Annotated in this window: 58 protein-coding genes, 1 rRNA gene and 1 other annotated feature (1 of these 60 running past the window's edge); of the genes, 13 read left to right on the top strand and 46 right to left on the bottom strand. The window is 47.5% G+C overall.

Features of this window, described 5'->3' with window-relative positions; genetic code table 11:
* Window positions 1-1,803, bottom strand: partial view of a DNA polymerase I gene (gene polA, locus C508_RS0104785; protein WP_018702412.1) — the 5' portion only. 774 nt of this gene lie to the left of the window's left edge; the window shows 1,803 of its 2,577 coding nt (coding positions 1-1,803); its start codon is at window positions 1,801-1,803; its stop codon lies beyond the left edge, outside the window.
* 173 nt (window positions 1,804-1,976) lie between these two features.
* Between polA and rpsT the strand changes: the two genes are divergently transcribed.
* Complete coding sequence (gene rpsT / locus C508_RS0104780; protein WP_018702411.1) at window positions 1,977-2,237, top strand: 30S ribosomal protein S20; 261 nt, start codon at window positions 1,977-1,979, stop codon at window positions 2,235-2,237.
* A 44-nt stretch (window positions 2,238-2,281) separates the two neighbouring features.
* Here rpsT and holA read toward each other — a convergent pair whose 3' ends face one another.
* The 5 genes from holA to lgt all read right to left on the bottom strand — a co-directional run bounded on the left by holA (window position 2,282) and on the right by lgt (window position 10,254).
* On the bottom strand, window positions 2,282-3,304 hold the full coding sequence (gene holA, locus C508_RS0104775; RefSeq protein ID WP_018702410.1) for a DNA polymerase III subunit delta: 1,023 nt from the start codon (window positions 3,302-3,304) through the stop codon (window positions 2,282-2,284).
* Window positions 3,305-3,344: 40 nt separating this feature from the next.
* Window positions 3,345-5,672, bottom strand: a complete 2,328-nt coding sequence (locus C508_RS17840; RefSeq protein WP_018702409.1) for a DNA internalization-related competence protein ComEC/Rec2 — start codon at window positions 5,670-5,672, stop codon at window positions 3,345-3,347.
* A complete protein-coding gene (locus C508_RS19345; RefSeq protein WP_071595765.1) occupies window positions 5,669-6,244 on the bottom strand; it encodes a helix-hairpin-helix domain-containing protein in 576 nt (191 codons plus the stop codon). The genes C508_RS17840 and C508_RS19345 overlap by 4 nt, the downstream gene beginning before the upstream one ends.
* A 416-nt stretch (window positions 6,245-6,660) precedes the next feature.
* Window positions 6,661-9,147, bottom strand: a complete 2,487-nt coding sequence (gene leuS / locus C508_RS0104760) for a leucine--tRNA ligase (RefSeq protein ID WP_018702407.1) — start codon at window positions 9,145-9,147, stop codon at window positions 6,661-6,663.
* Window positions 9,148-9,197: 50 nt separating this feature from the next.
* Window positions 9,198-9,413: a binding site (T-box leader), on the bottom strand.
* 49 nt (window positions 9,414-9,462) lie between these two features.
* Window positions 9,463-10,254 (bottom strand): prolipoprotein diacylglyceryl transferase, encoded by a 792-nt coding sequence (gene lgt, locus C508_RS0104750; RefSeq protein ID WP_018702406.1) that lies wholly within the window; start codon window positions 10,252-10,254, stop codon window positions 9,463-9,465.
* 201 nt (window positions 10,255-10,455) lie between these two features.
* On the opposite strand from lgt, the gene C508_RS0104745 reads away from it, so the two are divergent.
* From C508_RS0104745 to C508_RS0104735, 3 genes are all read left to right on the top strand, one after another.
* A complete protein-coding gene (locus C508_RS0104745; RefSeq protein WP_026319356.1) occupies window positions 10,456-11,112 on the top strand; it encodes a response regulator in 657 nt (218 codons plus the stop codon).
* A gap of 171 nt (window positions 11,113-11,283) precedes the next feature.
* Complete coding sequence (locus C508_RS0104740) at window positions 11,284-12,663, top strand: FAD-binding oxidoreductase (protein ID WP_018702404.1); 1,380 nt, start codon at window positions 11,284-11,286, stop codon at window positions 12,661-12,663.
* Between the two features lie 3 nt (window positions 12,664-12,666).
* A complete protein-coding gene (locus C508_RS0104735) occupies window positions 12,667-14,001 on the top strand; it encodes a (Fe-S)-binding protein (RefSeq protein WP_018702403.1) in 1,335 nt (444 codons plus the stop codon).
* Window positions 14,002-14,140: 139 nt separating this feature from the next.
* On the opposite strand, the gene C508_RS0104730 is transcribed toward C508_RS0104735, so the two are convergent.
* From C508_RS0104730 to C508_RS0104630, 21 genes are all read right to left on the bottom strand, one after another.
* Complete coding sequence (locus tag C508_RS0104730; protein ID WP_018702402.1) at window positions 14,141-15,232, bottom strand: sugar diacid recognition domain-containing protein; 1,092 nt, start codon at window positions 15,230-15,232, stop codon at window positions 14,141-14,143.
* Window positions 15,233-15,318: 86 nt separating this feature from the next.
* Window positions 15,319-16,725: an FAD-binding oxidoreductase gene (locus C508_RS0104725; protein WP_018702401.1), complete on the bottom strand. Its 1,407-nt coding sequence runs from the start codon at window positions 16,723-16,725 to the stop codon at window positions 15,319-15,321.
* Between the two features lie 14 nt (window positions 16,726-16,739).
* Window positions 16,740-17,783: an electron transfer flavoprotein subunit alpha/FixB family protein gene (locus tag C508_RS0104720; protein WP_018702400.1), complete on the bottom strand. Its 1,044-nt coding sequence runs from the start codon at window positions 17,781-17,783 to the stop codon at window positions 16,740-16,742.
* 28 nt (window positions 17,784-17,811) lie between these two features.
* A complete protein-coding gene (locus C508_RS0104715) occupies window positions 17,812-18,603 on the bottom strand; it encodes an electron transfer flavoprotein subunit beta/FixA family protein (protein WP_018702399.1) in 792 nt (263 codons plus the stop codon).
* 375 nt (window positions 18,604-18,978) lie between these two features.
* Entirely contained in the window at window positions 18,979-19,890 is a 912-nt protein-coding gene (locus tag C508_RS0104710) for a chemotaxis protein (RefSeq protein WP_018702398.1), read from the bottom strand.
* A 140-nt stretch (window positions 19,891-20,030) separates the two neighbouring features.
* On the bottom strand, window positions 20,031-20,930 hold the full coding sequence (locus tag C508_RS0104705; RefSeq protein WP_018702397.1) for a CvfB family protein: 900 nt from the start codon (window positions 20,928-20,930) through the stop codon (window positions 20,031-20,033).
* On the bottom strand, window positions 20,930-21,283 hold the full coding sequence (rsfS, locus tag C508_RS0104700; protein ID WP_018702396.1) for a ribosome silencing factor: 354 nt from the start codon (window positions 21,281-21,283) through the stop codon (window positions 20,930-20,932). The genes C508_RS0104705 and rsfS overlap by 1 nt, the downstream gene beginning before the upstream one ends.
* Window positions 21,283-22,320, bottom strand: coding sequence for an LCP family protein (locus C508_RS17830; protein ID WP_018702395.1), 1,038 nt, complete (start codon window positions 22,318-22,320; stop codon window positions 21,283-21,285). The genes rsfS and C508_RS17830 overlap by 1 nt, the downstream gene beginning before the upstream one ends.
* A complete protein-coding gene (gene yqeK / locus C508_RS0104690; protein ID WP_018702394.1) occupies window positions 22,317-22,886 on the bottom strand; it encodes a bis(5'-nucleosyl)-tetraphosphatase (symmetrical) YqeK in 570 nt (189 codons plus the stop codon). The genes C508_RS17830 and yqeK overlap by 4 nt, the downstream gene beginning before the upstream one ends.
* A complete protein-coding gene (nadD, locus tag C508_RS0104685) occupies window positions 22,876-23,526 on the bottom strand; it encodes a nicotinate-nucleotide adenylyltransferase (RefSeq protein ID WP_018702393.1) in 651 nt (216 codons plus the stop codon). The genes yqeK and nadD overlap by 11 nt, the downstream gene beginning before the upstream one ends.
* 77 nt (window positions 23,527-23,603) lie before the next feature.
* Window positions 23,604-24,857 (bottom strand): glutamate-5-semialdehyde dehydrogenase, encoded by a 1,254-nt coding sequence (locus C508_RS0104680; protein WP_018702392.1) that lies wholly within the window; start codon window positions 24,855-24,857, stop codon window positions 23,604-23,606.
* Window positions 24,858-24,869: 12 nt separating this feature from the next.
* Window positions 24,870-25,997, bottom strand: a complete 1,128-nt coding sequence (proB, locus tag C508_RS0104675) for a glutamate 5-kinase (RefSeq protein ID WP_018702391.1) — start codon at window positions 25,995-25,997, stop codon at window positions 24,870-24,872.
* A 47-nt stretch (window positions 25,998-26,044) separates the two neighbouring features.
* Entirely contained in the window at window positions 26,045-26,338 is a 294-nt protein-coding gene (yhbY, locus tag C508_RS0104670) for a ribosome assembly RNA-binding protein YhbY (RefSeq protein ID WP_018702390.1), read from the bottom strand.
* A gap of 30 nt (window positions 26,339-26,368) precedes the next feature.
* The gene (obgE, locus tag C508_RS0104665; RefSeq protein WP_018702389.1) at window positions 26,369-27,646 is read right to left on the bottom strand and encodes a GTPase ObgE; all 1,278 of its coding nucleotides are present in this window, start codon (window positions 27,644-27,646) and stop codon (window positions 26,369-26,371) included.
* Window positions 27,647-27,842: 196 nt separating this feature from the next.
* Window positions 27,843-28,136 (bottom strand): 50S ribosomal protein L27, encoded by a 294-nt coding sequence (gene rpmA / locus C508_RS0104660; RefSeq protein WP_018702388.1) that lies wholly within the window; start codon window positions 28,134-28,136, stop codon window positions 27,843-27,845.
* A gap of 6 nt (window positions 28,137-28,142) precedes the next feature.
* Entirely contained in the window at window positions 28,143-28,463 is a 321-nt protein-coding gene (locus C508_RS0104655; protein ID WP_018702387.1) for a ribosomal-processing cysteine protease Prp, read from the bottom strand.
* Between the two features lie 6 nt (window positions 28,464-28,469).
* The gene (gene rplU, locus C508_RS0104650; RefSeq protein WP_018702386.1) at window positions 28,470-28,781 is read right to left on the bottom strand and encodes a 50S ribosomal protein L21; all 312 of its coding nucleotides are present in this window, start codon (window positions 28,779-28,781) and stop codon (window positions 28,470-28,472) included.
* A gap of 164 nt (window positions 28,782-28,945) precedes the next feature.
* Complete coding sequence (moaC, locus tag C508_RS0104645; RefSeq protein ID WP_018702385.1) at window positions 28,946-29,431, bottom strand: cyclic pyranopterin monophosphate synthase MoaC; 486 nt, start codon at window positions 29,429-29,431, stop codon at window positions 28,946-28,948.
* 32 nt (window positions 29,432-29,463) lie between these two features.
* Complete coding sequence (locus C508_RS0104640) at window positions 29,464-30,222, bottom strand: C40 family peptidase (RefSeq protein ID WP_018702384.1); 759 nt, start codon at window positions 30,220-30,222, stop codon at window positions 29,464-29,466.
* Window positions 30,219-31,073: a thiamine pyrophosphate-dependent enzyme gene (locus C508_RS0104635; protein ID WP_018702383.1), complete on the bottom strand. Its 855-nt coding sequence runs from the start codon at window positions 31,071-31,073 to the stop codon at window positions 30,219-30,221. The genes C508_RS0104640 and C508_RS0104635 overlap by 4 nt, the downstream gene beginning before the upstream one ends.
* Window positions 31,073-32,830, bottom strand: a complete 1,758-nt coding sequence (locus C508_RS0104630; protein WP_018702382.1) for a 2-oxoacid:acceptor oxidoreductase subunit alpha — start codon at window positions 32,828-32,830, stop codon at window positions 31,073-31,075. Before C508_RS0104630 ends, C508_RS0104635 begins: the two co-directional genes overlap by 1 nt.
* Before the next feature lie 195 nt (window positions 32,831-33,025).
* On the opposite strand from C508_RS0104630, the gene C508_RS0104625 reads away from it, so the two are divergent.
* Entirely contained in the window at window positions 33,026-33,694 is a 669-nt protein-coding gene (locus C508_RS0104625) for a metal-dependent hydrolase (RefSeq protein WP_018702381.1), read from the top strand.
* A gap of 70 nt (window positions 33,695-33,764) precedes the next feature.
* Here the strand turns inward: C508_RS0104625 and C508_RS17825 are convergent, their stop codons facing one another.
* Together C508_RS17825 and C508_RS17820 are read right to left on the bottom strand one after the other, a co-directional pair.
* Window positions 33,765-34,436 (bottom strand): L,D-transpeptidase, encoded by a 672-nt coding sequence (locus tag C508_RS17825; RefSeq protein ID WP_018702380.1) that lies wholly within the window; start codon window positions 34,434-34,436, stop codon window positions 33,765-33,767.
* A 56-nt stretch (window positions 34,437-34,492) separates the two neighbouring features.
* Window positions 34,493-35,125, bottom strand: a complete 633-nt coding sequence (locus C508_RS17820; protein ID WP_018702379.1) for a L,D-transpeptidase family protein — start codon at window positions 35,123-35,125, stop codon at window positions 34,493-34,495.
* A gap of 267 nt (window positions 35,126-35,392) precedes the next feature.
* Between C508_RS17820 and C508_RS0104610 the strand changes: the two genes are divergently transcribed.
* Entirely contained in the window at window positions 35,393-35,884 is a 492-nt protein-coding gene (locus tag C508_RS0104610; protein ID WP_018702378.1) for a ferritin family protein, read from the top strand.
* 100 nt (window positions 35,885-35,984) lie between these two features.
* Here C508_RS0104610 and C508_RS0104605 read toward each other — a convergent pair whose 3' ends face one another.
* The 6 genes from C508_RS0104605 to C508_RS0104580 form a co-directional block, all read right to left on the bottom strand.
* Window positions 35,985-36,374 carry a hypothetical protein gene (locus C508_RS0104605; protein WP_018702377.1) on the bottom strand — a complete coding sequence of 130 codons (390 nt, stop codon included), beginning with the start codon at window positions 36,372-36,374 and terminating at the stop codon, window positions 35,985-35,987.
* A 61-nt stretch (window positions 36,375-36,435) separates the two neighbouring features.
* Window positions 36,436-36,888, bottom strand: a complete 453-nt coding sequence (locus C508_RS0104600; RefSeq protein ID WP_018702376.1) for an N-acetyltransferase — start codon at window positions 36,886-36,888, stop codon at window positions 36,436-36,438.
* A gap of 28 nt (window positions 36,889-36,916) precedes the next feature.
* Window positions 36,917-37,549, bottom strand: coding sequence for an endonuclease III (gene nth, locus C508_RS0104595; protein WP_018702375.1), 633 nt, complete (start codon window positions 37,547-37,549; stop codon window positions 36,917-36,919).
* 8 nt (window positions 37,550-37,557) lie between these two features.
* Entirely contained in the window at window positions 37,558-38,916 is a 1,359-nt protein-coding gene (locus C508_RS0104590) for a PFL family protein (protein WP_018702374.1), read from the bottom strand.
* A 42-nt stretch (window positions 38,917-38,958) separates the two neighbouring features.
* Window positions 38,959-39,228, bottom strand: coding sequence for an ACT domain-containing protein (locus tag C508_RS0104585; protein ID WP_018702373.1), 270 nt, complete (start codon window positions 39,226-39,228; stop codon window positions 38,959-38,961).
* A 216-nt stretch (window positions 39,229-39,444) separates the two neighbouring features.
* A complete protein-coding gene (locus C508_RS0104580; RefSeq protein ID WP_018702372.1) occupies window positions 39,445-39,864 on the bottom strand; it encodes a DUF2680 domain-containing protein in 420 nt (139 codons plus the stop codon).
* 172 nt (window positions 39,865-40,036) lie between these two features.
* On the opposite strand from C508_RS0104580, the gene C508_RS0104575 reads away from it, so the two are divergent.
* The 4 genes from C508_RS0104575 (at window position 40,037) to C508_RS0104555 (ending at window position 43,640) form a co-directional block, all read left to right on the top strand.
* Window positions 40,037-40,282 (top strand): hypothetical protein, encoded by a 246-nt coding sequence (locus C508_RS0104575; RefSeq protein ID WP_018702371.1) that lies wholly within the window; start codon window positions 40,037-40,039, stop codon window positions 40,280-40,282.
* A gap of 149 nt (window positions 40,283-40,431) precedes the next feature.
* Complete coding sequence (locus C508_RS0104570) at window positions 40,432-40,614, top strand: DUF896 domain-containing protein (protein WP_018702370.1); 183 nt, start codon at window positions 40,432-40,434, stop codon at window positions 40,612-40,614.
* The gene (locus tag C508_RS17815) at window positions 40,604-41,797 is read left to right on the top strand and encodes an MFS transporter (protein WP_018702369.1); all 1,194 of its coding nucleotides are present in this window, start codon (window positions 40,604-40,606) and stop codon (window positions 41,795-41,797) included. The genes C508_RS0104570 and C508_RS17815 overlap by 11 nt, the downstream gene beginning before the upstream one ends.
* Window positions 41,798-42,266: 469 nt before the next feature.
* Window positions 42,267-43,640 (top strand): pyruvate carboxylase subunit B, encoded by a 1,374-nt coding sequence (locus C508_RS0104555; RefSeq protein WP_018702367.1) that lies wholly within the window; start codon window positions 42,267-42,269, stop codon window positions 43,638-43,640.
* A gap of 125 nt (window positions 43,641-43,765) precedes the next feature.
* Here the strand turns inward: C508_RS0104555 and C508_RS0104550 are convergent, their stop codons facing one another.
* The 6 genes from C508_RS0104550 to C508_RS0104525 all read right to left on the bottom strand — a co-directional run bounded on the left by C508_RS0104550 (window position 43,766) and on the right by C508_RS0104525 (window position 51,177).
* Window positions 43,766-45,418 (bottom strand): nucleoside kinase, encoded by a 1,653-nt coding sequence (locus C508_RS0104550; RefSeq protein ID WP_018702366.1) that lies wholly within the window; start codon window positions 45,416-45,418, stop codon window positions 43,766-43,768.
* A gap of 23 nt (window positions 45,419-45,441) precedes the next feature.
* Complete coding sequence (locus C508_RS0104545) at window positions 45,442-46,434, bottom strand: inorganic phosphate transporter (protein WP_018702365.1); 993 nt, start codon at window positions 46,432-46,434, stop codon at window positions 45,442-45,444.
* Window positions 46,427-47,053, bottom strand: a complete 627-nt coding sequence (locus C508_RS0104540) for a DUF47 domain-containing protein (protein WP_018702364.1) — start codon at window positions 47,051-47,053, stop codon at window positions 46,427-46,429. Before C508_RS0104540 ends, C508_RS0104545 begins: the two co-directional genes overlap by 8 nt.
* A gap of 192 nt (window positions 47,054-47,245) precedes the next feature.
* The gene (locus tag C508_RS0104535) at window positions 47,246-48,490 is read right to left on the bottom strand and encodes a pyridoxal phosphate-dependent aminotransferase (protein ID WP_018702363.1); all 1,245 of its coding nucleotides are present in this window, start codon (window positions 48,488-48,490) and stop codon (window positions 47,246-47,248) included.
* A gap of 161 nt (window positions 48,491-48,651) precedes the next feature.
* A complete protein-coding gene (locus C508_RS0104530) occupies window positions 48,652-49,881 on the bottom strand; it encodes an aspartate kinase (RefSeq protein ID WP_018702362.1) in 1,230 nt (409 codons plus the stop codon).
* A gap of 153 nt (window positions 49,882-50,034) precedes the next feature.
* Window positions 50,035-51,177, bottom strand: coding sequence for a hypothetical protein (locus tag C508_RS0104525; protein WP_018702361.1), 1,143 nt, complete (start codon window positions 51,175-51,177; stop codon window positions 50,035-50,037).
* Between the two features lie 273 nt (window positions 51,178-51,450).
* On the opposite strand from C508_RS0104525, the gene uraA reads away from it, so the two are divergent.
* Window positions 51,451-52,713 carry a uracil permease gene (gene uraA, locus C508_RS0104520; RefSeq protein WP_018702360.1) on the top strand — a complete coding sequence of 421 codons (1,263 nt, stop codon included), beginning with the start codon at window positions 51,451-51,453 and terminating at the stop codon, window positions 52,711-52,713.
* A 62-nt stretch (window positions 52,714-52,775) separates the two neighbouring features.
* Here the strand turns inward: uraA and C508_RS0104515 are convergent, their stop codons facing one another.
* From C508_RS0104515 to C508_RS0104505, 3 genes are all read right to left on the bottom strand, one after another.
* Window positions 52,776-53,273, bottom strand: a complete 498-nt coding sequence (locus C508_RS0104515) for a YajQ family cyclic di-GMP-binding protein (RefSeq protein ID WP_018702359.1) — start codon at window positions 53,271-53,273, stop codon at window positions 52,776-52,778.
* A gap of 18 nt (window positions 53,274-53,291) precedes the next feature.
* On the bottom strand, window positions 53,292-53,546 hold the full coding sequence (locus C508_RS0104510; protein ID WP_018702358.1) for a hypothetical protein: 255 nt from the start codon (window positions 53,544-53,546) through the stop codon (window positions 53,292-53,294).
* A gap of 69 nt (window positions 53,547-53,615) precedes the next feature.
* Window positions 53,616-54,497 carry a DMT family transporter gene (locus tag C508_RS0104505; protein ID WP_018702357.1) on the bottom strand — a complete coding sequence of 294 codons (882 nt, stop codon included), beginning with the start codon at window positions 54,495-54,497 and terminating at the stop codon, window positions 53,616-53,618.
* Between the two features lie 189 nt (window positions 54,498-54,686).
* Between C508_RS0104505 and C508_RS0104500 the strand changes: the two genes are divergently transcribed.
* Both C508_RS0104500 and fba read left to right on the top strand, forming a co-directional pair.
* On the top strand, window positions 54,687-55,565 hold the full coding sequence (locus C508_RS0104500) for an RluA family pseudouridine synthase (RefSeq protein ID WP_018702356.1): 879 nt from the start codon (window positions 54,687-54,689) through the stop codon (window positions 55,563-55,565).
* Between the two features lie 117 nt (window positions 55,566-55,682).
* Entirely contained in the window at window positions 55,683-56,612 is a 930-nt protein-coding gene (fba, locus tag C508_RS0104495; protein ID WP_018702355.1) for a class II fructose-1,6-bisphosphate aldolase, read from the top strand.
* A 762-nt stretch (window positions 56,613-57,374) separates the two neighbouring features.
* Here the strand turns inward: fba and C508_RS20805 are convergent.
* Together C508_RS20805 and rrf are read right to left on the bottom strand one after the other, a co-directional pair.
* The gene (locus tag C508_RS20805) at window positions 57,375-57,506 is read right to left on the bottom strand and encodes a hypothetical protein (protein WP_281167275.1); all 132 of its coding nucleotides are present in this window, start codon (window positions 57,504-57,506) and stop codon (window positions 57,375-57,377) included.
* Window positions 57,498-57,614 (bottom strand): 5S ribosomal RNA (gene rrf / locus C508_RS0104485). The genes C508_RS20805 and rrf overlap by 9 nt, the downstream gene beginning before the upstream one ends.
* Window positions 57,615-57,671: the final 57 nt, after the last annotated feature.

The following is a 57,671-nucleotide window of genomic DNA, read 5'->3' as shown; positions in this document are numbered from 1 at the left end:
TGAACTGCTCAACCGCCCCGTTGAGGTCACCATCTGATTAAAATGCGTGTACACACGATTATTTTGACGATTAACCAAGGCTGCCAAGCCTTCTAAATACGTACTTTTAAGCTTGCTTAGCATGCGATACTCCAACAGTTGATCTACTACAACGTGATGGCCGCTTAACTTTTCCAGCACTTCTGCATCTGTAGAGTAGCCTGTTTTCGTTTTTTTCTGCACTGGCAAGCCCAGTTTTTCAAACAGTATCACGCCTAACTGCTTGGTGGAGTTAACATTAAACTCCTCTCCCGCCGCAGTATGGATTCCTTCCAGCAATTCGGCTATTCTCTGCCCCAATTCTTCATTTACTTCTTGCAAATGAAGAAAATCCACTGCAATTCCTTGCGCTTCCATGACTGCTAAAACTCGCACCAGCGGAAGTTCTAGTGAAAAATACAATTCACGCATATGTTGAGCATCCAACTGCGCTTCTAGAACAGGCCGCAACTCCCAAAGCGCCTTAGCGCTATAAGCCGCAGCATCCTTATCTGGCAATGACGCCAGCGACTCCTCCCGCCCCAAATAGCGCAGACAAATAGAGGCAAACGAGGCCTCCCCCTGAGTCGCATCCAGCAAATACGCGGCCAAAGCCGTATCAAAGGCAAGACAGAAATCAGCTTGCCGCTCCTGCAGCACCCACCGCACCAAACGCTTTCCGTCATGTGCAACTATATTTTTCTTTGCAACCAATTCCGTCAACACAGCATCCCATATTTCGCACGCCGCTGCAACCCAACATACTTCAGCGCCGTTTGACAAGACCAAACCACTTAAGCACATCCCGTCCCAAAGAGGCCACACAGCCGCCTGTTCTTGCTCCAACCAGGCCAGCGCCGTCGTCTCTTTCTGCCACTGCAAAGGAAGCAGTTCCTGCTTCTCCGGGGCGGTAACTTCTGTTCCGTTTACAGTAAGACGCGCCAAGAGCGAGCGAAAATCCATCTGTGTGAAAAAAGCCGCCAAGGCTGCCCCTGTTTCCGGTTTGCCTTGGCGCCAATCCTCCGCCAGCGGCATATCGCGGACAATGGTTGCCAATTTTTTCGACAACAACGCCAAGTCCGCATTGGATATCAAGGCTTCCCTCGTTTTATTCCCCTTGACCTGCGCTGCTTGCGCCAATACCTCTTCTAACGTACCAAACTGAGCCAACAGCTTAGCCGCCGTTTTTTCGCCAATGCCGGGAACCCCGGGAATATTATCCGAGGTATCTCCCATCAACCCTTTTAAATCAATCAGCCGCAACGGTTCCATTCCATACGTTTCCTGTACTTTGGCTGCATCGTATACGTCCATTTCGCTGATTCCTTTGCGCGTCAGCAGCACCTTGACCGACGGCTCCACCAATTGCAGCGCATCCCTATCTCCCGTGACAATCAGAACTTCCATGCCTTCCTGCGCCGCATCCCGGGAAACTCTGCCAATAATATCGTCGGCTTCATATCCTTCCTGTTCTAAAACAGCCGCGCCAAAAGCTGCCGCTAGTTCTCTCACCAGCGGAAACTGTTCTACCAGTTCTACTGGCGTCGCTTTACGATGAGCCTTATAATCCCTGTATACTTCATTCCGAAAAGTATGCTTACCCTTATCAAAAGCCACCACCAACTGTTGGGGCTGCCATTCTCCCAAAAGGCGCAACAACATCGTTGACAATCCATATACTGCGTTTGTATAGCGCCCGGCGGCGTCCGTCAGAAGCGGCAGGGCGTAAAAAGCCCGATAGGTCAAGCTGCTTCCGTCAATAATCATGCAAATTGGCTTTGCCATATTTTCACTTCACTTTCTTTTGCTTAACTTTTTATATATTGGCCACGCAAGCAAGAAACCCTTTCTAACGTGCAATCTTTTTTTGCGCATCTTCTTTTCAAAGCAGCTCTTGCTTTTTTGCGAACACCATGCTAATATATTTTAAGTAATATGGTCATAAGGAGGTGAACGACTTGCCGAATATTAAATCCTCTGTACGTAGTGTAAAAACGGACGCAGAACGTCGCGCGAAAAACTTCGCTGTTAGATCGACGGTCAAAACCGCGACCCGCAAGACGTTGGAAGCCATCAATGGCAAACAGGCGGATGAGGCGAAAACCCTTCTGACCACTGCTGTTAGCACCATCGATAAGGCTGCCAAGAAAGGCGTCATCCATAAAAATGCCGCTGCTCGGAAAAAATCCCGTCTGATGAAAAAACTGAACGCAATGTAAGTTTTGCGGCAGACAAAAAAGTGATGGAGAAGCTTGCTTCTCCATCACTTTTTTTGTTTGCCTTTTTCGCACCATAAAATAACCAGTTTTTCCAATTCTCCTTGCAGCAGCCTTGTCCCTGATTTAATGCCGCCTTCCAATCGCGCCAATTCCTGCAGCAAATAACGCAGTAAGTCAGGAGAAACATCCCCTCGCTGCCGCAAAAGTTTTTCCGCTACATACGGATGAACTTTCAATTCCTTAGCCACCTCTTGCTTACCGCCTCTAACTTCCAAGCTTTGCAACTGCAAGCGCAGCTGTCGAGCCAAGAGCGGAATAATCATAAAGGCCGCATTGGAATTGCGGCAAGCATCTTCCAACAAAGATAGCGCCCTGGCGCACTGCCCTGCCGCAATAGCATCCAACAAGGCAAACGAAGAAGCTTCAGGCGTAGCCGCCATCATGGTCTGCACGTCAACCAACGAAATCCGCTTACGTCCCTGTGTGTACAAAAGCACTTTTTCAGCCTCCTGTGCCAGCCAGCCAGGCGCCAATTGCTGGGACGAACTGAATAACGCAGCCAACCAAGCCGAAGCATCTCTTTCTAACGTACTGCCGGCTTTTTGCAGATATTGAGCAAACCAAGCCTCTGCTTCCCATGGACGCAGCAGAGCGCAAGCAGCTTCTACTCCGCCAGCTTGCAGCAACGTTTTATAAAAGCGAGTCCTCTTATCCAGTTTGGTCGCTGTCAACAAAAGTCCGGCATATTCCGGCCAAGGCTCCACCATCTCTGCTGCAGCGGCAATTTCCTCGCTCCCCGCCTCACCCAACAACGGACAGCCGTGCCACCAGAGCCACTTTTTTTCGCCCCAAAAAGGAACCTCCTGCAACCAAAAACCAAACTCCTCTAAATCCCATTTACCGGATACTTTCAGCATGTGCCCTGCTGCCGCTTGTTCCTCTGAAACTAGCAATCCTGCCAGCTGTTGCCCGCTTCTGCGCACTTCCGCCGCATCTTCGCCATGGAGCACATAAATGGAATGCATCTTTCCTTGGCGAGCATCCCTCACTAATTCTTCACATGTCATAGTTACGCCCCGTTTCCCGTTCAGAGTATATACCGCTGATTTAGTGTACCCCAAAGCCCGGTGTTGTGGCAAGGCGCAAAACATGTCCATCTGTAAAAAGCCGCACCGTACCGTCTCGATCTGTCCGCCATAAACGAGCTCCGTTTTGCGCTAATTCTTGCAGCGTCTCTGCATGAGGATGGCCGAAGGAATTATTACGCCCCACTGAAATCAAGGCTATTTGCGGCGCCAGTTTTGCCAACGCTTCCGCCTCCCAAGCAAATCGAGATCCATGATGCGGCATTTTCAACACGTCACAGTGCAAATTCCGCGGCAGCCACGAATTCTCTAATTTTGCATCGCCAGTCAGCAAAAAGCTTTTTTCACCATAAGCCAGCCACACAATCAGCGATTCGTCATTTTCTCCTTTCACGAGACCTCCCGGAGACCGCAACGCGTAAAATGACACGCCGTCATCTTCCCACGATACCCCTTCCCCAGGCGGAATGCGACATATGGAAATCCCATCCGGCAAGGCAAGCTGTAAGGCGCTTTGCCCTGGTTTTTCCATAGTCGGAGTCATTAGATAACGACAGGGAAAACTAACTAAGACCGTCTGGGCTCCTCCCATGTGGTCTGCATGCCCATGGGTCAATATCATGCCTTGCAATGTCGAGACGCCCAGGCGTCTCAAATGGGGAACAACTACCTTGCCGCCGGCATCTCCTTGCTTCCATACGCCGCCGGCGTCCACCACCCAAGCATGACGGTGCGGCGTTAACACTACCAAGGCATCGCCCTCTCCCACATCCAACATATGCACTTCCAGTTCCGGCGGCAGCCATAACCACGGGCCCAACCAAAGCGCGCAGACCACAAGCCATACTCCTCCTTGCTGCAGTGCCGGCAGAGTCCGCCTCCAAAAAATTGCCAAAGCCGCAAAATAAGCCAAAACCGCCAATACTCCCGGCGGCGGCACATAGGACAGCGCGCCTGGAGCCTTAGCACACAAGGCGGCAAGAAGATTCCCTAAATATACAAGTCCTTGACACAACCACCATACCGGCGTCAGCCAAAAATCACCGAAAATAAAACCTGCCGCCAAGGAGCCTAAACCTAATATCATGGCACTTTCCAATAGCGGAAGAACCACTAAATTCGCCAAGAAAGAAACAAGCGAAAATTGTTGAAAATAAAAGGCCAAAAAAGGCAGTGACGCCATTTGCGCTCCCCAGGTAATTGCCAACGGCGCCCCAATCCCAGCAGGCACTCGCCATGTCCGAAGACGCTCCAGCGCTTGCGGCGCCAATAAAATCAAGCCTGCCGTCGCAAAAAAAGAAAGCTGAAAACCAATATCCCAGAGCCATAAGGGCTGGAACAAAAGCAGCCCCCAAGCACAAAGAGCCAAAGAATAAACGGCTTCTTTTTCTCGCCTCCAAGCCAAAGCGCCCAAAGCCACCAGGCCCATGCAAACCGATCTGGCTACCGGCGCGCACCAACCGGCAATGCATGCATACAACACAATGCCTGCGCCAACAAAAAGTACCTTGCTTTTCTTCCCCATGCTCATCCAAGAACCCAGCCAAAGAAGTATCGCTCCAAGCAAAGACACATGGGAGCCTGAAACCGATAAAATATGCACAATACCCGTATCACGAAAATTTTGAGCTGTTTCCGGCGCAATGCCTGCATAACCGCCAAAAAGCATCCCGTTTAAAACGCCTGCTGTCTCCGGCGATAACCTCTCGGTAATGCGCGCCGTCAAAATCTCCCGCCACTGGGAAAATCGCCATTGCCCCCATTCATACGCGTCTGGATGACGCAGCACCCGAACCATTCCTGTTGTAGCCTTCAAGGTCCCTGCAATCTCCTGGACCGCCAGCATTCGTTCACGCTGAACTTGCCCCGCATCGCGAAAAGCGTTATTGGAACTTAATTTGCCTTCAGCTCTTAAAACATCGCCTACGCCAGCATGACCTGCAGGATACTTCAGCCAGACCGTCTGAACACAGGAAGTCAACGTTCCACCCGGATCGCCGACGGCGTAACACACAAGTCGTCCTCGCGCCCAACCAGGCTCCTCCTCACCAACGGTCTGCTCCGCTAAGACGCCTTCTACTAACACAGGTTTTCCTTGCCACCGTGCAATTCCTTGCCTCCACTGTTCCAAAACCTGTTCTTCCCGCAAGACGCCGGCTGCGGCTGCAGCTACTAACAGACAAGCTAACGCCGCTCTTTTAAAACGCTGTGCCAGCACAAAGGCGCATAACACAGCGGCTGCAAAGGCAAGTTGAAACAAAACCACGGGCAGGTCCGCCTCTCTATTGCCGTAAAAATAGATACTTCCTGCGGTTACCGCCAACAACAGCCACAGGAATGACAGAGTCACAACGCCAGCCTGCCTTGCAGCCGTTCTAAAAGCGTTTCGTTCATACCGGGAATTTGCAAAAGCTCCTGCATAGAATGAAAAGCCCCGTGTTCCGTACGATATTGCACAATACGCCGCGCTAAGACCGGGCTAATTCCCGGCAGACGATCCAATTCCGCCTGGCTCGCATCATTCAAATATAAAACCGGATCTCCCGCGCCAGCTACAGCACGGCTGCTTTGATTTTTAGCCGTCAGAACCTTACGATTTGGTACCTTTATTTGCATACCATCCTTGCACTTTTGCGCCAAATTCACTTTTTGCAAATCCGCACTCTCATCAACTCCGCCAGCCAAAGCCAACACATCCGCTACGCGCATCCCCTGCTCTACTTGGTAAAGTCCCGGAACCGCTACCGCTCCACTGACATAGACCTTGGCCAACGCTTTCCCTTGAACCGGCTCCGATTCCAAAGTCACAACCGCCGCTTCCGGTGTTGCAGGTTCCTTGCCGCTTAAAGCTTGTATTGCATAACCGCCGCACACCACTAAAATCAATAATACTGCCAGAACATACACGCGCACTGCCGGCACGACTGCCATCTCCCTTTCGCTGAATTCTATATTCATTAGTGCTTCGACAGAGCTATATACATCCCTGCTTTGATAAAAAAAACGAACTGCATCGCCAAAAGCAATGCAGCCCGCCCATAAACCTTTTATTTTCCCGTATAATTCCCTTCGCGCATACAAAACACCTGGTTTTGATTATTGCGGTGAAAATTAATGCATTCACAGCATTTTCCATGGCGTTCACAATTTGTCTTCGGGCAGATACAGTTAGTTTCGTTACAGTTTGCCATACTCACAGCTCCTTTTTTTCGAAAAGACACTGTTTCAACCAGCATCTTTTTCCCATCTGTATTTTATTATACTGACTCTTACCACATCTGACCACTGCAAAAAAAGTCCCTTGACGCTCCACGTGGAAGACGCAAGGGACTTTTCTATTATTTTACAACAATATTCACTAATTTTTGCGGTACGCAAATCACTTTTACGACTTTTTTATCACCAATCGCCTGCTGCACCCGTTCTTGGCCCATAGCCAGCGATTCCAACTCCGCAGCATTCAAACCAACAGGAACAACAATCTTATCTCGCACCTTGCCGTTGATCTGCAGAACTAATTCCACTTCCTCTACCTGCAAAGCCGCCTCATCATAAACCGGCCAGCTTTGCTTGTGAACACTGCCATTTCCGCCGGTAAGCTGCCAAAGCTCCTCCGCCATATGCGGAGCGAAGGGGGCGATTAAACGAAGTGAAGACGAAACCAGTTCCTGCGCCAAACCGGGAACCTGGGCTTTGCTTTCCTCTTTCAAAGCATACATGGCATTAACCAATTCCATAATGGAACTGATTGCTGTATTGAAGTTAAAGCGCTGCTCGACGTCCTCTGTCACCTTCTTAATAGTAGCATGAAGCGCCCGACGTAATTCCTTCGCTTCTTTTGCCAGCTGTTCCGGGGCGTACTCGCCGCTTTCCGCCGCAGGCATAAACTGCGCATAATGCAGCATGATTCGCCAGAAGCGTCCCAAGAAACGGAAAGCTCCTTCTACGCCTTGGTCGCTCCACTCCAGATCCCGTTCCGGCGGCGCTGCAAAAAGGATGAATAACCGAGCTGTATCGGCGCCGTACTTTTCAACAATCTCCCCTGGCGCCACAACATTTCCTTTGGATTTCGACATTTTCGAACCGTCTTTAAGCACCATGCCCTGAGTAAGCAGATTCTTAAAAGGCTCATTAGCGTTAATCAAGCCAGCATCTTTCAATACCTTAGTAAAGAAGCGCGAATACAACAAATGTAAAATAGCATGTTCAATACCGCCAATATATTGGTCCACCGGCATCCAGTAATCGCCTTTCCCCATATCGAAAGGCGCCTGGGTATTGCGCGGATCCGTATAGCGCAAATAATACCAAGAAGAGCAAATAAAGGTATCCATTGTATCGGTTTCACGCCGCGCGTCAGCTCCGCACTTCGGACATTTACATTTCACAAACTCTTCCGCATCCGCTAAGGGAGAGACTACGCCAGCATCAAAGCGCACGTTTTCCGGCAGCAAAACAGGCAAATCTTCCTGCGGCACCGGCACAACGCCGCATTCAGGACAGTAAATTACCGGGATGGGTGCGCCCCAGTATCGTTGACGAGATACCAGCCAATCGCGCAAACGATAATTGACCCGCCGTGTTCCTAATCCTTGATCTTCCAACCACGAAGCAATAGCGCTTTTTGCAGCTTCATTGCCCAAACCGCTAAACCGTCCGGAATCAACCAGCACGCCGACTCCGTCATAAGCGCCTTCCATAGCAGCTACATCCAGAATTTGTCCTTCCGGCTGCACAACTACTTTTTTCGGCAAACCGTACTTGCCGGCAAAGACCCAGTCGCGTTCATCATGAGCCGGCACGCCCATGACAGCGCCTGTGCCATACTCGTATAGAACATAGTTAGCTACCCATACGGGAATTGGCTCGCCGGTAAAGGGATGAACCGCATAGACGCCCGTAAAAATGCCTTCTTTTTCTGTTTCCGTAGAAGTACGGCTGATTTCATTCATTGAGCGCACTTTTTCCACAAAAGCGCGTACGGCAGCCTCTTCCGGGCGGCCGGCGATCATTTTTTCCACTAACGGATGCTCCGGCGCCAATACAACATAACTAACGCCAAATACGGTATCCTGCCGCGTGGTATAAACAGGAATTTTCTCGCTTAGTTCCGGTAAATCAAAGGAAAACTCGGCGCCCTCACTGCGGCCAATCCAGTTTTCCTGCATCGTTTTTACCCGTTCCGGCCAGCCTTTTAGTTCGTCCAAATCTTCTAAGAGACGATCCGCATAATCGGTAATCCGGAAGAACCATTGTTCCAGGTCTTTTTTGACAACTGCAGAATCGCAGCGCCAGCAGTGACCGTCAATAACCTGTTCATTCGCCAGTACCGTATTGCATTCGTCGCACCAATTAACGGAAGCCTTCTTTTTATATGCTAAGCCGCGCTCTAAGAAGAGCAAAAACAGCCATTGCGTCCAACGATAGTATTCCGGATGGCAAGTAGCCACCTCGCGGCTCCAATCGTAAGACAAGCCCAGCTCCTGCTGCTGCCGCCGCATGTTGTCAATATTAGACCAAGTCCAATTTGCCGGATGAATACCGTTTTTTATGGCGGCATTTTCCGCAGGCATGCCAAAGGCATCCCATCCCATAGGATGCAGCACATTATAGCCTTGCATCATTTTAAAACGGGCGATAACGTCGCCAATCGAATAATTGCGCACATGCCCCATATGTAGATTTCCGGAAGGATAAGGAAACATCTCCAGAACATAATATTCCGGTTTCTGCCGGTTCAAACTTGTCTGATAAAGACTTTCCTCGTGCCACTTTTCCTGCCATTTCCGTTCAATTTCGAAAGGAACATACTTATTATCAATCATCGTCTTTGCTTCCTTCCTTCTAAAAAAAATAAAACGCCCCTTGGCATTGTGCCAGGGACGAGCGCACCCGCGATACCACCCTGCTTGATGCCTAAACAAACGCAGACATCCTCTCCAACCAATAACGCCGGCGACGCGACAACGCCTACTGTTCCTTCAGCGTCGCTCCTCTGCAAAGAGTTCTGTAAGTCCATGGCATTGGCTCACAGCAACCGCCAACTCTCTGAAGCCCATTCTTACATACTAGCTTGCATCTTTGGATTTTTATATAAGAACCCAATATGAGATATATTATAACTAAATCTACTAATAGAGTCAATTGCCGCTTATATCACGAATGGGTTTTCCAAAGCGTCCCAAAAGGATAAAAACAAGCAGCGCCAGTATGGCCATAGCTCCCCCTGTCAACTGCGCTGATTTAAGTCCCCAAAGCAGCGTCCCGTAATCGCCTCGCAAAAATTCCAGACAAAAACGCGCCGTCGAATACAAAAATACATAGCCTGCAAAGACTTGACCTTTGCGATGATTTGTCGTCCGCAACAACAGCAGTAGTGCGAAAATAACCAGGTCGAGCTGCCCCTCCCAAATCTCCGCTGGCCAGAGAGGCTGCATGCCGTAAGTATGCTGCGCTAAAGACCCAGCGGGATAAATAATGCCAAAAGCTTCACCTGTGGGATGTCCAAAAGCGTCGCCATTAAGCAAGTTAGCAGCCCGCCCCAACGCCTGGCCGAAAATTACAGCAGGCGCGGCTACAATATCCGCAAAAGCCCAAGTATCAATGCCGTGTCGTTTTGTGTACCAATAACCAGCCAAAGCGCCAACTACCACCCCGCCCTGAATGGCCATGCCACCTTGCCAAACAAAAGGAATTTCTAATAGGTGATGCTGGTAATAGCTCCAGTCAAAAAAGAACACATCCCAAAGGCGTGCTCCTATTAACCCGGCAAAGCCGCAGCAAATACCAAAATCAGGCACATGCTGATGCCAGCGACCATCCTGCTTGGCTAAAAAGTAAGCCACCGAAGTTGCCAAAACAATACTCAACATCATCACCATGCCATAGGAACGCACAGGGAAATCACCAATAAAAAAAAGATATGGATGCATATAAAAACTCCTCATCTTATCGATTGCAAAGCAGACATTCCTATCGGCCTCGCCTCAATTGCTTTATATTATAGAAGATTCCCCCCACCCTGACAAGGGAATCGACGCTTTCCCTGCTGCCGCCTCTGTGCTATGCTAAAAGGAAGCATTATGGAACCCTTGCTTAAAGCAGCGGCTCTTTGCGAAAGGAGTTTTACGTCCATGAAAAAAATCAGCATTATCCTGGCAGATGATCACGCCGTATTGCGGTCCGGCCTGAAAGCCTTGCTTCATTGTTCGCCTCAATTTGAAGTTATTGGAGAAGCGGGCGACGGTTTAGAAGCTTTGCATATGGTAGAACATCTTTCGCCGGACGTTCTTATTTTGGATTTGTCCATGCCGGGCATGACCGGCGTCGATGTGCTCAAAGAAATTCGTTCGCGCAACCTCCCCTGCCGCGTACTGGTGCTTACCATGTATGACGATGAGGAATATATTAAGGAAGTTATGCGCGCCGGCGCTGACGGTTATGTCCTGAAAAAATCTGCGGATACGGAATTGATTGAAGGTATTATTAAGATTCACGAAGGAAAAAAACATTTAAATGAAACCATTTCTCAAACTTTGATCGAAAGTCTGCTCCGCACCTCTGTTAATGAGCCGGACAATCAAAATCCTTATGTTTTGCTCAGCGTTCGCGAACGGGAAGTACTCCGTTTTTTAGCCCAAGGTCATACAAACAGCGAAATTGCGGAAATGCTTTCTATCAGCGCTAAAACCGTAGACACCTACCGCTCTCGCATTATGAACAAGCTAAATGTGAGTAAAAAATCAGAACTTGTAAACTATGCCATTCGTTATAAGCTCATCAATACGTAACATTGTAATACTTTACCCCACAGCCGTATAACAGTATATCTTACCAAAGGTTACCTTTTATACCCCCTGTACAAGGGTGAACGTTCGAACTATAATTGTGATAGATTCGATTATTTATATTATTTTATTATTTCTATTGTCAAAATTTATAAGTAGAGGGGTAGAAAAGGTATGCAACAAACCCAAATCCAAGAGCTCAAAAAGATTGTCGGTGCCGACCATGTTCTGACCAGTCCTGAAGATTTGTACACCTATTCTTATGATGCCACACCCGGCCATGCACATATGCCGGACGCTGTTGTCATCCCGGGAAATGCTGAAGAAGTTTCCCAGATCCTCAAGGTAGCCAATGCCAACAAAATCCCGGTTTACACCCGCGGCTCCGGCACCAACCTGAGCGCTGGCACCTGTCCTACCAAAGGCGGCATCGTATTACTGATGACCCGTTTTGACAAAATCATTGAAATTGATTTGGAAAACCTTGTTGCCGTGGCTGAGCCCGGCGTAATCGTTGCCACTTTAAATGCAGAGGTTGCTAAAAGCGGCCTAATTTATCCTCCGGATCCGGGCACAGTTGCTACGGCTACTCTTGGAGGCACCGCTGCTGAAAATGCAGGCGGCCTGCGCGGTTTGAAATACGGCGTATCCAAGCATTATATCATGGGTATGGAAGTAGTTTTGCCCAGCGGCGAAATCATCAATTGCGGCGGTAAAAACGTGAAAGATGTCTCCGGCTATGACCTCACCAAGCTCATGGTTGGTTCCGAAGGCACCCTAGGCGTTATCACCAAGCTGATTTTGAAATTAGTTCCTGCTCCGGAAGCGCAGAAAAGCATGATGGCCATTTTCCATGATTTGGATAAAGCTGGCCAAGCTATTTCCGCCATTGTAGCTGCTAAAATCATTCCTGCTACGCTGGAAATCATGGATAATGCTACGATCCGCACTGTAGAAGACTACGCTAAATGCGGCCTTCCTTTGGATGCCGAAGCCGTTGTTTTGATCGAAGTGGACGGTCTTCCTGAAGTTGTTGAAAAAGAAGCTGCAAAAGTAGTAGAAATCCTCAACAAATATGACGGCCAAGCTCAATTGGCTAAAGACGCTCAAGACCGCGATAATCTCTGGGCTGCTCGTCGTGCCGCCCTGCCGGCGCTGGCTAAACTGCGTCCTACCACATTTGTAGAAGATGCTACAGTTCCCCGTAATCAGGTTGCAGCTATGATTCGCCTTGTTAATGAAGCAGCTGCGAAATACAATGTCACCATCGGCACCTTCGGGCATGCCGGCGACGGAAATATGCACCCCACCATCGTTTGCGACTTGCGTGACGAAGAAGAAATGGGCCGCGTATATAAAGCCATGGATGATATTTTCCTTGGAGCTTTGAAGTTAGGCGGCACTTTGTCCGGCGAACATGGCATCGGTTTGGGCAAACTTCGCTATATGGAAGATCAACATGGTCCTGCCGCCATGAATGCTATGCGTTCCATTAAGCGCGCCCTTGACCCCAATCTGATCCTCAATCCTGGCAAACTAGTAGGAGAGTGTTAAGCCATGAGCAACCAAATCACAGGAGCGGATTTACACGCTCAAGATACATCTCTTTTAAAGGATATTGAAGACGCCCTTTCTAATTGTATGAAATGCGGAAACTGCATGGCAGTTTGCCCTCTTTACAAAGAAATCGGCAAAGAAAGCGCTGTTGCTCGCGGCAAGCTGGCGCTAATGGAAGGGGTTTTAAAAGGCCAGCTTCCGTATAGTGAAGAATTCGAAAAGATCATGCTTACCTGTTTGTCTTGTAAAGCCTGCGCCACCAAGTGCCCTTGCGGCGTTCCTGCGGATGAGCTTATCATTCGCGGACGTCGAGCTGCTGCTAAAGCGCGCGGCTTGAGTCCTATCAAAAAGAATGTCTTTAATTTACTCAAGCATCGTCAGCTTTTTGACTTTGCATTACGCATGGCTGGTCTTTTCGGACCTTTGAGCTTCAAAAAGCTGCCTCGTCCAATGGCTGCTGTCGCCCGCTTCCCCATGCCCGGCATGGATGCACGGCGTATTACGGCGCCCTTTGCTGCAACGCCGTTCCGCAGCCAAGTTCCGGAGCGCATCACTGTAGCTAACCCCAAGAAAAAAGTCGGCTTTTTTACAGGCTGCACCATTAACTATATCTACACAGATATGGGACAATCCGTAGTCAATGTCCTTAAAGCCAACGATGTTGAAATCGTCATTCCTAGTACTCAGCATTGCTGCGGCACGCCAGTCTATGTTTACGGCCAAACTGAGCGGACCCAGGCTTTTGCAAAACACAACATTGAAGTCTTTGAAGACGCTATCAAAAAATATAACTTAGATGCAATTGTTGCTTCTTGCGGTTCTTGCGCTGAGGCCTTGAAAATTGAATATCCCCATATTTTCCATGATGATCCGCAAATGAAAGCTCGCGCGGAAAAGCTGGCGAATATGACCTACGAAATCAGCGAGTTCCTGGTGGATGTTCTGCCCTTCCGCAAGGATACCCTTGGCCCGGTCAACGAAACCATTACGATGCATGATCCTTGCCATATGGCTCGCGGTCTGAAAGTCACTAAACAGCCTCGTGAAATTCTCAAGGCTATTCCTGGCTTGAAGTTCGTCGAAATGAGCGCTCCTGACCGTTGCTGCGGATCAGGCGGCTCCTTCAACTTGGCGCATTATGATCTTGCCCGCCAGGTTAACGACAAAAAGATTGCTGACATTGCCTCCACTAAAGCGGACAATGTTGCAACTAGCTGCCCTAGCTGCCGCATGTTCCTTACAGACGGCTTGGTTCAAAACAATCAGCCGCAAAACTGTTACCATGTGATTCAACTTTTGGATCGCTCGTATCAGGCTGGCGCTAAAAAAGCATAATGTTTCTAAAAAAGGTGAGATTCGCGCTTGCGAATCTCACCTTTTTTTATCTCTATACTACTGAAAATTTTACTCCCCATGCCCTTCTCCTAACGTAGACTGCGCACCGCATCTACTCACCTTTTTTCTTTGCTGCGTTCTATAACTCTTCCGTTTTTTTACGCTTACGCAAAGGAATCTCCACGATCAAGGTCGTGCCGTCTCCGGGAGAAGACTTAATTTCCAGGGTTCCATCCAATAAAGCCGTTCTCTCGCGCATACCGTAAATGCCAAGGGCTGTATATCCCTGATGCCCCTGATAACGCCCTTCGGCAAAGCCAACGCCATTATCGGCCACAACTAAAATGATTTTCCCCCGTTGTTTAGCCAGAGTTACATCAATTTGTTCCGCTTGTGCATGCCGAGCTGCATTGGTCAAAGCCTCCTGTAAGATTCGGTATATAGTTGTTTCCAGTTCACTAGGAAAGCGTTCCCGATGCATATTGCTTACATGCAAGTGTACCAGTATCCCGTATTGCTTCATATACCCTTCGATATATTTTTGCACGGCTGCTAAAAGACCTAAGTCATCCAAGAGGATCGGTCTTAATTCTACCGCAAGATGATGCACCGCTTCCAACGTTTGCACCGCCAAATCACGCATCTGCAGCAAGCTGCTTTCTTCTTCTTGGCCCTTAGCTCCGGCAGCCAAGACACGCAAGCCCACAATAATCGAAGTCAACGCTTGGCTTGTTTCGTCATGAAGCTCCCTTGAAATACGCCTGCGTTCTTCTTCCTGGGCCTGAATGATCCGGTTCATTAGACTGGACTGCAGCTCTTTCTTTTCATTTAGAGCCTGCACCAGCTCTTCTTGACGTGCATTGGCCTGCAAAGCCGCCTCTACAAAACGAGCGGCCAATCTGGCATATGGCGCCGAAGTATCCGGTTCGCCACTAACGCCAATTACACCGACACAATGATTTTCAAAAAGAATAGGTACATTCCAGCCTTTACGCACGCCCTTCCATTGACGCTCATCTTCTTCGCTGACAGCGCATTCCCGAATAACGCCTGTCTGCAGCATATTGGCGGCAATTTCATGAACTTGGGTAATCCGTTCCTTACTAAAGGAAGCAATAATTACACCATGTTCATCAGTAATATTTACATTCTTATTCAATTCAGCGGCTACAATATCTACCAATGTTTGAGCAAATCTCGCATCTAGCTGTCGCTTCAAGCTTTTTGCCATTTCCTGCACCTCATTCAGCGATTCCTATTCTTTCTTATTATAACAAAAAAGAGCTTCCCCTGCGGGGAAGCTCTTTTTTATATCAATTAGATCAGCACTTTACCAGGGTTCATGATGCCATTAGGGTCAAATGCTTTTTTCACCATAGTAAACACCGTTTTCTGTTCCGGTGTCATATGACGATCCATAGCTTCCGCCCGTTTAGCGCCGATACCATGTTCGCCGGACAGGTTACCGCCCAACGAGTAGGTCAGTTCATAAATTTCAGGCAAAACTGCATCTTTCAGTTCATGCCAGGTATGCTCGTCCCGATCTTCACGCAGGATCGTGCAGTGGATGTTGCCGTCGCCGGCATGACCAGCGGACGGGATACGGCAGCTATGCTTAGCAGCAATTTTAGCAATGCCTTCCAACGCTTTCGGAATTTCCGAAACCGGCACAACAATGTCTTCCATGCAATACACAGGGCTCAGCATACGCAGAGCTTCTGCATAGCACTTACGAGCTTTCCAGATACGCTCATGGCTGGAAAGGTTGTCGGAAACAAACACTTCCAATGCGCCATTTTCCATGCACATTTTGCCTGCAGCTTCATAGTCAGCCTGTACTTGCTCTTCCGTAGAACCGTCAACTTCAATGATAACATAAGCGCCAGCATCGCTATGAGGCAATTTCTTGTTAAGATACATTTCTGCAGCTTTGATGGAGTCGCTATCCATGAACTCCAAGCAAGTCGGCACTACGCCAGCAGTCATGATTTTAGGCACCACATTGATAGCGTCCTGCATTTTTTCAAAAGGAACCAGCAAGTCAGCTACGTATTTCGGCAACGGAATGAGCTTCAGCCAAATTTTGGTCACAATGCCCAATGTGCCTTCGGAACCGACCATGAGATGTACTACGTCATAGCCAGTTACGTCTTTTACGTTTTTGCCGCCCAAGGTAACAATGTCGCCGGCAGGAGTTACGACTTCCAGACCGTATACGTGACGGCTGGTAGTACCATATTTTACAGCGCGGTTGCCGCCAGCATTAGTAGCAATGTTGCCGCCAATGAAAGAGGAGTCAGCCGAGCAAGGATCGCCAGCGTACAGTAAGCCTTGTTCTTTAGCTAATGCCTGTACTTCGCCGGTGGTTACGCCGGGTTCAAGAACCATGAACAGGTTCTGCGTATCAATTTCGTGAACTTTATTCATGCGCTCCGTAGAAAGAACTACGCCGCCGAAGAAAGGTACCGCGCCTGCAGCCAGACCGGAACCGCCGCCACGGGGAGTGATAGGAATCATGTTGACGTTAGCCCATTTACACAATTCCGAGATTTCTTGAGCGGAACCCGCTTTAACTACTACTTCCGGCATATGCTCCCACTGCTTGTCGGACACTTCGTCGCGGGAGTACATATCCATCTTCTCTTCGTCGAACAATACGTTGGCGTCGCCGAAGATGGCCTTCAATTCATCGATATGTTTCTGGGTTACTTTGTTGAATTGCATCGCCTGGATCCTCCTTACGCTTTTGCCTTGAGTTGTTTCACCGCTTCAATGAGCATAGGACCGACTTCAAGTACATCGCCAACAATACCGAAGTCGGCGACCTTGAAGATCTGCGCTTCGGGATCCTTGTTGATAGCCACAATCACGTCGGCAGTTTGCATACCAGCCAAATGGGCGATTTTACCGGAAATACCCATAGCGATATACAGAACCGGCGCAACCGTTTTGCCGGACAAGCCAATCTGGTGAGAATAGGTAGTCCAGCCCAGCTCTACCGCATCGCGGGTAGCGCCTACGCCGGCATTCAGAAGTTCCGCCAGCGTTTCAATGATTTTCCAACCCTCGAGGTTCTTCATGCCTTTACCGCCAGCGATGACGATTTCAGCATCTTCCACGCCTACAGCCTGGGTTGTATCGGTAATGAATTCAAGGAATTTTTCAGGTGTTACAAAGGTAGCGCCTTCAAATTTCTTTTCAATCACTTCGCCTTTGCGGGAAGCATCAGCAGCTAACGGCTTGCAGGAACGCGGACGAACCGTAGCCATTTGCGGACGATGATCCGGAGTCTTGATGGTAGCCATGATATTGCCGCCGATAGCCGGACGAGTTTGCAGCAGCAATTTGGTATCATGATCGATGGTCAAGGATGTGCAGTCTGCAGTCAGACCGGTATGCAGTTTAGCAGCAACCAACGGCATTACGGTACGGCCCGTAGTAGTAGCAGCAGCAATGATGATCTCCGGACGCTCTTCTTCAACCAATTTGCAAATAGCGTTCGTATAAGGGCGCGGCAAGAAATGCGCCAAAGAAGCATCTTTGATGAAAACGACACGGTCAGCCCCTTGCGTAATGGCTTGTTCCGGGTTTTCAACAGTTTCTCCCAACAATACACAAGTCAACTTGGCATTTAGATCATCAGCCAAGCTGCGGCCGCGAGCAATCAACTCATACGTTACAGGCAAAATCTGGCCGTTACGTTGCTCGCCCAGAATATAAACACCCTTAAAGGATGCCATGAAATTTTCGCGATCTACACCAGCGTTCAGATAAGTAGACACGTCACGTTACCCCCTATTTCATTCCAAATTAACCCAGTACTTCTTTTTTGACCAGGAATTCGACAAGCTCTTCCACGGGTTTGGTCGTGCCATCGGCTTTACGCATAATGGTATCACGCGCCAATTTCGGACTAAATACTTTCACAACACGAGTCGGAGAACCACCTAAACCGACTTCGCATTTTTCAATGCCTAGACCAGCGGCGTCGTAAGCATCAACGGCTACGGTTTTCGCGTGCAATTTGCCGCTCAACGTAGGCATGCCTACTTCATTAATATCTTTGTTAACGCTGATCAACACCGGAGTGGGAACTTCCACCCGTTCGAAGCCACGTTCAACAGTACGTTTTACAATGACTTTGTCATCAAAAACATCAACGGCGGACACGTAGGTCTGCACAGGCATGTCAAGATACAGAGCAACCATAGCGGCAGTCTGGCCAGTTTCACCATCGGTAGCGCGCTCGCCGCAAATAACGATGTCAACTTCTCCAGCTTTGCGAACCGCTGCGGCCAAAGCTTTTGCCGTAGCAATCGTATCCGAACCGGCAAATTCGCGTCCGGACACCAAAATACCAGCATCAGCCCCTAAGGCAATAGCTTCTTTCAGAGCTTTTTCCGCAGTAGGCGGTCCCATGCTGACGGCGGTTACCCGAACATCATCACGAGAATTTTTGATCTTGATGGCCTCTGTCAACGCGTTTTCATCCAAAGGATTGATTACGACGTCTTTGCCACTGCGAATCATGACTCCCGTTTCAGGATCCATCTTGACATTTTCTGTCCCCGGCACTTGCTTCACAAACACAACAATATGCACAACGTGTACCTCCCAATCTTTTTTTCAAATGGGCCTTGCCGCCGGCACCGCTCACACAGTTCTGACGGACTTTTTCGACGCACTGCCTGAAAGTATGTTACAACTAGCACATTCCAAAAAAGAAAGGCTTTGCGGGTTCATCCGCAAAGCCTTGTTTGTAATGCAAAAGAAACAAAATCTCGCCGGCATCTGCTTGCAAACTGCCGTACTATATTTCTTAAGCCAAGCCAGTCTTCACTTTGTAACCCGTCGCGCTGTATACCATCATAACTTTTAAGCAGTGTTCCAGTCGATGGGTTTATTATAACTTATATTTTTTTTACATGTCAATAACATAAGGGCACCTTATAAAAGTTAATTCCGTAACTTATTTAATTACAGAATCTTCTTGTCAATAAGATCGATCAATTGCACAATTTCCGGCTTGGAAATTTGCCCGTCCGCGCCCAAGTTTTCGCCTTTGCGGCGCATTTCTTCATTAATTAAGGAAGAGAAGATGAATACAGGCAATCCTGCCAAACGGCTTTCCTCGCGAATGCGTTTCAGCAGATGATGCCCGTCCATTTTCGGCATTTCAATATCGGTGATTACAATATTTACGTAATTGTTCATATCTTCGCCAGATTTAGCAATAGCCTCCAAGCGTTCCCAAGCCTGCTGACCATTGTGGCAGACAATAACTTCTTCATAGCCAGCTTCATGAAGCGTACCTACTAGTAAGTCACGTAGCAAAGGAGAATCCTCAGCCACCAAAACGCGCTTGGTTTTGCGCAAAGCCGTCAACCGCTCGTTGGCCGTAGGAATGCTGGTCAATTTTTGATTGATTTCCGGATTAATTTCCGAAACGATTTTTTCAAAGTCCAGAAGCAGTACCATTTTTTCTGCCATCTTCACAATACCGACTACCATTTCCGAACTGCTGATAGCTGGCGGCTCTTCCATCGCGCTCCAAGAAATCCGATGAATTCGTGACACGCCATGAACCAAAAAGCCAACATAAAATTCGTTGAGTTCGCTAACAATAATATTAGTCGGTTCTTTATCGGTTCCCTGCCCTAGGCAGCGAGGAAGGTTAACCAAGGGCATTACTCTACCGCGCAAGGTAAACACGCCGTCCACATAGGGATGCACATTAGGCATTTTAGTGACAGGTACCAAATTGATAACTTCACGAACCTTCGCTACGTTAATGCCATAGGTTACTTCACCAACAACAAATTCTACAATTTCAAATTCATTCGTTCCCGACTCCAGGAGAATGCCTTTTTTATCAGTGCCTTGTTCCATTACGCACTACCTCCTACATGCTACTTTTATGTTTTTAACGTACGCCTTGCATACTAATCTTACTATTGTCCATTTCGCCTAAAAAAAAACAATTCCTGCCCCAAAGCAGTGAATTGTTTGAAATCAGGACTATATTTTTGTTAATTTTCTTTGTTTTCTTCTGTTTCTTCGCAAATCCAAGTCCAGCCCTCTTCTTGGCGAATCGTTCCTTGACGCAGCAGCCGGCCCAAAGCCCGTTTAAAAGCCGCCTTGCTCATGCCGAATTTGGTTTGAATTATTTCTGGACTTGTCGCATCTCCATAAGGCATTTTACCGCCCCGCTCTTGTAAAAATTGCAGGATTCGTTCCCCGTCTTCAACTAGGGCATCTTCCTTTTGCGGTCGCATGGATACGTTTATCCGTCCATCCGGCCGGATAAAGGCTACCCGAAACTCAATTTCCTGCCCCATACGCAAAGCTGCTCCAGCCATTTCACTGCGATGGAGAAAAGCAACATGCCGCCCTTCAGCAAACAAAAAGTAACCTTCGTCAGTTTCATTATAAACGGTTCCTTTAAGTTTATCTCCTACTTTGCCGGTAAAAGGCAGCGCTGCCCGCTGCAGGTCTTCTTCCACTTCCATCGTCACAGCCAAACGTCCTGTTTTATCTGTATAAAGCTTGACCCATACCTTTTCACCCTCGTAGACGCGTCCCCGCATGCGGCTGAAAGGCATAAACACCGCCCGTTCCGCCCCTAAGTCCACAAACGCTCCCTGTTTGCCTGTAAAGTGGATAACTTCCGCTCGAGCCACCTGGCCTTCCTTCATCTTGGGAAGCTTCATGCTGGCTGTTATACGGCCTCTAGCGTCATGATAAAGGAAGACATCGACTTCCTCGCCGATCTCAACCGGCCGACTCTGCTGCCCTTGGTGCAGCAGAACGTCATCGCTGGTCTGGCCGGTTCCTCCATCTAGAAATACGCCAAAGTCCGCTTTGCGAACCACCTTTAGCGTGGCTAAAGTCGCCGCCTGAAGGCGCGGCTTTTCATTTTCGTTCATCATTACTCCTTATAAGGCAGTGCTTCCGCATCGCCCCACAACTGTTCCAAGTTGTAAAAACGCCGATCTTCTTCGACAAAAACATGCAAAATACATTCGCTATAATCAAGCAGGATCCAGCGTCCTTCTCGGTATCCTTCCTTGTGTAGCGGTTCTACTCCCGCCTCAGACAGCTTTTCTTCTACATGATCGACAATGGCCCGCACCTGTGTTGTCGAGTTAGAGCTGCAAATAATAAAATAGTCAGTTACTAAAGAAACCTCTGCCATTTTCAAAATGACAATATCCATGGCTTTTTTTTCACTGGCCAGTCGGGCAATGACCTCCGGTGTCGCTCTTTTAATTACTTCGATCATTATTTTCCTCCTTCAATTGTTCCTGCTGTTTCCAGCAATTTTGTTTTTACCAGTTCATTAGTCGCATTTTCATCCGTTTTCCAATAGCTTACATTTTTTTCTGTTGCAAAACGACCTGGGAGCAAAACCGGTTTTACCCCGGTAGCGCGGTCAAAGTGCCGCAAGGCTGCCCCTAGACGGAACCAATCGCTCCCTTGTATATTGGTAAGAAAAGATTCTTTGACTACGGTCTGCAGCTCCGGCAGTCTGGCAAGGGTTTCCCATTGAAAGGTTTGATTCGCCAAGGCTCTTAAAAAACGCTGCTGCCGTTGCGCTCGTCCAATATCCCCCAGCTCATCGCTGCGAAAACGTACATACTGTCCAGATCTATCTCCATCCAAATGCTGATATCCTTTATTCAGATGAATTGCCAGCGCTGCATAAGGGTCCTCATAATCCATATCCTGCTCTACATATAAGTCAACCCCGCCCAGACTGTCCACACAGCGAATAAATCCCTGCCAGTGCAATGTAACATAATAATTCACAGGAATTTGTAGTAAATCTTCCACTGCTTTAACAGTCAGTTCCGGTCCTCCATACGCGTAGGCGTGCCCCAGCTTTTCAACGTCTTTGTGTCCCGGCAGCAATACCTGCGTATCCCTAGGCAAAGACACTAGCGTAACAATGCCCGTCTCTGGATCAATATTAGCCAAAATCATGGTATCAGAGCGTTTAGGCGCATCTGCAATACCATATTCGCCATCATCCACGCCCAGCAAGAGTACATTGAGCCGTGAAGTGGCCACCTGGGGCTTCGCATAGAGAGGTTTAACCGGAGCAGCTGCAACCGGTTCAGGAGCAGGCGGCGTCGCTTGTACCGGCTCCGCCACCGCTTGACTTGTCGTCACAGCCTGGCTCCAGAGCCATATTCCACCCTTCACCAAACCAACAAAAAACACTACTACTAGCAACAAAAACAGTACGACCCGCCCCCAACGCAACTTTCTTGGCTTAGCGCGTCGCAGCCGCTGCCGCTCGTTCAATGGCCGACTCACTGGTTTCTCCTCCATAGCAGTTCATTGCGCCCGGCAATTGTTTCCGGGTGAATCGCTTCTTCTCGTTTGATCATATACCGCAGTGTTTGATCATAGACTGACAGCATGGCGACATCTATATCCTGAAGCGCCAAAATTCGCAGTTCCTCCACGCCCTTGTAAGAGCGTCCTTCTTCCAAGGCGTCAGCCAAATAAAGAATCTTATCCAGCAAGGATAAGCCAGTTCCTCCAATAGTGTGCCGAGCAATAGCGCATAATACAAGTTCGTCAATAACGCCAAAGCGATTCTTTGCCACCCATGCCGCCAGCGGCGCATGCAGCAGTACCGGCGAGTGAAGCGCCGCCTCATCCATCACCAACCCAGCCGTTTTGGCTTCCGCCACCCACTGCTCGGGGGGCCATTCTCTAGCTACATCATGAAGCAACGCAGCTAAATAAGCCTGCTCTACATTTCCATCATGCCGCTGCGCTAATTCGATCGCTTTATTCATAACCCCTTGTGTATGACGCCAACGTTTCGGGCTTAATTCCTTTTGAACTTCCTGGAAAATGCTTTCAACATCCATTCGATCCCGTCTCCTCATCCGCCAGGCCCAGATACAAACCTTCTTTGAGAATATACTGCTCTACCATTTCTGGAACAATGTACTGGATAGATCGTCCCTGCTGCACTCGCAAACGAATATCAGTCGATGAAATCGCTAGTTCCGGCGTTGTCAGCCGATGAATGCGCCCTTCTCCCACAGTGCCAAAATACCGTTGGGTAGCTTCCATCGCATCTTCACATCCCGGTCGGCTGGCTCCAACAAAATGACATAACTCAAAAAGTTCTTCAATGCGCTCCCATGTCGGCAATTCGCGAATCGTATCGACGCCGGTAATAAAATATAGTTCTACCGGCTCGCCGATTTCTTTTCTCAACTGCCGCAAGGTATCGACCGTATAGGAAGGTCCGGGGCGATGAATTTCAATAGGAGATACAAAAAAGAAAGGGTTAGATGCCGTCGCCAGCACCGTCATCACGTACCGATGCAACGCCGAAGTAACGTTCTGCGCTTGTTTATGCGGCGGATGATTAGCCGGAACAAACAATACTTTTTCCAGGCCGAACTCCGTACGTACCGCTTCCGCAATGACTAAATGGCCAATATGAATCGGATCAAACGTCCCGCCCATAACGCCAATTTTCCGTACTTTTGTTGTCATCGAACTCTCCCTAATGCAAGGAACTACTTAAATGCCGCAATTCCTTAAAAATTATATTGCCATATCGATAAAAGAACCTAGCGAATCTGTCCATCCCCTGAAACAATATACTTAGTGCTCGTCAATTCCGCCAAGCCCATCGGGCCTCGGGCGTGCAGCTTCTGCGTACTAATGCCAATTTCAGCGCCGAAGCCAAATTCAAAGCCATCGCTAAAGCGTGTAGACGCATTGACATAAACAGCCGCTGCATCCACCTCATGCTGAAAACGGCGCGCCCGCGCATAGCTACGCGTTACAATGGCCTCGGAGTGCTTTGTACTGTAACGAGCAATGTGCTCCATCGCTGCATCCATATCTTCAACAACGCGGATCGACAAAATCAAGTCATGGTATTCTGTCGCCCAGTCCGCTTCAGTAACCGGCAAAACAGCTTGGTGATATTTTTGGGTTTCCGGGCAGCCGCGCAGCTCCACGCCAGCGGCGTGATACCGCTCCAGCATCTTCGGAAGAAAGGCTTTAGCCACGCAGTGATGCACCAGCAAGGTCTCCATAGCATTGCAAACTGAAGGCCGAGAAACCTTAGCATTAAAAGCAATTTCTTCCGCCATAGTTAAATCAGCGCCGTCGTCCACATAGGTATGGCATACGCCGGTACCGGTTTCAATAACCGGTACTGTGCTGTTTTCAACGACAGTACGGATCAAGCCAGCGCCGCCGCGAGGAATAATAACATCCAAATACCGGTTAAGCCGGAGCATGGCCTGCACCGCTTCCCGGTCTGTGGTTGTTACCATTTGAATCGCGCCAGACGGCAGTCCTGCCGCCTCGCCGGCTTCTACCAACACTTGAAGCATTGCCAAATTGGAGGAAATCGCTTCCGAGCCGCCACGCAGCAAAACGGCATTGCCTGACTTTAGGCAAAGTCCCGCCGCATCCACGGTGACGTTCGGCCGCGCTTCATAAATCATGCCAATAACCCCAAGCGGCACGCGCACTTTGCCAATCTCCAAACCATTGGGACGGCGCCACATGCCCAAAACCTCACCAATAGGATCCGGCAAAGAAGCAACCTGACGCAAGCCTTCCGCCATATCATCGATCCGCGAGGCATTCAGACGCAGTCTGTCTAATAAGGACGCACTAATGCCGCGTTGTTCCGCCCGAGTTACATCTTCCGCATTCGCTTGCAGGATCTCCATCTGCCTCGCCTGCAGCGCATCCGCCATTGCCAAGAGCGCTGCATTTTTTTCACCGCTTGCCATCACCGCTAAACGACGCGCCGCCTGTTTCGCAAGCCTTCCTTGCTTTTCCAGTTCCAATTTGAAATCCATGCTGCTTCCCCCTCACACCATGAGGACCAAATGGTCCCGATGAACCACTTCGTCCGTTGTTTTATACCCCAACACCGAAGAAATTTCATCCGTATGCTTGCCGCGAATGCGTTCAATTTCACCGGAGCTGTAATTACTCAGTCCCCGTGCCAATTCCCTGCCGTTAGTGTCTAAAATCCGAATGGTTTTTCCCTGTTCAAAATCCCCTTGAACCTTGACAATTCCTGCGGCTAACAAACTAGACCCTGTTTTGACAATAGCCTTGGCGCAACCGCTGTCAACCTGAACATCTCCGGCAATGCGAGCCCCAAAGGCCAGCCAGGATTTGCGAACTTGCAAGCGATTATGCTTAGAAGGAAATAATGTGCCAACGTCCTGTCCGGTCAAAATCTCCCTCACAACTCCATCCTGCGTTCCCGAGGCGATCACTAGGGCAATGCCCGCATTGACCGCAATCTTGGCGGCTTGAATCTTCGTATACATGCCGCCAGTACCGCGCATCGTTCCCGGACCGCCCGCAAGCTCGTCAATTTCAGGAGTTATCTCGGCAATCTCAGAAAGTAGTTTTGCTTCTGGATTGGTTTGCGGATTAGCGGTATATACGCCGTCTACATCCGATAATATAATAATCAAGTCCGCATCGACAATGGTTCCCACCATGGCCGACAGCGTGTCGTTATCGCCTATTTTCAGTTCATCTACCGCTACCGCGTCATTCTCGTTGATAATAGGAATGACTCCCATCGCCAAAAGCTGCAATAACGTGTTGCGAGAATTCACATAGCGACTGCGTTTCACAGAGTCTTCCCTGGTCAAAAGCACCTGGCCTACGGTCTGTCCGTACTCCGCAAATATTTTTTCATATACATGCAGCAACACGCCTTGCCCTACAGCCGCTGCCGCTTGCTTTTCCGGAATGGTCTTCGGTTTTTCCGTCAAGCCCAATCGCTCCATACCCGCCCCAACGGCGCCGGAGCTAACCAAGACTATTTCCTTGCCTTGGTTTACCAAGTCAGATAGCTCCCGGACCAGACGTTCAATGCGAAAAAAATTCAATTTTCCAGTTTCATGCGTTAAGGTGCTTGTCCCAACCTTAACTACAATACGCTGCGCCTCTCCGATGTTCGCTCGATTCAACATAGCCAATCCCCCGCTTTACGATGAAATAAAATGCGTTTGGGACCCTCTTATGGCAGTTCAATTTTTGGTTTTTCCGGATTTGGCGCATATAAAAGACCATTGCGGCCAATAACTTGCACCAAGTCAGCTCCCGTCAGGCGCTCCAGCTCTTCCAGAGCCTCTTTAGGCTCCACCGGGCTATTCTTCAATACCCGTACCTTAATCAATTCCCGCTTCAAAATAGCTTCCTTAGCAGTGATAACCACGGTTTCTACAATACCGCCTTTACCAATCTGCACCACTGGATCCAATGCACTTCCTAATGCGCGCAAATGACGTTTTTGCTTGCCACTTAGCTCCATATTTAAATCCTCCTAGCTTCCTTTTTACACTTATCCGTGTTGTCTGTATTCAAATTCCATGTCGCGAATACGCACCGTATCGCCTTCTTGAATGCCTTTTTCTTTTAACGCTTCTTCAATCTCTAAATTGCGCCAAATGCGCTGAAAGCGACGCAAACCATCTTCATTGTCAAAGTTAGTCATCGCAACCAATCGTTCAATATCCTTGCCGCTAACGACAAAGGCGCCGTCATCATCCCTGCTAACGGTAAAGAGGATTTCCTCTTTCGCTTCGTATACCTTAATTTCATCAACAACTTCCGGCTCTTCCCGATATTCTTTCAATAACTGCCAAGCCCGTTGCATCACTTGCTGCAAGCCTTCGCCCGTCGCCGCAGATACCGGATAGATTTCATAGCCTTCTTTGGCAAAATGCGCCTGCAAGCGCAAATAATTCTCCTGCGCTTCGGGCAAATCTAATTTATTGGCTACAATAATCTGCTGCCGTTTAGCTAATTTATCACTATACAGGGCCAATTCTTTATTGATGGCGTAAAAATCCTCCAAAGGATCTCTGCCTTCAAGGCCGGAAGCGTCCAGTACATGAATCATAATTTTAGTACGCTCCACATGGCGCAGAAAATCATGTCCTAAACCAGCTCCAGAATGCGCGCCTTCAATCAAACCGGGAATATCAGCCAATACAAAGCTGCATCCGTCATCCAGACGCACAACGCCTAAAACTGGAGTCAGCGTCGTGAAATGATACGAGGCAATTTCCGGCTTTGCTGCGGAAACCTTGGAAATAATGCTGGACTTGCCCACGCTGGGATACCCGACAAGACCCACATCAGCCAATAGTTTCAGCTCTAAAAACAGCTGCCGCTCTGCTCCGGGTTCTCCTTTTTCCGCGAACTGCGGCGCCCGCTGCATACTGTTGACAAAACGAGCGTTGCCACGCCCGCCTCGTCCGCCTTTTGCTACCACAGCCTGCTGACCGACTTCTGTCAAATCCGCCAGCACTTCGCCGCTTTCTGCATCCTTAACCAGCGTACCTGGCGGCACGGGTACAAATAAATGCTCCCCTGCCTTGCCATGCATGTTTTTACTTTGACCATGCACACCGGTAGGAGCGACAAATTTCCGTTTATATCGAAAATCAATTAATGTATTGTAATTATTATCAACGATCAAAATAACATCGCCGCCGCGCCCTCCGTCGCCGCCGCTCGGACCGCCTTTGGGCACAAATTTTTCACGTCGAAAACTGGACATGCCGTTTCCGCCGTCACCTGCTTTTACTTGTATTTTCGCACGATCAATAAACATAAAAAGGTGCTTCCTTTCTTCCGCGATCCATAGAGATTCATTTAATTATACCTGTTTTGCTGCGTCTTGCCTAGGGAGCCACCGATGCAGCCAACGCTCCCGTACATGTCAATAAATCAGTAGTTCCCTAAGCAAGGCGCTACTCAAGAAAAAAAGACCTGCGGTTAGGTTCCGCAGGTCTTTGGTGTGTATTCGCTTAGATTGCAGCTTCTTCCGCGGGGTAGACGCTGATCTGACGCTTATAGCGGCCTTTGCGTTCAAAAGAAACGCGGCCAGGCGTCAGGGCGAACAGCGTATCATCCTTACCAATGCCTACATTGGCTCCAGGATGAAAATGCGTTCCACGCTGACGAACAAGAATGCTGCCTGCGGTAACTACTTCACCAGCTTGACGTTTAACGCCAAGGCGTTTCGCTTCGCTATCACGGCCGTTACGAGTGCTGCCGACGCCTTTTTTATGGGCGAATAGCTGAAGATCAAATTGGAACATGCCATTTCACCTCCTGTTTTCCCGGATCTTAAGATACCGGGGATACAATCGTTCGATTTCCCTCAGTCCCAGAAGCATAGTCTCTAAAATCGCACTGCTCTGTTCAGTTGGCGCCTCTTTCAGCTCCGCTTCCAAAAGCCCCTCTTTGACAGACAGTTGCAGTTCCATGCGCAAATGCCGCTCCAAACCTAGCACTGCTGCTTGCGCTAAGGCAGATACTCCGGCACAAACAATATCTTGTCCGTGCGGAGCCGCTTTGGCATGACCTTTTAGAGAAAAAGCCCACAAAAGGCCTGAAGAATTTCGCTGTAAACAAATATCAATCATTCCGACTTAGGCCTCAATTTTTTCAATCACGACCTGAGTGAACGGTTGACGATGGCCCTGGCGGCGACGGTAGTTGGATTTAGCTTTGTACTTGAAGACCAAAATCTTCTTGCCTTTGCCATGTTCCACTACTTTAGCAACCACTTTCGCACCGGCTACAACCGGAGCGCCCACCAAAACTTCGCCGTCCTTCACAACAGTCAGAACGCGTTCGAACGCAACTTCCTGTCCTTCTTCTACGGCCAGCTTCTCAACGACAACTTTGTCGCCTTCCTGCACACGGTATTGTTTACCGCCAGTTTCAATGATAGCGTACATTAAAAATGCACCTCCTCTGCTTTGAGCTCGCCGAATACGGTATCGCCATCGCGAATTTTCCACCTCTCCGAGCGGCGGCACAGGAAATCCTATGCATTTTTAAATATTAGCATAGGCCTTATTTCTTGTCAATGAAATTCCTGGTTGTCTTTGTTTATCTTACCTCATTCGCCTCTTTGTGGCCGCTGATAGGTTCCGCTACGACCGCCGCGCTTTTCCACTAAGCAAATTTGCGATATCTCCATTTCTTTGTCTACGGCTTTGCACATATCATAAATAGTTAGCGCGGCTACTGATACAGCCGTTAGCGCTTCCATTTCCACGCCAGTTTTTCCGTAATTTTGCACGGTTGCAGCAATTTCTACCGCTTGTTCTTCTTCATCTAAATAAAAGAGCAAATCTATGCCTGATAACTGTAAGGGATGGCACATGGGAATGAGCTCCCAAGTCTTCTTTGCCGCCATAATCCCAGCCACTTGCGCTACTGCCAAAACATCGCCCTTGCCCATACGACCTTCGCGTATTTTTTGAAGCGTCTCCGCCGCCATATTCACCTTGCCTGTCGCCACCGCCAAGCGTTCCGTGTCCGCCTTCTCGCCAACATGCACCATTTTAGCTTTTCCAGCTTCATTAAAATGCGTTAGTTCCATTGCCAATGCCCTCCTTCCTCTAGAAAGCGCATTTACCCCATGCGACGCGCTCCCAAATACCTCGTTTTCCAGTATGATTCGCTCAAAGAGCTGATCATAACCCCGCGGCTTGAGGAAGCATGGATAAAGCGCTCCTGCCCCAAATAAATGCCTTCATGGGAAGCGCCTTTTTCATAAGTTGTAAAAAAGACCACATCTCCCGGCTGCAGCGTCTTCTTATTAATAATTCGTCCCACCGTGTACTGAACGTCTGCGGTGCGCGGCAATTTGACGCCGTGTTTTTGAAACACGTACATCACAAAGCCGGAGCAATCAAATCCCTGCGGCGTAGCCCCCCCAAAACGATAAGGCACGCCCAAGTACTGCTGGGCGGTTTCCTGCACCGAATTTCCTGGACGTCCTTCCTTGAACTTTGGTAACGGCGGCAAGGAGGAAGTTCCCTTTTTCGCGACCGTTGCGGCCTTGCGCTCTGGAACCGCTGGCGGCTGCGTTACTAGTACTGCCGAGGACTGAGCTTGGCCCATCAGCTTTTGATAGGTTGCTTCGTCTAATACACCGCTCGCCGGCAAGCCCTGCTGCTGCTGGAACGCCCGCACAGCCGACGCCGTCAAGGGATGAAACACGCCATCTTGTTTCCCCACAGCATAACCGAGTGAGCGCAGTCGCTGCTGCACCGCCAAAATTTCTTGGCCGGAATCGCCTTCCTGATATACCGCTGCTAAGGCCGTTCCCCAAGACAGACTTAATAAGGCCCCAATAAGCAAGACCCCAAATAACCATGTTCTCTTCATACAAACTCCTGCATCAATGGTGTTATATCCACTTGCTGCAAGTTCGCTTTCACCAGCGGTCCCGCCTGCAGCTGCGGCAAAGCGCCGTCAAAGGTCGGCCTGTTTTCTTTATAAAATAAGCCTATGGGGATAATCTCCCCCCATAATGCCGCCAACGCCAGCGCCTTTTCTTGATTTTCCGGATCATATCCGTCCATTTCCTTTAAATCTCGCACTCTCTGTTTATACCAAGCATACGTATTAACTGCATTAAAAGATACGCAAGGCTGCAAAATTTCCACAACCGCAAAGCCCCGATGCGCCACGGCTGCTGTCATCATTTCCGTCATATGCGGCACATTAGCCGTAAAGGTTCTAGCCACAAAAGTTGCACCCATGCTCAATGCCGTATGAGCAATATTAATCGGCTTTTCTACATTCCCCAACGGAGGCGGCGTAAACTTGGTCACCGTACCCAAATCCGTTGTCGGCGAAGCCTGCCCTTTGGTCAAGCCATAAATTTGATTGTTATGGACAAAGTAACTTATATCCAAGTTGCGGCGGGCCGTATGCACAAAATGCCCCATGCCCAAACCCATTCCGTCTCCATCGCCGCCTTCGGCAATGACCGTCAAATGATGGTTAGCCAGCTTAACGCCAGTAGCAACAGGTAAAGAGCGTCCGTGCAAAGATTCTACCCTATAGCCATTCACGTATTGCGAAATTTTGCTGGAACAGCCAATGCCGGTCACTAAGACCGTATCATTAGCAGGCAACGAAGCCAACACATTTTTCAAAGCGTGAAAAATACCGAAATTCCCGCAGCCCACACACCAGGTAGAACTATGAGTTTGCATCGCATGATCACTCATTATCCCAGTACCTCCTTTATACGCGCCAAGATCTGGCTCGGCGTAAAAGCGCGCGAATCGTATTTCAAATAGCTTGCATCAACGACATACCCCAAATGGCCACGCAACAAAAATCCTAACTGCGCTGTTTTATTCCCTTCAATAAGCAGTGACTTCTTTACGCGCCCCAAAGCTTTTGTCAACGCCTGCACTGGGAACGGCGCCACATACAAAACCTGCAGCACATTGACGCTCAGTCCTTCTTGCTTAGCCAGTTCCATGGCCTCTAAAGCGGCGCCTTTAGTAGAGCCCCATACAAACAAGGTCAGGTCCGCCTCATCTGGTCCGTATTGCCTCAACCCGTCTGCAGCCGCTTCCATAGCCGGCAATTTTTCATACCAGCGGTCTAAGCCGGCCGCAACCGTTTCCGGTTCTCTTGCAGCATATTCCTTATCGCCGGAACTGTAAAATCCGTCTTCACCGTGAGTGTAGCTAGTCGCGATATAAGCCCCGCCAGCTTGTCCCGGTACCGCTCGAGGAGGCGCTTCGCAGCCTGCCGCCTCGCTATACCGACAATAGGGCTGCTGAGCCGCCAACCATTCTTCGCTTGCCCGGCCCGCTTCTACTTGCGGTTCAAGAGGCGTCTTAAAAAAAGGTCTGCTTACGGAAGAATCCGCTAAATACTTGTCCGTTAAGATCAGTCCAGGCACCTGAAAACGTTCGGTTAAATCAAAAAGGCGAGCGGTTTCATAAAAACATTCGTCTACATCGCCGGGAGCTAAGACAAACCGTGGAAACTCTCCTTGTGATGCAAACGTGGTAAACAACAAATCGGCTTGCGCCGTTCTAGTCGGCAAGCCCGTGCTAGGTCCGCCTCGTTGCGCATTCACTAATACAATCGGAAGCTCCGCCTGCGCTGCAAAGCCCAAAGCTTCCACCATCAGCGCAAAACCGCCGCCGCTAGTAGAAGCCAAGGAACGCACCCCCGCATAAGACGCGCCAATCAGCATGTTTACCGCTGCAATTTCATCTTCCGCCTGTTTGAATACAACTCCATAGCGAGCTCCTTGATCCGCCATATACACCAGCACGCTTGAGCCAGGCGTCATGGGATAGCCGGCGCAAAAACGGCAGCCGCCTTGAATCGCTCCCATAGCCAACGCCTCATTACCATTAAGCAACATCTTAGGTTCTTTGGAGGAAGCGATCGGCAGCTCAAACAAGCCGGACGCTGGACAACACTTATCAGCAGCTTCTTTAAAAGCCGCTTCAAAAATAGCCTTGTTTTGTTCTCTAACGTTTTCTTTTTTAAATTCATCATTCATAATCTGCAAAATGGCATCTTTTGGAAAACCGCTCAAAGCGCAAAAGGCCCCTAAAAGGGCGCTATTTCCCATCACTTTAGCAGCGTCCCCAGGTAAATTTTGCAAAAGCGGCAAGCCAATCCAAGTTCCAGGAGCGTCTCCTTGAACCTCCGGCGCCTTCACCGCCTCACAATCATATAAAACGATTCCGTCCGGGCTTACTTTCGCGTAATTTTGATCAAAGGCCTGCTGTGATAAAGCGCCTAAAAATTGAAAACTTTCCTCATGAGCAGCCACTGGCTTTGTACTCAGGCGAGCCATGCAGGTATTCAAGCCGCCTTTTATTAAAGAAGGATACTCGTTAACCACCACGGACCATAAAGAGTTTCGAGAAGCCGCTCTAGCCACCATCATTCCGGCGCTCATGACGCCATACCCGGCTTCCCCTCCGAACATCACCGAATACGTGTTCATAAAATTCTTCAGCCCCCTTTATGTTTTTCCTTTTCCAGATCTCCTGTTTTTCTGTTGTTACGGTTCGTCATTCATTTCCTGAATTCCTCTTAAGTAGAAAGAACTCTTCTAAAGAAACTCTACCTCGGTTACATTGCTCCTGCGTATTTCTTAGAGTATACTAATTAGCAAAGAAACCAATGGGAGGTTTTATAGATGAGCCAGTTACGATATTATGGACATGCCTGTTTTAGCTGGGAAAACCAAGGAAATATTCTTTTATTTGATCCGTTTTTAAAAGACAATCCCTTCCAAATCGCCCAGCCCGAGGATATTGACTGCCACTATATCTTTGTTTCCCATGGTCACTTCGATCATTTAGGGGATGCTGTCGCCATCGCCAAGCGCACTGGCGCTACGATTATCAGCACTGCTGAAATTGCCAATTTATGTGCAGGTCAAGAATGCAAAACACACGCCATGCACCTTGGCGGAACTTTTGATTTTCCCTTTGGATCCGTCCGAGTCACCCCTGCTTTTCATGGAGCAGGCATCCCCGGCGGACATGCCTGCGGCTTTATTGTCCGCCAGGGAGAACATCGGGTATATTTCGCAGGCGACACGGCCCTTTTCGGTGATATGACACTCTTGGGACGTCTGGAATCCATTGACTGCGCCTTGTTGCCCATTGGCGGCAACTTTACGATGGGTCCCAAAGACGCCGCAGAAGCTGTCGCCATGCTAAAACCGGCCATGGTTGTTCCTATGCATTACAATACTTGGCCTGTCATCGAGCAAGACCCCGCCCAATTCAAGCAAGATGTTGAGTCGCGCCTATCTACGCCGGTCCGCATCCTCAATCCCGGCGAAACCCTTACCTTATAAAAAATATCCCTCGTAAATAACGACAAAAAGGCTGTATCAGTATAATCGCTATACTGATACAGCCTTTTTCTTATAAGCCCATTCGTAAGGCTTGCTTACGCACAGCCACCTTACCGGTCCAAACCGTCTCCTGCGCTGCCGCAAATTCCGGTTTGCGCAGCAAGAGATATTCTCCTGCGTAGGGCTGGTACAAGGCTAAAAAAGCCTGCCAGGTAGAACTCCGTTTTTCATAAATATCCGGAAAAATGGTCAAATACAAGCCATCTGCTTTTTCCGTTAAGCTCATCGTTTCATAGGTTACAATCACCGGCGTCCCCAAGGAAATCTTATCAAAAAGCTCTTCCACGTCCCTGTTGTACATACGCACGCAGCCGCCGGACACAGGATATTCAATACTCCAATCTTTATTGGTGCCATGAATGCCATAGGAACGCGAGAATTCCATCCACCTTGTTCCTAACGGATTAGCAGGTCCCGGCGGCACCGGCGTCTTATCCACAAAGCCGCTGCCAGGGTGCCAAGTAGGATACTTCTCCTTATAGAAAACACTGAACTGCCCCACCGGCGTCTGCTCATAAGGAGTCCCTACTGCCACACTGTATTCTTTTAACAAACGCGAACCATCAAACAAACGCAACTTATATTCCGGCACATTTAGCCGCAGCTCATAAGCAGCTTCCGCCGGCAAAGCAACGCCTGCCAACACCAGCAGGAACAGGAGGAGACTCAGCCATTTTTTCATGGATCTCCCTCCTTACTTTATTGTGATGCTTTGATTATGTACGCGTCGTCAAGTCGTTAACGAACCACTACTACCGTCGTACCATATCGAATATAAGGGTAAATTTCTTCCAAATCACTGTCGACCATGGCGATACAGCCTTCTGTCCAGTCCCGGCCTTCCCTCGTCGCTTCATCACGACCGCCATGAATGCCGATCCAGCCTCCAAGCTGCGTGTCCTGAGGAGGCAAGGCCATCTGTTCATTAGCCGCCACAATGCGTTGATACTCGCCATAACTGATTAGCTGATCTCCCAAGCCGCGCTCAGCATGGCCCACATCCGGATAACTGAGTCCCAACCAAGACCTCCCCAGATAAGGGTGACTGCCTAAACGCTCTTTTTCCGTTACGAAAAAGCGGCCTTCCGGCGTCCGGTTGTCTCCCCGTTCTTTCTTATCTCCATCAGGATTTACGCCAAACGCGCAAGGATATGTTTTCAATTCCTTGCCTTCATGAAACACAGTCAAACGATGTTTTGACTTTTCCACCAAAATCGCCGTAGCAGCCGATTCAGCAAATTCTTTGGCATAAGTGATGCGCACGGCATCTGCTGCCGCCTCTGCCGGAGAGAAAAACCCAGTGCCTCCCAGCAAGCACAACAAAACCGTTACTAAAGCGGCTCCTAAAATAGACATTTTTTTCTTACTCATTATGTCTTTCAACACCCTCCAATCACAAAACAACTACAACAGAAAGGGTATGAATGATTATATATCATTTTTTCGCGCTTCTCAAGAAAATTCCTGCTGAATTCGGCTGCATTTTGTGTTTTTTCCTCCCTACCTTACATAACTATAAAATGTTCATTCATAACAAGCAGGAATTATTGATTACGCGTCTAATTTCATTAATTAATAAATGCAGTTTTCAAAACTCATTTATATTTTTACTCTGCATTAATAAAAGGAGGTTATTTTATGAATCCCCTGTTAACTGATTTAGACTCGATTCGTTTTGCCATTGAATTAGAGGCGCGCGGCGCCCAGTTTTACCTGGAGGCCGCACGCCGCATGGAAAATGAAGACCAACGCAACTTAGTGCTCCTTCTTTCCGGGCAGACAAATAATCACTTGGAAGGCGTCAAGAAAATATTGACTGCCGTGCAAACGCAAAAGAACGGCAGTGCGCCGGATGCACTGGATGCTGAAACGGCGGCGATCATTCAAAAAATAGGAACTTCTCTTTCCTTCCCGGCCGAAGCCCAAGCAGCGCAAAAAGTAGCAGAATGCACCTCCGTCAGCTCCATCTTGGAAATCGCCCTGCAAGGCGAAAAAGAATCTGTACAGCTTTATGAACAAATTGCCCAAAGCACCAAAAACGCCGAAGTTCGTAAAATCTTCACTGCATTGCAGTCCGAAGAACAGATTCACGTACAAAAGCTCGTGGAAATGCTCCAAGGCTGGGCCTAATAAGCGCAAAAACAAAAGAGGCCTTACGCAATAGCGTAAGGCCTCTTTTATTTTGCAGGGTTCTACAACTTACTGGTTTTCCTTTTTACCGCAGAACGTTTCACCATAACAATTTCGAAACAACATACGGCAGAACCAATATATAGAGAAGCAGAAGGCTCCATAAGTTTCCGGTTCTTATATCATAAGCCCCTGCAAGCTGGCGCCACGTTTTTTTCAAAACCCAGCGTCCAAACGCACATTCAAAGAAAATGGTAAGAAAAAACCAAAACAGGCCAAGTAATAGATACTCTTGCGCAGAATAGCTTGCCTCTAACCGAAGTAACATAGTATAAGCAACAAACGTAAAAAGAACCGCTCCACTAAAACCACTCAAGGGAAGCGCTGCCTTGCCGACAACTTTTTGCAGCAGCTGCTCTCTAAAAAGACCATTTAAAATAGCACAAACCAGCATTGCTAACCATGCAACAAACCCGGCTTCATAAAGCAAGAAAACACCTTCTCTGCCAAAACAACGCCGCCTGTCTAAAACAGGCGGCGTTGCATATTCTCTACTCCCGCTTCACCATGGCCACTTCATCGCAGTTAGGGAATTTCGGGCAATTAATGCACTCTTTCCACACCTTCTGCGGCAGCTCCTCTTTGGTAACCTCGGAAAAGCCCATGGTTCCGAAAAATTCAGGCTGATAGGTCAAAGTAAAAAAAGTCTTTACCCCCAACGCCCGGCCTTCAACAAGTAACGCCTCTACGATCTGTCTGCCGATGCCCTGCCGCTGAAAATCGGGCGCAATAGCTAAGGCTCTTACCTCCGCCAAAGCATCCCATGAAAGATGCAGGCTTCCAACACCAACCAGTTGGCCTTCTTCTTCGGCAATAATCACATCCCGTAAGGTTTCGTAAATGGAGTTGCGCGAGCGCGGCAGCATAACTCCCTGCTGTGCATAGTCGTTGACAAGCTTATGGATGGCTTCTACATCTCCAAATGTCGCTTTACGCAAATGCATGTCAAAATCCCTCCTTTAGTTGTCAAGCTCATGGTTGCAGACTTGGGCACAAATCCTGCACGGGACACTCGCTGCATAAAGGTTTGCGCGCCTTGCAAATTTTTCGTCCATGCCAAATTAGCCAATGATGCGCCGCAGCCCAGTCCTTTTTGGGAATAGCCTTCTGCAACGCTATCTCTACATCTTCCGGCGTATCGCCGGTTCCCAGACGCAACCGATTCGCGACGCGAAACACATGCGTATCCACCGCAATGGCAGGAACATTATAAAGAACGCTTAAAATCACATTAGCAGTTTTTCGGCCCACCCCAGGCAGTGCCAGAAGAGCATCAAAGGTATCTGGAACTTGCCCTTGATGACGTTCTAACAGCAGCTGGCTCATAGCCAAAATATTTTTGGCCTTCGCACGGAACAAACCGCAATCCTTAATTTCTGCTTCCAACGCTTCTAGTCCTAAAGCTATGATAGCTTCCGGCGTATTCGCTTTGAGAAACAATCTCCCGGTGGTAATGTTCACACGTTCATCTGTGCACTGCGCTGAAAGAATCACAGCCACCAACAATTCAAAAGGCGACGTATAATGAAGGGCCGTCCCAATATGACCATAGGTTCGTTCCAGCACTTCCAGCATCTGCCCTTTGACGGCTTTCGTCACTCTCATGCCAAGCCTCAGTTGGTCAAGCTGCGCACAGGCGCGGGGATCCGCCCGCCCCTGGCGATAAAGTCGACAGAGCTGAAACGGTTTACCGGCAGAATGGGACTATAGCCTAACAAACCGCCAAACTCTACGCTATCGCCCACCGTTTTTCCAGGCACAGGAATAATGCGTACAGCCGTCGTTTTATTGTTAATCATACCAATTGCCGCTTCATCTGCAATAATAGCCGCCAGCGTAGAAGCCGGCGTATCGCCTGGAACAGCAATCATATCTAAACCAACGGAGCAAACACAAGTCATCGCTTCCAGTTTCTCCAGCGTTAACGCGCCGCGTTCTACGGCGGCGATCATGCCAGCATCTTCACTAACAGGAATAAAAGCGCCGCTCAAACCGCCTACATGGGACGAAGCCATTAAACCGCCTTTTTTAACTGCATCATTCAGTAATGCCAAGGCTGCTGTCGTACCGGGAGCGCCACAACTTTCCAGACCCATTTCTTCTAAAATATGAGCCACACTATCCCCCACAGCCGGCGTCGGCGCCAAAGACAAATCTACAATGCCAAATTGCACGCCCAAGCGGCGGGAAGCTTCCTGCGCCACCAATTGCCCTACGCGGGTGATTTTGAAAGCAGTTTTTTTGATGGTTTCCGCAACCATGCTGAAATCTTGACCTTTAACATCCTCCAAAGCCCGTTTCACAACGCCAGGACCGCTAACGCCAACATTAATAACGGTTTCCGGCTCTCCAACGCCATGAAAAGCGCCGGCCATAAACGGATTATCTTGAGGCACATTAGCAAATACAACCAATTTGGCGCAGCCAATAGCGTCACGATCCGCCGTCAAGGCAGCCGCTTTCACAATAATTTCTCCCATTTCTCGAACAGCATCCATATTGATACCTGTCTTAGTTGAACCCACATTCACTGACGAACACACTCGATCCGTACAGGCCAGCGCTTCAGGAATGGATGCAATCAGGCGACGATCGCCTTCGGTATAGCCTTTTTCAACCAAGGCGGAAAACCCGCCGATAAAGTTAACTCCAACTTCTTTAGCCGCCTTGTCCAAAATTTGAGCTACCGGGACAAGGCTGTCGGTACGGCAGCTTTCAGCAGCAATCGCTATCGGAGTAATAGAGATCCGTTTATTAATAATAGGAATGCCATATTCACTTTCAATTTCTTCACCTGTGCGCACTAAATGTTCAGCTCGACGCGTAATTTTCTCATATACATTTTGACAAAAACGATCTAAGTCGGGATGAGCGCAATCGCGCAAGCTAATCCCCATGGTTATCGTCCGCACATCAAGATTATTTTCACTAATCATGCGGTTCGTTTCTAAAATATCTTTAATGCTTAACATCAATAGACTCCTTCCAATAGTGACTAATCCTTTATTACTGCATTAAATGCGGTGCATGCTTTGAAAAATATCTTCATGCTGCACTTTAATTTCCAGACCTAATTCCTTGCCTTTTTCCGCAAAAATAGCCTGCAATTCTTTGAGAGAGACTTTGCTTTCACCAGTTTCCGCAATCATTACCATATTAAAAAAGCCATCAACAATGTTTTGATTGATGTCCAAAATATTTACCTGATTTTCCGCCAGCACATTACTGGCCATAGCAACAATACCCACGCGATCCTTACCAATAATCGTAATTACGACTTTCATCTTCTACTACACTCCTTCAATTTTAATACTTGCTATTTAACAGTTAGCCACCGGAAATCCGCCTGACTCCAGAAAGGTTTTCTCGTTGGGAAAACCTATAACTTTCATAGCATATTCTCTAGCATATTCTCTGTTATTGCATAATATCCTGCCAAAATTAAAATAAAAATGCGAGCCAGGCTTTTACTGGCTCGCATTTGTCTACTACAGATACTATTATTGGTTTTGAGTTCCACTAGGAGCAGTCTGGCAGGGCATATTCCCTCTACCTGCGCCGTTCATCATGCCACGATGATGTTTTCCCATTTCACCTGGGTGCGCTTTCATCCATTCCATGCGTTCTTGCATGAATTGGATGTGTTGATCAGCTTGTTCTCTGCTTATCAAACCCTTTTCTACTTCTTGATTCAGAAAGTCTTTTTTAAGAGCCAGCATCTTTTCATGATGTGCTACCATATCTTGTTGAAACTCTGCTCTTTGCGCATCCGTCCAGTTTGCATTGTTAAACAAGCAAGGACGCTCGCCGCCAGCTCCGGGTCCACCACCCATGGGCCCCATAGGCGCCGCAGATACCCATGCAGCCGAAACAAGAATTACCCCAGCAGCCAAAGTTGCTATCCATCTTTTTTTCATCATTGTTAATCCCTCCTGTTTTGTTTGTGTCTTCATTGTATCGCTTAGACATGGCAATTTTTTGGCGTCTTTGTGACAAAAGATTGAACTTATCATAAAGATAGCGCAGGAAAACGACATCGCAAGACGAATTTTATTACAAATAGCAATGCATCATATAAAAGGAGTGATTCACGTGTACGATACCGACTGCTACACTCGCTCTCAAGCTCTTGGCTATGCACGATTAGCGCTAAAAGAAATGGCTGCTAAAAAAGTAATACCTCTTGAAATAGTTCCTGCTATTATGCAGCAAATGCTGCAGTTAATGGAAGAATTCACTCCAGCAGAAGCAGAGGCTCGGGGAAATCAATTCCGTCAATCGGAAACCTACCAACAGGCGGTTGCCAGCTTTAAAAGCAAATCTAACGCTTCCACCTAAGACATCCGCCCAAAAGTGATTAAAAGATGCAAGGTCCTAGCGGCTTTGCATCTTTTTACGTATAGCTCTTTATGCTATACTGTCTACATGATATAATTTCTTCATTAAAAAGCAATTTTCTTGTGCACTATGAAAGGATGACTCATTTTATGACACTGGAAACGATTGAACGCATCAACGCTTTATCACGCAAACAGCGCTCCACTGGCTTGACGGAAGAAGAAAAACAGGAACAACTTCTGCTCCGCCGTCAATATATTGATAATATCAAAATCCAAATCACGCAAGCACTGGGACAAGATGATCCGACGGCTCCAATCCATGAACAGTAAAAAAAGCTGGGGAGTCCATCAATATTGGGGTTGGGTAGTGCTTTTGGCATTGACTCATTTCACCAGTGATTTTTATAATAATTTCCTTCCCCCATTGTTGCCTTTTCTGGTAAATACCATGCACATTTCCCTTACCACTGGCGGACTGCTTGCCATGGTCTATGCCATTACGTCATGCTTACTACAACCGTTTTTCGGATATTGGGTTGATCGCCAGGGATCCACCTGGCCTCTTATCGCTACCATCCCAGCTAGTGCGTTTTTTATCTGTTTAAGCGGCGAAGCGCCTTCACCGCTTTTTTTATTTTTGTTGGTCGCCATCGCAGGCATGGTCTCATCTGTATTTCATCCATTAGCATCCGCTCTGGTGGCGCGCGTTACCGATCCTTCTCATCGGGCCTTTTCTATGTCTTTATTCATTAGTGGCGGCAATATTGGTTTTGCTGTTGCTCCTGCTTTACTGACAGGCTATCTTGCCAACTTGGGGCTTGAACGTCTTTGGTTTCTTTTCTTTCCAGCTCTTGCTCTCGCTATTATATGCCTTGTTTCCCGTTTGCATCTGGTACCGCTTCGCGATCACCAGCAGTTTACTTTTGAAGAAAACACCACTGCCCCCTCTTGGTATCGGTCCAAACCTCTTTTGTTGTTAAATATTTCCATGACGCTTCGTTGTTGGACGCAAGTAGCTTTTCTAACGTTTCTACCGCTGTTGTTACCTCTTTGGGGCGCTTCCGCCGCCTTAGGAGGTACTTTTCTTACAGTGTATCTCTTAGGAGGGGCCTTAGGAAGCTTTTGCGGCGGTTGGGCCGGTGATCGCTGGGGGCACGCCCGCTGCATCCAAGGCTGTTTGCTGCTCGCCTTACTTTCCTTAGGATTATTCCTCTTCTCTAATTCTTTATCCTGGTCAGCTTGGGTACTCATTTTTCTTGGAGGCGCCGGCCTACAGGGCTCTTTGCCCTCGTCCATCGTCTGGGCTCAAGCGATTTTGCCGCAAAATGCCGCTATGGCTTCCGGGATGATGCTGGGACTGACCTTTGGCTTGGGTGGCGTAGGCGCTGCCATTAGCGGCGCTTGGGCTGATCTCTGGGGCATCCCGATCTCTTTAGCGATTTCCTTGCTTCCCGTACTTTTGGCGAGTATTTTACTACACCGCATTCCCTCCCCCAAGTTAAAGAGTAATTAGATTGTTTTCAAAGGCTTGGCCTCGCCAAGCCTTTTTTTCATTAAAAAAAACAATAAACATTACAAATGACTCTAAACAATTTATTTTCTGTTGATAATTATCTTGCAAGGTCTCATGTATACAATATTCCCTCTTTTCCTTCGACGCAAAGCAACCTAATAAACAAATCATTTTCATTTGTTTTATTCGTGTTTTTTGTTATTATTTGTAATTATCAAGCGTATAAGTTCTTTCCGCAGGAGACTTATATACTTGTGAAAAGATTGACAACCTTAATGAAAATAAACTATAATTAAAAATGTGTTATATCGTTGTTGCGTACCCACAGACATTTTAATTAATTTATATTTAAATGTATCTAGCGCTTTTACATAACTCTTTTCAGTCGTGTACACAGCGTTGGCCAATGTGGTTATTCTGCAGTGATAAAACATACATTGCACAGATAATTTGGAGGAGGTAACAGTTCATGGCGAAGAAACCACTGAGAATTATGGAAACTGTGTTGCGTGACGGCCATCAGTCGCTCGCAGCTACCCGGATGCGTATTACCGATATGCTTCCCCAGTTGGAAATCCTTGACAACGTAGGCTACTGGGCTTTAGAAGCTTGGGGCGGCGCTACCTTCGACACCTGCCTTCGTTTCTTAAACGAAGATCCCTGGGAGCGTTTAAGAACGCTTCGCAAGCACATCACCAAAACTCCGATTTCAATGCTGCTTCGCGGCCAAAACATCTTGGGCTACAATCATTATGCCGATGATGTTGTGGAAGCTTTTGTAGCTAAAATGGTTGAACACGGTATTGGCGTCATTCGTATTTTTGACGCTCTTAACGACATCCGCAATCTGGAAACCGGTATCCGCGCTGGTAAAAAAGCCGGAGCTCATGTCCAAGGCGTATGCGTATATACCATCAGCCCTTATCATACAACCGAAAGCTACCTGGAGTTAGCTCGCAGCCTTGTAGAGCGCGGTGTTGATTCTATCTGTATTAAAGACATGGCCGGCCTGATTGCTCCTTATGATGCTTACAATCTGGTCAAAGCTATGAAAGAAGATCCGAAAATCGGCGTGCCGATTCATTTGCATTGCCATTACACCAGCGGCATGGCTTCCATGGCTTACTTGAAAGCTGCTGAAGCTGGCGTTGATATTGTTGACTGCGCTCTGTCGCCGTTCGCAATGGGTACTTCTCAGCCTTGCACCGAATCCCTCATCGCCACCTTCGAAGGCCATGAGCGCGATACCGGCCTGAAAAAAGAAGACCTGTATCCGGTTGCTGATTATTTCTCCGGTGTTAAGAAATCCTTGGCTAATGATTTCAACCTGAACACTGCATTCGACGTCTCCACGAAAGTGTTGACCTTCCAGGTACCTGGCGGCATGCTTTCCAACCTGCGCAACCAGCTTAAAGAGCAGGGCATGGAAGATAAATACGACGAGTTGCTCGAAGAAATGCCTCGCGTCCGCGCTGACCTTGGCTATCCTCCGCTTGTTACGCCTACCAGCCAGATTGTTGGCTCCATGGCAACTTTCAATGTCATGATGCAAAGCTTCGGTCAGGAACGTTACTCTCAGGTTCCTCGCGAAGTAAAAGATTTGGCTCGCGGTAAATACGGCAAAACCATCCGCCCTGTTAACCCCGAAGTAGCTGACAAAATTATCGGCGGTGAAGAAATCATCACTTGCCGCCCGGCAGATCAGATTCCTCCGCAAATGGATGAACTGAAAGCTAAATTGCAAGAACTTGGCTATGCTAATCCTCCGATTGAAGACGTTCTCTCTTATGCCGTCTTCCCGGAAGTGGCTGTCAACTTCTTCAAAGCTAACGGCCGGATGTAATATCTGTTTTAAAAGGAAGAGCTCGTTTCGACGAGCTCTTCCTTTTTTATTGTTTCACGCACTGCATAAAAAAATGCGTTTTACCATTTTATTGGCAAACGCATTTTTAAACTATAAAGATACCCTTAATGAAAGCAAGACCCGCCGATAAACTCGCGCAAAATCGAATTAGCCGGCACTAAATCGTCTTCAATCGCATGGAAATACGCTAAGAAACTCAACAAACGTTTCGCCTCGCTATATTCCGAATTCTCCGGCCCAATAGCTTCCAACAAAGGTTGCGCATGCTTCCTCAGCATGCCCAGCTCATAAATTAAGGCTGAATTAAACATAATATCAGCATCTTCCTGGAAAGGAAAAATATTGCGATGCTCTCCTCTGCGCACAGAAGGCCAAATTCGCAAAGTAGCCAAAGCATCATGCGACCGGAATTGATGATCCCGAACGATGCGTCGAATCAAGCGTGCATCGGTAGTCGGAATACGATTATGTTGATCCAAAGAAAGTTGTGTCAAAGCACTGATATAAATCTTGACCTTTCTCTCCCTCGGAACAACCTCGGTCAAGCGTTCATTCAAGCCATGAATTCCTTCAATAATCAATGGCTGATTATCGGTAATGCGAATCTTTCGGCCGCTTGAAGCTCTTTGTCCTGTTCGAAAATCAAAGCGCGGAATTTCTACTTCTTCGCCAGCTAACAGCATTGCCAAGTGATGATTAAACAGCTCCAAATCAATAGCTTCAATAGCCTCAAAATCGGGCTTGCCATCTTCATCTATCGGAGTATGCGCCCGATCAACAAAATAGTCATCTAACGAGATGGCTACTGGCCGCAATGCGTTGACCCGCAGTTGAATCATGAGACGCTGCGCAAAAGTAGTCTTTCCTGATGATGACGGTCCAGCAATCAAAACGAGCGCTACTTCTTTCCGATGTTCTGCAATATAATCAGCGATTTGAGCAATTTTCTTTTCATGCAAGGCTTCGGCAATACGCACCAAAGAGGCCGCTTCCCCTTGCTCTAAATGGCCATTTAGAGAGCCAACATCGGTACATTCCAAAATGCTGCCCCATGATTCCGCCTCTTGAAATACTTTCGCTAGCTTAGGGCGATCCCGAAATCCCGGTACCTCCTGCGGCGCTTCCCTAGAGGGGAAAAGCATAACAAAGCCATCTTGATACGGCTCTAGCGCAAACAGAGGGACTTGCGCCGTATTAATGGCCATAGCTCCATAAAAATAGTTATGAGTATCACCGCAATAATAAAGGCTGACAAATTCCCGTTCCAGCGATTCTAGCAACAGCACTTTACCATGTAGTTTTTCCGCCTCAAACAGCTCTATAGCTTCTGTACGAGGCAATACTTTTTTTATAATAGGCCGCTTTTGCGCTACAATTTCACGCATCCTGGTCTCTAGCTGCGCAACAATTTGCGCATTCACTTCTTGCTTAATTGACAGCTTGCAATATAAACCGCCATCCAGCGAATGCTCTACGCTTACGTCGCCGTCTTGCAAAAAAAGTTCTTTTACAGCTACGACAAGCACCATAGACAAAGTACGCTGATAAATCCGATTTCCATCTATAGTGGATACGTCCAAAAATTCAACGCTTGCATCCTCAAGCAGCAACGTATTCAAGTCCTTGACTTCATGGTTAATTCGCACCGCCAAGACCTTGTCTGCATCGCCTGGATAATGCACCAGCAAATCACGTACCGCCCTGTTTTTAGGACAAGGTATTTCTTTCCCTAGATCAGTAAGTTGCACGCGTATCATGAAAAGCTCCCTTCAAGAGGGTATTAAAGGAACAATACCTCAATAAATTTGTAAGTCATTGCGCTTACCAGCGCAGTAGAAGGAATTGTCAACACCCAAGCCATAACCATTTGCTGAGCTACGCCCCACCGCACCGCGTTAATGCGTTTAGCCGCCCCCACGCCCATAATTGAGCCGGAAACTACATGAGTTGTGCTAACCGGCAGGTGCAGCAGCGTTGCCGCAAAAATAACCAGCGAAGAGTTAATATCCGCTGAAAACCCGTTAATAGGTTCCAACTTGAAAATTTTCGCTCCCATAGTCTTGATAATACGCCACCCGCCAAAAGCCGTACCGCACCCCATGGCCAGAGCTGCCGCTATTTTTACCCAAAAAGGAACATCAAATACATCTAAATAGCCAGCGCTAACCAACGCCAATGTAATAATCCCCATCGCTTTTTGAGCGTCATTAGACCCATGGGCAAAAGACATCATCGCTGCCGCCAAGATCTGCAGCTTTTTAAATTTGTGGTTTACCCTTGCAGGGGCTTGTTTACGGAAAGCCCAAAACAATCCATTCATAACCAAAAATCCGAAAACAATCGCCAACAAAGGAGACAGCACTAAGGATAGCACAATTTTTACAATTCCTGAAATTTTTAACGCTACCATTCCCTTAGAAATAATTACAGCCCCCATTACGCCGCCAATCAGCGCATGGGATGAGCTACTGGGAATCCCCAGCCACCATGTCAATAAATTCCAGAAAATCGCGCCTACCATAGCTGCGATAATGATAGGCTCGTTTACCATACTGGCGGCAGTGACAATATCACTGCCAATGGTCTTAGCCACGCCAGTACTGTACATAGCGCCGGCAAAATTCAAGCATGCCGCCATGTACACAGCAAATCTCGGCGGCAAAGCCCGCGTTGAAACCGATGTAGCAATAGCATTGGCCGTATCATGAAAGCCGTTGATATAATCAAAGACTAAAGCAAGAACAACAACCGCAATCAGCAAAGTATCAGGCATATTTCATGGCCATCCCTCTTAGTAAGTCTGCAATGGCTTCGGAATGATCCAAGGCGTTTTCCAGATACTCTAGAATATCTTTCCACTTGATAACTTCAATTGGATCCGAAGTACATTCAAATAAGCGCGCTACTTCTTGCCGGTAAAATCGATCGCCTTCACTTTCAAGAACACTAATCATACGCACATGACTTAATATTTTTTCTTGATTTTTTTTGATGTTGCCTAATAAAGCACTGGCGTTAGCAATTTCTTCCGTACATTCCGCAAGCAACCGTCCCAACTCTTCAGCGCCTGCTTTGTGGGTCGTAACGCCGTATAATGTCATTCTTTCAATAATACCATGAATAAAGTCTACGCCGCTGTCCAGCATATTGGCCAAAGCATAAATATCTTCCCGATCCAGCGGTGTAATAAAGGTTTGATTTAAACGATCCAAAATGGCATCATTCACCTCATCCGCCTGATGCTCCAATTCGTAGATTTGCCGCATGCTCTCAGACAATTGAGTCGGATCTTCCGTAACACGCTTTAACGTCAAAGCGCCCTCTCTCAACAATTTAGAACTTTCCACAAATAACTTGAAAAACTCATCTTCCTTCGGTTTTAGGGAAAACATAGAAAAAGACCTCCGTTTTTCTTCAAGGCTTTTATTTTTATATAAATAACACCATTTCTTACTATACCATACTTACTTCACCCTAGACAATAATCCTATGTTTACCCTAAATAAGAAACAACCGAACAAATTTTGTTCGGTTGTTAAAATCACATCCATTTTCAGCTATTGACTCGTTTAAAAGCAGCTGTCCTATTCCGTCTTGGCTATGGCTTGCTTGAATTTTGCCGCCATGCCTTTAATCTTATATGCCGGAACCGCACATACAGCAACACGGATGCCTTTAGTAAGAGGTACTGCAAAAATATAGTCTTCCTGTAGTTTGTCACAGACAGCCTCCGGATTCTTAGCCGGAATGGATAAAAAGAATCCAGCCCGATAGGGCAGCATATGTAAAGAAACTTCGGCCGCTTCATTAACAAAGGTCTCTGCACGCTCCCGAATCAAATGGTAAAAGCTTTGTCGTTCCGCATCCACCGCCGCTTTCAGCCGTGCGTCATGATAAATTGCAGCCATCGTAGCCATCGCCGGCGTATTAATATTAGACCAAGTAGCCCGGCTGGTATATTGATTGATGTCCGCAAATTCTTGAATGACGTCTTTATTAGAGGAAATACCGATCATCGCCCCTACTCTCTGTCCATACATCGTAAAAGCTTTGGACATGCTGAAAGCGACAATGGTCAATAAATTTTGCGGCAATTGACCAAATTTGCTAAAAAAAGCCCGACATTCGTTGTTTTCTCCGGCAAATTCCAGATAAGCCGCATCCACCAGCAAAATAATACGTTTATTCGGATTTTTAGCGTATTCCTTCGCCACCTGCAGCACGCCATCCCACTCCGTATCGCTTAAACTATAACCGGTAGGATTATGCGCCGGCGTATTGAGAATAATCAACACGCTGTCCTGCGTAGCTAATACATCCGCAACCTTCGACTGAAATGCCTGAAGGTTAAAATTTTGTTTTTCATCAAAAAGCTGAAAGGTATCCAACTTGCGCAGCGCATCATGACAAAGCACATTATAGGGTCCCCAATACCAATCCGAGGTAAGTACCGTATCTCCCAGCTCCGTATAGTTCCAAATGGCATGATGAATTACGCCGCAGCCTCCGGCAGTCGCCACTGCGTCCATGTAAGCCTCCGGCTTATGTTCCCCTAGAGTCATATCAATAGCCGCTTGCAAAAAAGCCGGCTGTCCCGGTATGGGAGAGTAACGGACCAAATCCACTGTAGGCAAAGCGCGAAAAACCTTTTCCACAGTTGGAAGGCAAGCCAAGCCGCCTTCATCATCGAGAATTGCACCAATCGTTGCATTGACTACTTTTTCCTTGCCTACCTTAGCTTCCGCTTGTACCGCCGCCGCGTTAGCGCCAAAAATATTATCAGTAGCAAATTTGCCTTTTGCATGAGATGCGGCCAAAGAAAATGACATAGTAGTTCCTCCTCATTCCATTTATCTTTCTTAGTGTAACACACGCAAGGCGCATGGAGTAAGAATCCACGTAAAAAACCGGAAAATGACTTGCTTATATAGAAAAAGGCCGCCGAAGCGGCCCTCATAAGTCATAAAACAAAAAACACCCTAACATTGCATTACTTGTCTGGAAAAAATAAGGCATGTACTGCATTAACCGCTTCTTTCGTTCTATCTTCGCGAATTAAACAAGAAATACTGATTTCCGAAGTACTAATTACCTCCAGATTGATCCCTAGATTCCCCAAGGCGCCAAACATTTTAGCCGCCACGCCCGGACTGCCATACATGCCAGCGCCGACTATCGATACTTTAGCCACAGCTTCATCAATTTCCACACCCGCAAAATTCTGCGCAAGAGCAAGTTCTCCCATCAAAGTCCGCGTCTGCTCCGCATCATCCTCTCCAATTGTGAATACCATATCAATAATTCCTTTTTCATTCGCCCGAACGCTCTGTACAATCATATCCACATCAATATTCGCCTGAGCCAACGCCGAAAAAATCAAATGGGCGATTCCCGGCTGATCTGGTACGCCTAATACCGCCACCTTAGCTACATGGGTATCATGTGTTACGCCGCGAACGGCACATTCTTTTTCTTCCATGGTGTATGCCTCCCTAATAATCGTTCCCGTAATTTCCGTAAAAGTAGACCGCACATGAATAGGAATGCCATAATTTTTACCCATTTCCACAGCTCGCGGCTGCATCACTACCGCACCGAGACGCGCCATTTCCAGCATTTCATTATACGTAATTTCTTTCATTTTTTTTGCAGAAGTCACAATTCGAGGATCCGCCGAATACACGCCGTCTACATCGGTCAAGATTTCGCACACGTCCGCTTGCAACGAGCCGGCCAAAGCTACCGCCGAAGTATCCGAACCGCCTCGTCCCAGCGTGGTAATATCTCCAGTATCAGCCACCCCCTGGAAACCGGCAACTACAACAACTTTTCCTTTATCTAGTTCTGCAAGAACCCGTGTGGGTTCAATCCTGCGAATTTTTCCTTTTAACGGTACTGCTGTTGTTTCAATACCCGCCTGCGGTCCAGTAAGGGAAATAGCAGGACACCCCTTGCTACGCAGCGCCATAGCCAAGAGAGAAATCGATACTTGCTCTCCTGTCGTTAAAAGCTGATCAAGCTCTCTGGAGTGCGAATATGGTGCGCCACATACTTTTTGAGCTAGTGAGATCAACTCATCGGTCGTATCTCCCATGGCTGATACAACAACTACCACTCGGTCCTGTTCTTCTTTGGTCCGAATAATACGCTCCGCTACTGCCTGAATCTTTTCCGCTGTCGCCACAGAGCTGCCGCCAAATTTTTTTACAAGAAAAGCCATAATTGTCCTCCTCTTCTATTTATGTTAAACACTGAACAATTCACATCATTCGCCCCAATAATACATTTCTCTCTTACAAGAAGACGTTCCTTTATTTTTCTAACTAAAAAACGTTGACGACAAGGAAATATTCCTGTAGTCAACGTTTCAAATTTATTCTTGCTTGCTCGCGGTCAAGGGGATCTTGTTGAAAAATTGCGGTGTTTTCAACATAACGTGCAAACTGCGTAAAGCTTGAAGATTCACTTCTTCTCCCCACTCTTCCGGCTGAATTTCTTCAATCGGTAATAAGTTCAGCATGGGGTCTGCATTATAAACAGCCTGCAATTGTTGGATAGCCAAGAGTCCCTTGGTCGTTTGGCACGCTTGAATGACTTCATTTCTTGTACAGGTTAAATGGATATAACATTCATTATTTAAAGCGCTTTTCGACATTCCCATAACATAACTACGATCTAATGTCGGCACCACTTCGTATACATGGGATAAAACCTGCATGATCAATGACGCACAAAGCTCGACGTACTGTTTATTCACTGTTCGAATATCCTTATCCTCATAAGCGGGCCGACCGCCTGGGGATAAGGTACATACTTGCGTCGGAACAATCCCTTTGGGCGGAAGCCACACCTGGAAAAGAGGAATCCCCTCCAACAAATCGATATTAACTTCAGCAGAAAAGCCAACTTCTAGGGAAGACAACGCCACATCCATTTTTAATAACATAGCGCCGACATCGCCGCTCAAAAGACGTTCTACTGCAGCAATGCGCTCTTGCTCCGCCGCTTCGTGCTTCTTCCGAGCCTCTTCCTGCGTTTTATGATGATACTCAATCCTTCGCTTGATTTCCTCCTTTGTTTCTGCAACTACCTTTTGAATCGTTTGTTGCCGGTCCTGTACCGTAAAAAACAAGGATGCAAAAACAGTCAAGAGCAACGAAGCGATAATCCACATGAGAAAAGTACTAGGACTCAATACTAAAATCAGTAACAAAAAGGCAATAATCCCAGCCCGATAAGCAATGGGCATAAAGAATTTTCCCTGCGCCAACAAGCGATTTTCTTCCAACAAGTCGTCAAAGTTGGGAACGGGCTTCTCTTGAAATAACACGGCTTCGAGCTGCGAATAATAATCCACTTCACGATAATCTAAAATACTAAGCTTATTTAGCGTTTCCTCAACAGCCTTAGCCCGTTCGTATTCTTGACGCCAACGATCCACCTGATCGACATAGCGAAACGCAGGTGCTTGTCCTGCAAACACCTGTTGTTGTTCCTTTTGGGTTTCTTTCGCCATCTACAATAAGCCACCTTTCTCTATCTCAACGCAATATTTGCGTTCATCACTTATGTATTTTCTACTATTGTATCGAAAATCACGCCGAAAAGTACAGTGCTTTTTTTCTAAACCCATAGACAAACGGAAAGGTACATGGTACATTTAAAAAAACCTTTAAATTAGTCCGGCGAGACTAAAAAGGCATGCAATCATACGCTGCATTTTATAACCTCTTGCGCCGGCAGGAGGTTTTGTCTTTTTATGAACGCCCATTTAAGGAGGATGTTTCAAATGAGTAAACGCATGATCCCTGTTGATGAACGACTACCATTTTTACAAACCTTACCTTTAAGCTTACAGCATCTTTTCGCCATGTTTGGAGCTACGGTTCTAGTACCTATTTTATTTAAAGTAGACCCCGCAACCATTCTTCTTTTCAACGGAATTGGGACCCTATTATATTTATTCATTTGCAAAGGCAAAATCCCTGCCTACTTAGGTTCTAGTTTTGCCTTCATTTCTCCTGTTTTTGTAGTCCTCCCCCAATTTGGTTATGGTTCTGTACTTGGAGGTTTCTTTGCTGCAGGTCTAGTCTTTACACTTGTAGCCTTACTGATCCGGCTAGTCGGCATTCGATGGATTGACATCGTTTTCCCACCGGCAGCCATGGGCGCCATTGTCGCTGTTATCGGCTTGGAGCTAGCTCCAGTGGCCGCGGATATGGCCGGCTTAACCGCTAAAACCATTGATCCCAACGCCATCCTCGTTTCCTTATTTACGCTGACTGTCACGATTTTAGGATCTGTACTCTTCCGTGGCTTTCTCGCTATTATTCCCATCTTAATCGGCGTCTTAGCTGGTTACGGCTTGTCCTTTTTTATGGGAATGGTAAACTTAAGCAATATCGAAAAGGCCCCTTGGTTCTCTTTCCCCACTCTCTATTCTCCAGAATTTCATTTAGGAGCCATTGCGGTTATTTTACCGGCCGCTCTAGTTGTGGTAGCTGAGCACATCGGTCACTTAGTCGTAACAGGAAACATTGTCGGCAAAGATTTAACAAAAGACCCTGGCCTTGATCGTTCGCTTCTAGGAAATGGACTTTCCACCATGCTTTCCTCTTTGTTCGGCTCTACTCCCAATACCACCTACGGTGAAAACATCGGCGTGTTAGCCATTACCAAAGTGTACAGCACCTGGGTTATGGGCGGCGCCGCCATCTTGGCGATTATTCTTTCTTTCATCGGCAAACTGTCTGCCGCCATTCAAAGCATCCCCGTACCGGTCATGGGAGGCGTTTCCTTATTGCTTTTCGGAGTTATCGCCGCTTCCGGCGTGCGCATGCTGGTAGAAAGCAAAGTGGATTACAGTAGGGCTCGCAATCTGATCTTAACCTCGCTCGTATTGATTATCGGGATTAGCGGCGCCAGCTTGCAATTTGGCAGCATCAATTTAAAAGGAATGGCCTTGGCAACGGTAGTAGCCATTGTCGCAAGCCTAGCCTTTAAAATCTTCGACCAGTTAGGCTGGAGTAACGACAGCGAAATCGAAGAATAGTAGCAACAACGAAACACCCTATGTGAGCAACACAACCGTTCTTCACATAGGGTGTTTTCTTATTATGACCGGAAATTGACGAATTGCAAATCAACACCAAAATCTTTCATCTTTAATTCTCCAATAACTCGTTGCAAATCATCCTTATCTTTTCCTACGACTCGAACTTGATCATCCATGATCTGACCTTGCACTTTCAACTTCATGTTTTTTATAGCGGCCACAATCTCTTTAGCTTTATCTTTTTGAATGCCTTTTTTCAATGTAATGGACTGCCTCACCATGCCTTGTGACGCATTCTCAATCTTGCCATAATCAAAGTTCTTGAGAGAAACGCCGCGTTTTATCGCTTTCGTTTGCAAAATATCAATCACACTTTTTAATTTATATTCATCATCAGCGAGAATACGAATCTCCGTATCTCCTTCCAAGGAAATCGTTGATTTGCTGCCTCGGAAATCAAAGCGCTGCTTGATTTCTTTCACACATTGGTTAACGGCATTATCCACTTCCTGCATATCCAAGGCGGAGACTACATCAAAGGAACATTCTTTTGCCATATTTATCAAATCCTCTCTTTATTTATGTCGTACGCTAATACGGATTGTTCTACGCAGTACTGTAAAGAAAAAAGCAAAGACCCCTCCCACCGTAAAAAAGAACGCCACCGGTTTGATAAGGATCAATTCGCTTGTTGCTTGCAAAGAAAACAGCAACGCTGTCATATAGGCCAAAAATAGTTCGCCAAAACGAGGACTTCCAAACCGAGGCGCAATTAACGTCCAAACGACAAAACCATACGCCACGACAAAAAAATACTTCGAAAGCTCCATCTACTACTCCTTCCCACCAAAACCACAGAATAATTGAATTCGCGATTTACCGCGAATTTCCTGCTTTCATTATTGCTGCGTAGTCAACCATACGCCACATAAAATACATAAGGCCCCTAAACCATGAGACAGTAAAATTTCTTCATTTAATATAAGCCAGGCGGAAAATATCCCAGCTAAAGGAATAATATTGGAGAAAATAGCTGCTCGTTGCGGCCCGATCTGTTGCACTCCATAATTCCAAAATGAAAAAGCCAGGATGCCGCTAAAAATAACCATATATACCATGCTTCCCCATCCCCAAGCCGTCAAATCCAGCGCACCTCTATACCCTTCCCAATAAGTCATGCTTAATAAGAATACGGTTCCAATACAGCTAGACCAGGCGGTTGTTGCCATCGCAGATAAGCCGCCCCTTCCCATCACTTTTTTACCTAATAGCGTATAAAGGGTCCAAAAAAAAGCGCCTCCAAAAATTAATAAGTCTCCTTGATGTAATGACAAAGAAGTTAAGACGTTCCATGAGCCGCGCGTAATAACCAAAAGAGAACCCAGAAAAGAAAGCACTACCCCTAACCATTGCAATGAGCGCAGCCTCTCTTTCCAAAAAAGCCAAGCAAAAATGGTAGTCAAAACCGGAGACGTAGCCATCAACAAGCTGGCATTAGATGCGGTCGTCAAAGCGACTCCTTTAAATACGAGAACATTATTCCCGTAAATTCCGGTAACTCCCAATAAAAAAAGACCGCCCCACTGTCGCCCCTTAGGCCATGCCTTTTTCCTTTCGCGAAAAAAAGCCCACACTATCAAGACTAAACTAACCCAGAAAAATCGTAATCCCACGGCAGCCACAGGAGGCAATTCGCTTACGATCTGCTTAACCGCGACAATATTAGCCCCCCAAAACAACGCTGTTACAACTAATAACCAATATACGGTCGTATTTTTCATTAATGATCCTCATCTCCGCCATTGCTTTTGACATTGACGCCCTATAAAACGCCCAAAAATATTATCAATTTTATCACGGCCGCTATAAAAATAAAAGCATTCCCTTGAAGGCTCTATACCGTTTTAGGCAATTCATGATATACTACTGCTGCTGCACATTGCCAGCTACGCATTTGGGAGGCCTACGCCATGCTTGTCTATCATATTCCTGCATTACCAAAACCCACTTCCATCCGCGATTTTATCCGTTTGTATTGCGGCGTATCCCAAAGCCTATGGCGCCGGATACAAAGGGAGGGCCGCATCCTCTGTAATAATCAAACGCCCCCGCCTGGCTATTGGCTGCAAGAAGGAGATATTCTTCTTCTCTCCTGGCCCAAACATCCTGCACCAATTGTAGCGCCTTTGCCGCTCGATATAGCCTATGAAGATGATGTTCTCCTCGTCGTCAACAAACCGGCGGGGCTATTAGCCCATCCTCACGCCGGTCCGCCAGAAGCGACTCTAGCGGATGCCGTTCTAACTTATTATCAGACTAATGGTTGGGATTATGAATACCATCCAGTCCATCGCCTCGATCGCAATACTTCCGGTTTAGTTCTTATCGCTAAACGCCCGGATATCCAGCATTTTTTCCAAAAAGACAGTTTGCTTCATCTAAAACGATCCTATCTAGGCCTTTGCCATGGCGACTGGACAAATCATTATGGCTGTATTCAAGCTCCTATTGCCCGAAAGCCTGGCAGCTTAATTGAACGCTGCATTGCCGAAGACGGACAGCATGCGCTCACCCATTTCCATTGCTGCCGTCATACTACTAATGTATCTTTGCTCCGTTTTCATTTGGAAACAGGACGTACCCACCAAATTCGCGTTCATTGCGCCCATGTCGGGCATCCTTTGTTGGGAGACGATCTATATGGAGGACTGCAGACACAAATCCGACGGCAAGCGCTTCATGCCTACACATTGCGTTTTTACCATCCCTTAAGTAAAAAGCTCATATGTGTCCGCAGCTCTTTGCCATCTGATATGAAGAATTTACTGCAAAAACAAAATATTATCTAAAAAAATAAACGACACAACGTCTTCTTTTATGTTTCATTATGTTCCTTGTTGCACAAGATATGGTATAATACATTTGGGAATAGAGTACACCAATTACAAATCTAAGGAGGGACTCGTATGCCACTCGTTACATCCACCGCTATGTTTAAAAAAGCTTACGAGGGTCAGTATGCCGTTGGCGCTTTCAATGTCAACAACATGGAAATTATTCAAGGTATCGTCGATGCAGCCAAAGAAGAACAAGCACCGTTAATTCTTCAAGTGTCTGCAGGAGCGCGTAAATATGCAAAGCACATTTACCTGATTAAACTGGTAGAGGCCGCTTTAGCAGATTCAGACCTTCCTATTTGCTTGCATCTAGATCACGGCGAGGATTTTGAAATTTGCAAATCCTGCGTTGACGGAGGCTTCAGCTCTGTCATGATCGACGGTTCTAAGCACTCTTTTGAGGAGAATATCGCTCTTACAAAAAAAGTCGTTGAATATGCTCACGCCCATGGCGTTGTCGTTGAAGCTGAACTAGGCCGCTTAGCGGGCGTAGAAGACAGCATCAAAGTTAGCGGCAAAGACGCTTCCTATACGGATCCGGATCAAGCAGTTGAGTTTGTAGAACGTACGGGGTGCGACTCTCTGGCAATTGCCATCGGCACCAGCCATGGAGCTTACAAATTCAAAGGCGAACCTACTTTAGATTTTGAACGCCTCGAAACTATCAGCAAACGTCTCCCTGGTTACCCATTAGTTCTTCATGGCGCCTCCACTGTTCTGCCCGAATTTGTTGCGAAATGCAATGAATTTGGCGGCGATCTCAAGGGAGCCCAAGGTGTTCCTGAGCATATGCTGCTTCAAGCCGGTAAACAAGGTGTCTGCAAAATCAATATTGATACCGACCTGCGCCTGGCTATGACAGCTTCTATTCGTGAGCATCTGCAAACACATCCTGCCGATTTTGATCCTCGTCAATACCTCAAGCCTGCTCGCGAAGCCATTAAAAACATGGTACAGCACAAAATTAAAAATGTACTTAATTGCAGCAACCGCCTGTAATTTCATAGGTTAAAATCAGAAACCCCGCCAAGACATATTTTTATCTGTTTTGGCAGGGTTTTTATATCTTTTAGGATACAAGGAACATAAGAATTGAAAAAGATAGTATAAAATCCCCCCTCAATCCCACCGGTGCTTCGCGCCACCTCCCTTTAACAAGGGAATCATATCAATTCACAGGCTTTGCGCCCGGCGTCTGAGGCAAAACTTTTGCGAGCGAAGCGCTCCGCAGGGCCTGGAAAGCCAGCTGGAAGGATTAGAAATACGGATGTCTGAGCACAGCGAGTTCCCGTATTTCCCTTTCAGCTGGCTGCGAAGGAGCTGAGCGAGCTCTTGTTTTTTGTAAAACCACTAGCCCTAGCAATGCACTCATTCAATCAACGGATGCCGGGAATGCGCATTTTAGAAAAGACGCTGCAACGCGGTATGCTTGGAGAAACTTTTAGAGGCGAGACGGTCCGCAGGACAAAAAAAGACGACTTTCAGGATATAGAAATACGGTTGTCTGAACGCAGTGAGTTTCCGTATTTCCCTATAAGCCGTCGTTTTTTGAGTTGAGACTCTTCTTGTTTCGACAAGCACACCGCGCTAAAGCGGCTAACGAGAACGCCAATATCAAAGCAAATAAGAGCGCTACCAGCTATCTCATTTAGTCAGTTTAACCTCCCCGGCAACATACCTATCCCTCCTGTCCTTCGCTTTGCCATCCATGGCTGATTTCATAGGAGACCGGATGCTATGCCCTCCTTGGCGCATCCGGCATTAGGTACATGACGTACCGTCAGGAACTTCCTGTTCCGTCTCACGCCGCTGCGCGGCCTTAGAAAGCTTGGGGTAGTTGCCGGTAAAAGAAAAAAGCACTCGCCTTCGCGAGTGCTTTTTCTTAACCGGCAACTACCTATCCTCCCAGGCCGCTTCCAGCCAAGTACTTTCGGCGTATGTGGGCTTAACTGCTGTGTTCGGGATGGGAACAGGTGGAACCCCACAGCTATCGTCACCGGATTGTCTTACTGAGTTTGCATTTGCATGCTCCCTCAAAACTCCACACAGAAAGAAGAT

This window comes from Anaeromusa acidaminophila DSM 3853, assembly GCF_000374545.1.
Lineage (GTDB): Bacteria > Bacillota > Negativicutes > Anaeromusales > Anaeromusaceae > Anaeromusa > Anaeromusa acidaminophila.
The sequence above is the reverse complement of the archived record's forward strand: the minus strand, read 5'-3'. Positions and strand labels throughout refer to the sequence as shown.

Coding starts and splice junctions, on each gene's coding strand:
- holA (WP_018702410.1), bottom strand. CDS start 3,304: ATGACATGTGAAGAATTAGTGAGGGATGCTCGCCAAGGAAAGATGCAT.
- leuS (WP_018702407.1), bottom strand. CDS start 9,147: ATGATTGATAATAAGTATGTTCCTTTCGAAATTGAACGGAAATGGCAG.
- lgt (WP_018702406.1), bottom strand. CDS start 10,254: ATGCATCCATATCTTTTTTTTATTGGTGATTTCCCTGTGCGTTCCTAT.
- C508_RS0104745 (WP_026319356.1), top strand. CDS start 10,456: ATGAAAAAAATCAGCATTATCCTGGCAGATGATCACGCCGTATTGCGG.
- C508_RS0104740 (WP_018702404.1), top strand. CDS start 11,284: ATGCAACAAACCCAAATCCAAGAGCTCAAAAAGATTGTCGGTGCCGAC.
- C508_RS0104735 (WP_018702403.1), top strand. CDS start 12,667: ATGAGCAACCAAATCACAGGAGCGGATTTACACGCTCAAGATACATCT.
- C508_RS0104730 (WP_018702402.1), bottom strand. CDS start 15,232: ATGGCAAAAAGCTTGAAGCGACAGCTAGATGCGAGATTTGCTCAAACA.
- C508_RS0104725 (WP_018702401.1), bottom strand. CDS start 16,725: ATGCAATTCAACAAAGTAACCCAGAAACATATCGATGAATTGAAGGCC.
- C508_RS0104710 (WP_018702398.1), bottom strand. CDS start 19,890: ATGGAACAAGGCACTGATAAAAAAGGCATTCTCCTGGAGTCGGGAACG.
- C508_RS0104705 (WP_018702397.1), bottom strand. CDS start 20,930: ATGATGAACGAAAATGAAAAGCCGCGCCTTCAGGCGGCGACTTTAGCC.
- rsfS (WP_018702396.1), bottom strand. CDS start 21,283: ATGATCGAAGTAATTAAAAGAGCGACACCGGAGGTCATTGCCCGACTG.
- yqeK (WP_018702394.1), bottom strand. CDS start 22,886: ATGGATGTTGAAAGCATTTTCCAGGAAGTTCAAAAGGAATTAAGCCCG.
- nadD (WP_018702393.1), bottom strand. CDS start 23,526: ATGACAACAAAAGTACGGAAAATTGGCGTTATGGGCGGGACGTTTGAT.
- C508_RS0104680 (WP_018702392.1), bottom strand. CDS start 24,857: ATGGATTTCAAATTGGAACTGGAAAAGCAAGGAAGGCTTGCGAAACAG.
- proB (WP_018702391.1), bottom strand. CDS start 25,997: ATGTTGAATCGAGCGAACATCGGAGAGGCGCAGCGTATTGTAGTTAAG.
- yhbY (WP_018702390.1), bottom strand. CDS start 26,338: ATGGAGCTAAGTGGCAAGCAAAAACGTCATTTGCGCGCATTAGGAAGT.
- obgE (WP_018702389.1), bottom strand. CDS start 27,646: ATGTTTATTGATCGTGCGAAAATACAAGTAAAAGCAGGTGACGGCGGA.
- rpmA (WP_018702388.1), bottom strand. CDS start 28,136: ATGTTCCAATTTGATCTTCAGCTATTCGCCCATAAAAAAGGCGTCGGC.
- C508_RS0104655 (WP_018702387.1), bottom strand. CDS start 28,463: ATGATTGATATTTGTTTACAGCGAAATTCTTCAGGCCTTTTGTGGGCT.
- rplU (WP_018702386.1), bottom strand. CDS start 28,781: ATGTACGCTATCATTGAAACTGGCGGTAAACAATACCGTGTGCAGGAA.
- moaC (WP_018702385.1), bottom strand. CDS start 29,431: ATGGAACTAACGCATTTTAATGAAGCTGGAAAAGCTAAAATGGTGCAT.
- C508_RS0104640 (WP_018702384.1), bottom strand. CDS start 30,222: ATGAAGAGAACATGGTTATTTGGGGTCTTGCTTATTGGGGCCTTATTA.
- C508_RS0104635 (WP_018702383.1), bottom strand. CDS start 31,073: ATGAGTGATCATGCGATGCAAACTCATAGTTCTACCTGGTGTGTGGGC.
- C508_RS0104630 (WP_018702382.1), bottom strand. CDS start 32,830: ATGAACACGTATTCGGTGATGTTCGGAGGGGAAGCCGGGTATGGCGTC.
- C508_RS0104625 (WP_018702381.1), top strand. CDS start 33,026: ATGAGCCAGTTACGATATTATGGACATGCCTGTTTTAGCTGGGAAAAC.
- C508_RS17825 (WP_018702380.1), bottom strand. CDS start 34,436: ATGAAAAAATGGCTGAGTCTCCTCCTGTTCCTGCTGGTGTTGGCAGGC.
- C508_RS17820 (WP_018702379.1), bottom strand. CDS start 35,125: ATGAGTAAGAAAAAAATGTCTATTTTAGGAGCCGCTTTAGTAACGGTT.
- C508_RS0104610 (WP_018702378.1), top strand. CDS start 35,393: ATGAATCCCCTGTTAACTGATTTAGACTCGATTCGTTTTGCCATTGAA.
- C508_RS0104600 (WP_018702376.1), bottom strand. CDS start 36,888: ATGCATTTGCGTAAAGCGACATTTGGAGATGTAGAAGCCATCCATAAG.
- nth (WP_018702375.1), bottom strand. CDS start 37,549: ATGAGAGTGACGAAAGCCGTCAAAGGGCAGATGCTGGAAGTGCTGGAA.
- C508_RS0104590 (WP_018702374.1), bottom strand. CDS start 38,916: ATGTTAAGCATTAAAGATATTTTAGAAACGAACCGCATGATTAGTGAA.
- C508_RS0104585 (WP_018702373.1), bottom strand. CDS start 39,228: ATGAAAGTCGTAATTACGATTATTGGTAAGGATCGCGTGGGTATTGTT.
- C508_RS0104580 (WP_018702372.1), bottom strand. CDS start 39,864: ATGATGAAAAAAAGATGGATAGCAACTTTGGCTGCTGGGGTAATTCTT.
- C508_RS0104570 (WP_018702370.1), top strand. CDS start 40,432: ATGACACTGGAAACGATTGAACGCATCAACGCTTTATCACGCAAACAG.
- C508_RS17815 (WP_018702369.1), top strand. CDS start 40,604: ATGAACAGTAAAAAAAGCTGGGGAGTCCATCAATATTGGGGTTGGGTA.
- C508_RS0104555 (WP_018702367.1), top strand. CDS start 42,267: ATGGCGAAGAAACCACTGAGAATTATGGAAACTGTGTTGCGTGACGGC.
- C508_RS0104550 (WP_018702366.1), bottom strand. CDS start 45,418: ATGATACGCGTGCAACTTACTGATCTAGGGAAAGAAATACCTTGTCCT.
- C508_RS0104545 (WP_018702365.1), bottom strand. CDS start 46,434: ATGCCTGATACTTTGCTGATTGCGGTTGTTGTTCTTGCTTTAGTCTTT.
- C508_RS0104540 (WP_018702364.1), bottom strand. CDS start 47,053: ATGTTTTCCCTAAAACCGAAGGAAGATGAGTTTTTCAAGTTATTTGTG.
- C508_RS0104535 (WP_018702363.1), bottom strand. CDS start 48,490: ATGTCATTTTCTTTGGCCGCATCTCATGCAAAAGGCAAATTTGCTACT.
- C508_RS0104530 (WP_018702362.1), bottom strand. CDS start 49,881: ATGGCTTTTCTTGTAAAAAAATTTGGCGGCAGCTCTGTGGCGACAGCG.
- C508_RS0104525 (WP_018702361.1), bottom strand. CDS start 51,177: ATGGCGAAAGAAACCCAAAAGGAACAACAACAGGTGTTTGCAGGACAA.
- uraA (WP_018702360.1), top strand. CDS start 51,451: ATGAGTAAACGCATGATCCCTGTTGATGAACGACTACCATTTTTACAA.
- C508_RS0104515 (WP_018702359.1), bottom strand. CDS start 53,273: ATGGCAAAAGAATGTTCCTTTGATGTAGTCTCCGCCTTGGATATGCAG.
- C508_RS0104510 (WP_018702358.1), bottom strand. CDS start 53,546: ATGGAGCTTTCGAAGTATTTTTTTGTCGTGGCGTATGGTTTTGTCGTT.
- C508_RS0104505 (WP_018702357.1), bottom strand. CDS start 54,497: ATGAAAAATACGACCGTATATTGGTTATTAGTTGTAACAGCGTTGTTT.
- C508_RS0104500 (WP_018702356.1), top strand. CDS start 54,687: ATGCTTGTCTATCATATTCCTGCATTACCAAAACCCACTTCCATCCGC.
- fba (WP_018702355.1), top strand. CDS start 55,683: ATGCCACTCGTTACATCCACCGCTATGTTTAAAAAAGCTTACGAGGGT.